This is a genomic window from Kribbella sancticallisti, assembly GCF_039530625.1.
In the GTDB taxonomy this organism is placed as follows: Bacteria; Actinomycetota; Actinomycetes; order Propionibacteriales; family Kribbellaceae; genus Kribbella; species Kribbella sancticallisti.
The window spans coordinates 111,486-168,114 of sequence record NZ_BAAAOS010000017.1 but is presented as its reverse complement, the minus strand read 5'-3'; the positions used below and the strand labels follow the sequence as shown (position 1 = coordinate 168,114).

54 protein-coding genes and 2 tRNA genes (2 of these 56 only partly in view) are annotated in these 56,629 nt (G+C 68.4%); 31 read left to right on the top strand and 25 right to left on the bottom strand.

What is annotated here, in order from left to right; all coding sequences use genetic code 11:
• The 9 genes from gyrB to ABD255_RS08405 all read left to right on the top strand — a co-directional run.
• Positions 1-1,695, top strand: partial view of a DNA topoisomerase (ATP-hydrolyzing) subunit B gene (gene gyrB / locus ABD255_RS08445; RefSeq protein ID WP_425554393.1) — the 3' portion only. It extends 384 nt beyond the left edge of the window; the window shows 1,695 of its 2,079 coding nt (coding positions 385-2,079); its start codon lies beyond the left edge, outside the window; it ends in the stop codon at positions 1,693-1,695.
• Between the two features lie 144 nt (positions 1,696-1,839).
• Entirely contained in the window at positions 1,840-4,500 is a 2,661-nt protein-coding gene (gene gyrA / locus ABD255_RS08440) for a DNA gyrase subunit A (RefSeq protein ID WP_425554398.1), read from the top strand.
• Entirely contained in the window at positions 4,500-5,777 is a 1,278-nt protein-coding gene (locus tag ABD255_RS08435) for a DUF3566 domain-containing protein (RefSeq protein WP_344211593.1), read from the top strand. The genes gyrA and ABD255_RS08435 overlap by 1 nt, the downstream gene beginning before the upstream one ends.
• A 105-nt stretch (positions 5,778-5,882) precedes the next feature.
• A tRNA-Ile gene (locus ABD255_RS08430) sits at positions 5,883-5,956 on the top strand.
• Positions 5,957-5,988: 32 nt separating this feature from the next.
• A complete protein-coding gene (locus ABD255_RS08425; RefSeq protein ID WP_020386709.1) occupies positions 5,989-6,120 on the top strand; it encodes a DLW-39 family protein in 132 nt (43 codons plus the stop codon).
• Positions 6,121-6,130: 10 nt separating this feature from the next.
• Positions 6,131-6,206 (top strand) — tRNA-Ala (locus tag ABD255_RS08420).
• Between the two features lie 144 nt (positions 6,207-6,350).
• Positions 6,351-6,869, top strand: coding sequence for a PadR family transcriptional regulator (locus ABD255_RS08415; protein ID WP_344211591.1), 519 nt, complete (start codon positions 6,351-6,353; stop codon positions 6,867-6,869).
• A gap of 26 nt (positions 6,870-6,895) precedes the next feature.
• Positions 6,896-7,261 carry a hypothetical protein gene (locus ABD255_RS08410; protein WP_344211589.1) on the top strand — a complete coding sequence of 122 codons (366 nt, stop codon included), beginning with the start codon at positions 6,896-6,898 and terminating at the stop codon, positions 7,259-7,261.
• 227 nt (positions 7,262-7,488) lie between these two features.
• The gene (locus tag ABD255_RS08405; protein ID WP_344211587.1) at positions 7,489-7,800 is read left to right on the top strand and encodes a VanZ family protein; all 312 of its coding nucleotides are present in this window, start codon (positions 7,489-7,491) and stop codon (positions 7,798-7,800) included.
• An 84-nt stretch (positions 7,801-7,884) separates the two neighbouring features.
• Here the strand turns inward: ABD255_RS08405 and ABD255_RS08400 are convergent, their stop codons facing one another.
• Positions 7,885-8,496: a pentapeptide repeat-containing protein gene (locus tag ABD255_RS08400; protein WP_344211585.1), complete on the bottom strand. Its 612-nt coding sequence runs from the start codon at positions 8,494-8,496 to the stop codon at positions 7,885-7,887.
• A 75-nt stretch (positions 8,497-8,571) separates the two neighbouring features.
• Here ABD255_RS08400 and ABD255_RS08395 point away from each other — a divergent pair, with 75 nt between their 5' ends.
• Both ABD255_RS08395 and ABD255_RS08390 read left to right on the top strand, forming a co-directional pair.
• Positions 8,572-9,522: an NAD-dependent epimerase/dehydratase family protein gene (locus ABD255_RS08395; protein ID WP_344211583.1), complete on the top strand. Its 951-nt coding sequence runs from the start codon at positions 8,572-8,574 to the stop codon at positions 9,520-9,522.
• 79 nt (positions 9,523-9,601) lie between these two features.
• Positions 9,602-10,321 carry a protein phosphatase 2C domain-containing protein gene (locus ABD255_RS08390; RefSeq protein ID WP_344211581.1) on the top strand — a complete coding sequence of 240 codons (720 nt, stop codon included), beginning with the start codon at positions 9,602-9,604 and terminating at the stop codon, positions 10,319-10,321.
• Here ABD255_RS08390 and ABD255_RS08385 read toward each other — a convergent pair.
• The 3 genes from ABD255_RS08385 to ABD255_RS08375 all read right to left on the bottom strand — a co-directional run bounded on the left by ABD255_RS08385 (position 10,304) and on the right by ABD255_RS08375 (position 13,561).
• Positions 10,304-11,323 carry a DUF4328 domain-containing protein gene (locus ABD255_RS08385; protein WP_344211579.1) on the bottom strand — a complete coding sequence of 340 codons (1,020 nt, stop codon included), beginning with the start codon at positions 11,321-11,323 and terminating at the stop codon, positions 10,304-10,306. The two genes, ABD255_RS08390 and ABD255_RS08385, sit on opposite strands and share 18 nt — an antisense overlap.
• Before the next feature lie 88 nt (positions 11,324-11,411).
• The gene (locus ABD255_RS08380; protein WP_344212328.1) at positions 11,412-12,944 is read right to left on the bottom strand and encodes a glycerol-3-phosphate dehydrogenase/oxidase; all 1,533 of its coding nucleotides are present in this window, start codon (positions 12,942-12,944) and stop codon (positions 11,412-11,414) included.
• Positions 12,944-13,561 carry a TetR/AcrR family transcriptional regulator gene (locus tag ABD255_RS08375; RefSeq protein WP_344211577.1) on the bottom strand — a complete coding sequence of 206 codons (618 nt, stop codon included), beginning with the start codon at positions 13,559-13,561 and terminating at the stop codon, positions 12,944-12,946. Before ABD255_RS08375 ends, ABD255_RS08380 begins: the two co-directional genes overlap by 1 nt.
• 119 nt (positions 13,562-13,680) lie before the next feature.
• Here ABD255_RS08375 and ABD255_RS08370 point away from each other — a divergent pair, with 119 nt between their 5' ends.
• The 3 genes from ABD255_RS08370 to ABD255_RS08360 all read left to right on the top strand — a co-directional run bounded on the left by ABD255_RS08370 (position 13,681) and on the right by ABD255_RS08360 (position 17,168).
• On the top strand, positions 13,681-15,267 hold the full coding sequence (locus tag ABD255_RS08370; protein WP_344211575.1) for an FAD-binding oxidoreductase: 1,587 nt from the start codon (positions 13,681-13,683) through the stop codon (positions 15,265-15,267).
• A 150-nt stretch (positions 15,268-15,417) separates the two neighbouring features.
• Positions 15,418-16,137, top strand: a complete 720-nt coding sequence (locus ABD255_RS08365) for an SDR family NAD(P)-dependent oxidoreductase (RefSeq protein WP_344211573.1) — start codon at positions 15,418-15,420, stop codon at positions 16,135-16,137.
• Positions 16,134-17,168, top strand: a complete 1,035-nt coding sequence (locus ABD255_RS08360) for an S-adenosylmethionine:tRNA ribosyltransferase-isomerase (RefSeq protein ID WP_344211571.1) — start codon at positions 16,134-16,136, stop codon at positions 17,166-17,168. The genes ABD255_RS08365 and ABD255_RS08360 overlap by 4 nt, the downstream gene beginning before the upstream one ends.
• Before the next feature lie 207 nt (positions 17,169-17,375).
• On the opposite strand, the gene ABD255_RS08355 is transcribed toward ABD255_RS08360, so the two are convergent.
• The 5 genes from ABD255_RS08355 to ABD255_RS08335 form a co-directional block, all read right to left on the bottom strand.
• Positions 17,376-18,308, bottom strand: a complete 933-nt coding sequence (locus tag ABD255_RS08355; RefSeq protein WP_344211569.1) for an aldo/keto reductase — start codon at positions 18,306-18,308, stop codon at positions 17,376-17,378.
• The gene (locus ABD255_RS08350; RefSeq protein ID WP_344211567.1) at positions 18,308-18,901 is read right to left on the bottom strand and encodes a TetR/AcrR family transcriptional regulator; all 594 of its coding nucleotides are present in this window, start codon (positions 18,899-18,901) and stop codon (positions 18,308-18,310) included. Before ABD255_RS08350 ends, ABD255_RS08355 begins: the two co-directional genes overlap by 1 nt.
• Before the next feature lie 166 nt (positions 18,902-19,067).
• Positions 19,068-19,856: a sugar phosphate isomerase/epimerase family protein gene (locus ABD255_RS08345; RefSeq protein ID WP_344211565.1), complete on the bottom strand. Its 789-nt coding sequence runs from the start codon at positions 19,854-19,856 to the stop codon at positions 19,068-19,070.
• 9 nt (positions 19,857-19,865) lie between these two features.
• Positions 19,866-21,914, bottom strand: coding sequence for a DUF4328 domain-containing protein (locus ABD255_RS08340; RefSeq protein WP_344211563.1), 2,049 nt, complete (start codon positions 21,912-21,914; stop codon positions 19,866-19,868).
• Positions 21,915-22,119: 205 nt separating this feature from the next.
• Positions 22,120-22,896: a DUF4328 domain-containing protein gene (locus ABD255_RS08335; protein WP_344211561.1), complete on the bottom strand. Its 777-nt coding sequence runs from the start codon at positions 22,894-22,896 to the stop codon at positions 22,120-22,122.
• Positions 22,897-23,017: 121 nt separating this feature from the next.
• Here ABD255_RS08335 and ABD255_RS08330 point away from each other — a divergent pair, with 121 nt between their 5' ends.
• Positions 23,018-23,497: a methylated-DNA--[protein]-cysteine S-methyltransferase gene (locus ABD255_RS08330; protein WP_344211559.1), complete on the top strand. Its 480-nt coding sequence runs from the start codon at positions 23,018-23,020 to the stop codon at positions 23,495-23,497.
• Positions 23,498-23,807: 310 nt separating this feature from the next.
• Complete coding sequence (locus ABD255_RS08325; RefSeq protein WP_344211557.1) at positions 23,808-24,137, top strand: hypothetical protein; 330 nt, start codon at positions 23,808-23,810, stop codon at positions 24,135-24,137.
• A gap of 65 nt (positions 24,138-24,202) precedes the next feature.
• On the opposite strand, the gene ABD255_RS08320 is transcribed toward ABD255_RS08325, so the two are convergent.
• Positions 24,203-24,994 (bottom strand): hypothetical protein, encoded by a 792-nt coding sequence (locus ABD255_RS08320; RefSeq protein ID WP_344211555.1) that lies wholly within the window; start codon positions 24,992-24,994, stop codon positions 24,203-24,205.
• Between the two features lie 241 nt (positions 24,995-25,235).
• Here ABD255_RS08320 and ABD255_RS08315 point away from each other — a divergent pair, with 241 nt between their 5' ends.
• On the top strand, positions 25,236-25,778 hold the full coding sequence (locus ABD255_RS08315; protein ID WP_425554392.1) for a peptidylprolyl isomerase: 543 nt from the start codon (positions 25,236-25,238) through the stop codon (positions 25,776-25,778).
• A gap of 64 nt (positions 25,779-25,842) precedes the next feature.
• Positions 25,843-26,583 carry a rhomboid family intramembrane serine protease gene (locus ABD255_RS08310; protein ID WP_344211553.1) on the top strand — a complete coding sequence of 247 codons (741 nt, stop codon included), beginning with the start codon at positions 25,843-25,845 and terminating at the stop codon, positions 26,581-26,583.
• A gap of 27 nt (positions 26,584-26,610) precedes the next feature.
• Here ABD255_RS08310 and ABD255_RS08305 read toward each other — a convergent pair whose 3' ends face one another.
• Complete coding sequence (locus ABD255_RS08305; RefSeq protein WP_344211551.1) at positions 26,611-27,171, bottom strand: TetR/AcrR family transcriptional regulator; 561 nt, start codon at positions 27,169-27,171, stop codon at positions 26,611-26,613.
• A gap of 107 nt (positions 27,172-27,278) precedes the next feature.
• Between ABD255_RS08305 and ABD255_RS08300 the strand changes: the two genes are divergently transcribed.
• Together ABD255_RS08300 and ABD255_RS08295 are read left to right on the top strand one after the other, a co-directional pair.
• Complete coding sequence (locus tag ABD255_RS08300) at positions 27,279-28,427, top strand: FAD-dependent oxidoreductase (RefSeq protein WP_344211549.1); 1,149 nt, start codon at positions 27,279-27,281, stop codon at positions 28,425-28,427.
• A gap of 120 nt (positions 28,428-28,547) precedes the next feature.
• Positions 28,548-30,212: a M14 family metallopeptidase gene (locus ABD255_RS08295; protein WP_344211547.1), complete on the top strand. Its 1,665-nt coding sequence runs from the start codon at positions 28,548-28,550 to the stop codon at positions 30,210-30,212.
• On the opposite strand, the gene ABD255_RS08290 is transcribed toward ABD255_RS08295, so the two are convergent.
• Positions 30,209-31,210: a LacI family DNA-binding transcriptional regulator gene (locus ABD255_RS08290; RefSeq protein ID WP_344211544.1), complete on the bottom strand. Its 1,002-nt coding sequence runs from the start codon at positions 31,208-31,210 to the stop codon at positions 30,209-30,211. The two genes, ABD255_RS08295 and ABD255_RS08290, sit on opposite strands and share 4 nt — an antisense overlap.
• A gap of 161 nt (positions 31,211-31,371) precedes the next feature.
• Here ABD255_RS08290 and arfA point away from each other — a divergent pair, with 161 nt between their 5' ends.
• The 6 genes from arfA to ABD255_RS08260 are packed head-to-tail and all read left to right on the top strand — an operon-like array spanning position 31,372 to position 39,204.
• Positions 31,372-32,874: an arabinosylfuranosidase ArfA gene (gene arfA / locus ABD255_RS08285; RefSeq protein WP_344211542.1), complete on the top strand. Its 1,503-nt coding sequence runs from the start codon at positions 31,372-31,374 to the stop codon at positions 32,872-32,874.
• Entirely contained in the window at positions 32,871-34,199 is a 1,329-nt protein-coding gene (locus ABD255_RS08280) for an ABC transporter substrate-binding protein (protein WP_344211540.1), read from the top strand. The genes arfA and ABD255_RS08280 overlap by 4 nt, the downstream gene beginning before the upstream one ends.
• A 2-nt stretch (positions 34,200-34,201) precedes the next feature.
• Positions 34,202-35,143: a carbohydrate ABC transporter permease gene (locus ABD255_RS08275; RefSeq protein ID WP_344211538.1), complete on the top strand. Its 942-nt coding sequence runs from the start codon at positions 34,202-34,204 to the stop codon at positions 35,141-35,143.
• The gene (locus ABD255_RS08270) at positions 35,140-35,967 is read left to right on the top strand and encodes a carbohydrate ABC transporter permease (protein ID WP_344211536.1); all 828 of its coding nucleotides are present in this window, start codon (positions 35,140-35,142) and stop codon (positions 35,965-35,967) included. The genes ABD255_RS08275 and ABD255_RS08270 overlap by 4 nt, the downstream gene beginning before the upstream one ends.
• Positions 35,968-35,992: 25 nt before the next feature.
• Complete coding sequence (locus ABD255_RS08265) at positions 35,993-38,218, top strand: family 43 glycosylhydrolase (protein ID WP_344211534.1); 2,226 nt, start codon at positions 35,993-35,995, stop codon at positions 38,216-38,218.
• Positions 38,218-39,204 (top strand): glycoside hydrolase family 43 protein, encoded by a 987-nt coding sequence (locus ABD255_RS08260; RefSeq protein ID WP_344211532.1) that lies wholly within the window; start codon positions 38,218-38,220, stop codon positions 39,202-39,204. Before ABD255_RS08265 ends, ABD255_RS08260 begins: the two co-directional genes overlap by 1 nt.
• Here the strand turns inward: ABD255_RS08260 and pdxR are convergent.
• Positions 39,193-40,554, bottom strand: coding sequence for a MocR-like pyridoxine biosynthesis transcription factor PdxR (pdxR, locus tag ABD255_RS08255; RefSeq protein ID WP_344211530.1), 1,362 nt, complete (start codon positions 40,552-40,554; stop codon positions 39,193-39,195). The genes ABD255_RS08260 and pdxR overlap by 12 nt on opposite strands.
• Before the next feature lie 67 nt (positions 40,555-40,621).
• On the opposite strand from pdxR, the gene ABD255_RS08250 reads away from it, so the two are divergent.
• Complete coding sequence (locus ABD255_RS08250) at positions 40,622-41,305, top strand: pyridoxamine 5'-phosphate oxidase family protein (protein WP_344211528.1); 684 nt, start codon at positions 40,622-40,624, stop codon at positions 41,303-41,305.
• 10 nt (positions 41,306-41,315) lie between these two features.
• Here the strand turns inward: ABD255_RS08250 and ABD255_RS08245 are convergent, their stop codons facing one another.
• From ABD255_RS08245 to ABD255_RS08220, 6 genes are all read right to left on the bottom strand, one after another.
• Complete coding sequence (locus ABD255_RS08245) at positions 41,316-41,960, bottom strand: TetR/AcrR family transcriptional regulator (RefSeq protein ID WP_344211526.1); 645 nt, start codon at positions 41,958-41,960, stop codon at positions 41,316-41,318.
• Complete coding sequence (locus ABD255_RS08240; protein ID WP_344211525.1) at positions 41,960-43,225, bottom strand: methyltransferase family protein; 1,266 nt, start codon at positions 43,223-43,225, stop codon at positions 41,960-41,962. Before ABD255_RS08240 ends, ABD255_RS08245 begins: the two co-directional genes overlap by 1 nt.
• Positions 43,218-44,147, bottom strand: a complete 930-nt coding sequence (locus ABD255_RS08235) for an SRPBCC family protein (RefSeq protein WP_344211524.1) — start codon at positions 44,145-44,147, stop codon at positions 43,218-43,220. The genes ABD255_RS08240 and ABD255_RS08235 overlap by 8 nt, the downstream gene beginning before the upstream one ends.
• Positions 44,148-44,195: 48 nt before the next feature.
• Positions 44,196-44,987, bottom strand: a complete 792-nt coding sequence (locus tag ABD255_RS08230; protein ID WP_344211522.1) for an ABC transporter permease — start codon at positions 44,985-44,987, stop codon at positions 44,196-44,198.
• Positions 44,984-45,952, bottom strand: a complete 969-nt coding sequence (locus tag ABD255_RS08225) for an ATP-binding cassette domain-containing protein (protein WP_344211520.1) — start codon at positions 45,950-45,952, stop codon at positions 44,984-44,986. The genes ABD255_RS08230 and ABD255_RS08225 overlap by 4 nt, the downstream gene beginning before the upstream one ends.
• 155 nt (positions 45,953-46,107) lie before the next feature.
• Entirely contained in the window at positions 46,108-46,641 is a 534-nt protein-coding gene (locus ABD255_RS08220; RefSeq protein ID WP_344211518.1) for an EXLDI protein, read from the bottom strand.
• Between the two features lie 160 nt (positions 46,642-46,801).
• On the opposite strand from ABD255_RS08220, the gene ABD255_RS08215 reads away from it, so the two are divergent.
• Positions 46,802-47,635 carry an alpha/beta hydrolase gene (locus ABD255_RS08215; protein ID WP_344211516.1) on the top strand — a complete coding sequence of 278 codons (834 nt, stop codon included), beginning with the start codon at positions 46,802-46,804 and terminating at the stop codon, positions 47,633-47,635.
• On the opposite strand, the gene ABD255_RS08210 is transcribed toward ABD255_RS08215, so the two are convergent.
• A complete protein-coding gene (locus ABD255_RS08210) occupies positions 47,624-48,232 on the bottom strand; it encodes a hypothetical protein (RefSeq protein WP_344211514.1) in 609 nt (202 codons plus the stop codon). The genes ABD255_RS08215 and ABD255_RS08210 overlap by 12 nt on opposite strands.
• Positions 48,233-48,472: 240 nt before the next feature.
• Positions 48,473-48,931, bottom strand: a complete 459-nt coding sequence (gene soxR, locus ABD255_RS08205) for a redox-sensitive transcriptional activator SoxR (protein ID WP_425554391.1) — start codon at positions 48,929-48,931, stop codon at positions 48,473-48,475.
• A 52-nt stretch (positions 48,932-48,983) separates the two neighbouring features.
• Between soxR and ABD255_RS08200 the strand changes: the two genes are divergently transcribed.
• Positions 48,984-50,507 (top strand): MFS transporter, encoded by a 1,524-nt coding sequence (locus ABD255_RS08200; RefSeq protein WP_344211512.1) that lies wholly within the window; start codon positions 48,984-48,986, stop codon positions 50,505-50,507.
• 75 nt (positions 50,508-50,582) lie between these two features.
• Here the strand turns inward: ABD255_RS08200 and ABD255_RS08195 are convergent, their stop codons facing one another.
• On the bottom strand, positions 50,583-50,849 hold the full coding sequence (locus tag ABD255_RS08195; RefSeq protein ID WP_344211510.1) for a cell division protein CrgA: 267 nt from the start codon (positions 50,847-50,849) through the stop codon (positions 50,583-50,585).
• A gap of 115 nt (positions 50,850-50,964) precedes the next feature.
• Here ABD255_RS08195 and ABD255_RS08190 point away from each other — a divergent pair, with 115 nt between their 5' ends.
• Both ABD255_RS08190 and ABD255_RS08185 read left to right on the top strand, forming a co-directional pair.
• A complete protein-coding gene (locus ABD255_RS08190; protein WP_344211508.1) occupies positions 50,965-51,735 on the top strand; it encodes a DUF881 domain-containing protein in 771 nt (256 codons plus the stop codon).
• 44 nt (positions 51,736-51,779) lie between these two features.
• Entirely contained in the window at positions 51,780-52,397 is a 618-nt protein-coding gene (locus ABD255_RS08185; protein ID WP_344211506.1) for an aminodeoxychorismate/anthranilate synthase component II, read from the top strand.
• A gap of 58 nt (positions 52,398-52,455) precedes the next feature.
• Here ABD255_RS08185 and pknB read toward each other — a convergent pair whose 3' ends face one another.
• The 3 genes from pknB to ABD255_RS08170 form a co-directional block, all read right to left on the bottom strand.
• Positions 52,456-54,324: a Stk1 family PASTA domain-containing Ser/Thr kinase gene (pknB, locus tag ABD255_RS08180; RefSeq protein ID WP_344211504.1), complete on the bottom strand. Its 1,869-nt coding sequence runs from the start codon at positions 54,322-54,324 to the stop codon at positions 52,456-52,458.
• Between the two features lie 127 nt (positions 54,325-54,451).
• Entirely contained in the window at positions 54,452-55,903 is a 1,452-nt protein-coding gene (locus ABD255_RS08175) for a peptidoglycan D,D-transpeptidase FtsI family protein (protein ID WP_344211502.1), read from the bottom strand.
• Positions 55,900-56,629, bottom strand: the 3' portion of a protein-coding gene (locus tag ABD255_RS08170; RefSeq protein ID WP_344211500.1) for an FtsW/RodA/SpoVE family cell cycle protein. 668 nt of this gene lie beyond the right edge of the window; 730 of the gene's 1,398 nt are visible here — the last part of the coding sequence; its start codon lies beyond the right edge, outside the window — the gene reads right to left on this strand; the stop codon is at positions 55,900-55,902. Before ABD255_RS08170 ends, ABD255_RS08175 begins: the two co-directional genes overlap by 4 nt.

The following is a 56,629-nucleotide window of genomic DNA, read 5'->3' as shown; positions in this document are numbered from 1 at the left end:
GAGGGCAAGCCGGCCGTCACCGTCGTGCTGACCGTCCTGCACGCCGGCGGAAAGTTCGGCGGCGGCGGGTACAAGGTCTCCGGTGGTCTGCACGGCGTCGGCGTCTCGGTCGTGAACGCGCTGTCCGACCGGCTCCGGGTGGACGTCCGCAAGAACGGCAAGGCCTACACCCAGTCCTTCACCGTCGGCGTCCCGGACGCGGACCTGGCCGAGGTCGGTACGTCGGACGCCAACGGCACCACGATCACCTTCTGGCCGAGCCCGGGCGTCTTCGAGTCCACGACGTTCTCCTACGAGACGCTGTCCACCCGCTTCCGCGAGTACGCGTTCCTGAACAAGGGCCTCGAACTCGTCATCCGCGACGAGCGCACCGACTCCACCGAGGACGGCGAGCCGGTCGAGCAGTCGTTCAAGTACGACGACGGCCTGGTCGACTACGTCAAGTACCTGACCGGGATCCGCGAGACGGTGCACCGCGACGTGATCGCCTTCGAGGCGGCCCAGGGCGACAACTCGCTCAGCCTGGAGGTCGCGATGCAGTGGAGCGGCTCGTTCCAGGAGTCCGTGCACACCTTCGCGAACACGATCAACACCCACGAGGGCGGCACCCACGAAGAGGGCTTCCGGGCCGCGCTCACCTCGCTGGTCAACTCGTTCGGCGAGGACCAGGGGATGATCAAGAAGAAGGAGGACAGGCTCACCGGTGACGACATCCGGGAGGGCCTGACCGCGATCATCTCGGTCAAGCTGGGCGAGCCGCAGTTCGAGGGCCAGACGAAGACCAAGCTCGGCAACACCGAGGTGAAGGGCTTCGTCCAGCGGGTCGTGAACGACCGGCTGGGTGCCTGGTTCGAGCAGAACCCGCAGGAGGGCCGCGAGATCATCCGCAAGGCCACCGCGGCCGCGAGTGCCCGGATCGCCGCCCGCAAGGCGCGCGACCTGGCCCGCAACCGCAAGGGTCTGCTGGGCGGCGGCGGGCTGCCGGGCAAGCTGTCCGACTGCCAGTCGACGAACCCGGAGGAGTGCGAGGTCTACATCGTCGAGGGTGACTCGGCCGGTGGCTCCGCGAAGGGTGGGCGCGACCCGAAGTTCCAGGCCATCCTGCCGATCCGCGGCAAGATCCTGAACGTCGAGAAGGCCCGGATCGACAAGGTGCTGCAGAACAACGAGGTCCAGGCGATCATCTCCGCCCTCGGCACCGGTATCCACGAGGACTTCGACGAGGAGAAACTCCGGTACCACAAGATCGTGATCATGGCCGACGCCGACGTCGACGGCCAGCACATCCGGACGCTGCTGCTCACCCTGCTGTTCCGCTTCATGCGGCCGCTGATCGAGCGCGGCCGGGTGTACGCCGCGCAGCCGCCGCTGTACAAGATCCGCTGGAGCAACTCGGCGCACGAGTTGGCCTACACCGAGCGGGAGAAGGACGGCCTGATGGCGGCCGGCTTCGAGGCAGGCAAGAAGCTGCCGAAGGAGAACGGCACCCAGCGGTACAAGGGTCTGGGTGAGATGAACGCCCAGGAGTTGTGGGAGACCACGATGGACCCGGCGAACCGGGTGCTGCTGCAGATCACCCTGGACGACGCAGCCCGGGCCGACGAGACCTTCGCGACCCTGATGGGCGACGACATCGAGGCTCGTCGCAACTTCATCCAGCGCAACGCCAAGGACGTTCGGTTCCTTGATATCTGAGGGTCGCCCGGGTTCTGCCCGGGCGAACTCCTCGCAGCGCCGACCTCACCGACGTACTGAAACGAACGGGACGATCACCAGATGACCGAGACCCCCATTTCTCCGGGACACGACCGGATCGAGCCGCTCGATCTGCAGACGGAGATGCAGCAGTCGTACCTCGACTATGCGATGGCCGTCATCGTCGGCCGCGCACTGCCGGAGGTGCGTGACGGCCTGAAGCCGGTGCACCGCCGCATCCTCTACGCGATGTACGACGGCGGTTATCGCCCGGACCGGGGATTCTCGAAGTGCTCGCGCGTCGTCGGTGACGTGATGGGTCAGTACCACCCGCACGGTGACTCCGCGATCTACGACACCCTGGTGCGGCTGGCGCAGCCGTGGGTGATGCGCGCGCCGATGATCCAGGGCCAGGGCAACTTCGGCTCGCCGGGTAACGACCCGGCCGCCGCGATGCGGTACACCGAGTGCCGGCTGGCTCCGCTGGCGATGGAGATGGTGCGCGACATCGACCAGGAGACGGTCGACTTCCGCCCCAACTACGACGGCCGCTCGCAGGAGCCGGTGATCCTGCCCAGCCGCTTCCCGAACCTGCTGGTGAACGGCTCGGCCGGCATCGCGGTCGGGATGGCGACCCAGATCCCGCCGCACAACCTGCGCGAGGTCGCCGCCGCGGCGCAGTGGTGCCTGGAGCACCCGGACGCCAGCCAGGAAGAGGTCCTGGCGGCGTGCATGGAGAACATCAAGGGCCCGGACTTCCCGAACGGCGCCCTGATCGTCGGCTACAAGGGCATCGACGACGCCTATCGCACCGGCCGTGGCTCGGTCACGATGCGCGCGGTGGTCGACATCGAAGAGGACGCCAAGGGCCGTACCAGCCTGGTCATCACCCAGTTGCCGTACATGGTCAACCCGGACAACCTCGCGCAGAAGATCGCCGAACTGGTCAACACCGGCAAGATGAACGGCATCGCCGACATCCGCGACGACACCTCGTCCCGGACCGGCCAGCGCCTGGTGATCGTGCTGAAGCGGGACGCGCAGCCGCGCGTAGTACTGAACAACCTCTACAAGCACACCCAGTTGCAGGACACCTTCGGCTGCAACATGCTCGCCCTGGTCGACGGCGTACCGCGCACGCTCAGCGTGGACCTGTTCATCACGCACTGGATCGACCACCAGATCGAGGTCATCCAGCGCCGGACCCGCTACCGCCTCCGCGAGGCCGAGAAGCAGGCCCACATCTACCGCGGTCTGGTCAAGGCGCTCGACGCGCTGGACGAGGTCATCGCGCTGATCCGCCGCAGCCCGGACGTCGAGGAAGCCCGCAGCGGGCTGATCTCGCTGCTGGAGATCGACGAGATCCAGGCGCAGGCGATCCTGGACATGCAGCTGCGCCGGCTGGCCGCCCTGGAGCGGCAGAAGATCGTCGACCGGCTGAACGAGCTCGAGGTCGTCATCGCCGACCTCGAGGACATCCTGGCCGACCCGGTCCGGCAGCGGACGATCATCCGCGACGAGCTGGCCGAGATCGTCGAGCGCTACGGCGACGAGCGGCGGACCGAGATCATCGCGGCCGACGGCGATCTGTCCGTCCAGGACCTGGTCCCGGACGAGGAAGTGGTCGTCACGATCACCCGCGGCGGCTACGCGAAGCGCACCAAGACCGACCTGTACCGGACCCAGAATCGCGGCGGCAAGGGAGTCCGTGGTGCCACGATGCGGGCCGAGGACGAGATCGGCCACTTCTTCGCCACCACGAACCACCACTGGATGCTGTTCTTCACCACCAAGGGCCGGGTCTACCGGGCCAAGGTCTGGCAGCTGCCGGAGTCCGCGCGCGACGCCAAGGGCTCGCACGTGGCCGGGCTGCTGTCGTTCCAGCCGGACGAGGAGATCGCGCAGGTCCTGACGCTGCGGGACTACGAGCAGTCGCCGTACCTGCTGCTGGCCACCAGGCGCGGCCTGGTGAAGAAGACGGCGCTGACCGACTACGACTCGGCCCGTCAGAGCGGCATCATCGCGGTCAACTTCCGCGAGGACGACGACGAACTGATCGGTGCGGAGCTCGCCTCGGCCGAGGACGACCTGATGCTGGTGTCCAGGAAGGGCCAGTCGATCCGCTTCACCGCGAACGACGAGCAGTTGCGGCCGATGGGCCGGGCCACCTCCGGTGTCACCGGGATGAAGTTCCGCAACGGCGACGAGCTGCTGTCGATGGCGGTGATCCGGGCCGGCTCGGAGGAGGACGCGCAGTACGTCTTCACCGTGACGGACGCCGGCTACGCCAAGCGCAGCCGGGTCTCGGAGTACCGGCAGCAGGGTCGTGGCGGTCTGGGCATCAAGGCGGTCAAGCTGAACGACGAGCGCGGTTCGCTGGTCGGTGCGCTGATCGTCGTCGACTCCGACCAGGTGCTCGCGATCAAGAACAGCGGCCAGGTGGTCCGGAGCCGGGTGGACAGCGTTCCGGTCAAGGGCCGCGACACGATGGGGGTTAAGTTCGCCGGAGTCGGGGAATCGGATGCTGTGGTCGCGATCGCCCGCAACACCGATCTGACCGTGGCCGACGAGCTGGACGCCGCGGCCGGCACCGATGCGGTGGTGGCCGACGGAGTCGTGGTCGACGAGGCCGGCGGCCTGGACGGTGTGGTGATCGACAGCGGTGAGGTCGACGGTGCCCAGGATGTGGACGCATCGACAACCGAACCCCCCTCTGGAAGCGTCAGGAATGATGACCAGCATTCGACTGACGTTGAGGACGCGGCTACGGTCGAAGACGACGAAGCCGGCCAGGAGGGCACCTGATGACCAACCGCGCGAGGCCGACCTGGCCTGATGGGGCGGACGGCAGCAAATCCCAGCGGCCGCAAGGCGGCGCCGGGAAGAGCCAGTCCTCCCCACCGGCTACCCCGGCCTCCAACGGTCGTAGCAACGGCAACCAACCCCGGCCCGGTACTGCGAACGCCCAGCAGCCCGGCGACTCTCGTCAGCAGCCCCGCCAGGGTGCCCCGGCGAACCAGCCGGGAGGTTCCACGAACAAGCCGGTGCGGCCGCCTCAGCAGCCGCCGGTCCGGCCTGTGCCCAAGCAGACACCGCCCGGCCGCCCGAGCGGGCCTGGCGCGAGCAACCCGGCGCGTCCTGCTCCTGCCAGCCCGAGTACTCCGGGTCGGCCGGAGCCCCGTCTCCCCGGTGGCCAGAAGCCCGCACCCGGAGGCGTCGGCCAGCCCGCGCCCTCGGCGTACGGGCAGACCTCGACGCCGTCCAGCGCGCCTAAGCCGTCTAGTTCCGAGTCCTTTGGGGACAAGTTGAACGCGGCTAAGCAGGCGGTGCTGGACAAGGCGGGAGCACTCAAGGACGCTGCGACCGGCACCGAGAGCAAGGCGCGGACTGAGAGCGACGCCAAGACCGGCCTGGCCGGCAAGAGCAGCAGTTACGGCGCGGATGCGAAGACCGGTTACGGCACTGACGCCAAGACTGGCTACGGAGCCGACGCCAAGACTGGCTATGGCGTAGATGCCAAGACTGGCTACGGCGTAGATGCCAAGTCGGGTTATGGCGTTGACGCCAAGACCGGGCCTGGTCCGGAGGCCAAGAGCGGCTACGGCGCCGAAACGAAGGTGGCCTACGTCTCCGAGGGCAAGAAGCCCTATGGCAAGGAGGGCAAGGCGGCGACGAGCACCGAGCCCGCTGCCAAGGCCTCATCCCGTCCGCAGACCCGCAAGGCCCGGCTGCGGCTGTCGCGGCTGGACCCGTGGTCGGTGATGAAGACCGCCTTCCTGCTGTCGATCGCCTTCGGCATCGTCACCTGGGTCGCGGTGTTCATCGTCTGGTCCGCGATCGGCGCGGCCGGCGTCTTCGAGAACATCAACAACACGGTGACCGAGGTGCTGGGCACTCCGGCGGCCGAACCGTTCCGGATCGAGAACTACATCAACACCGGCAAGGTGATGGGATTCACCACCCTGCTGGCCTGTGCCGATGTGCTGATCATCACGGCGCTGGCGACGCTGGGTTCGTTCCTCTACAACATCGCGGCCACCCTGCTGGGCGGCCTCGAAGTGACGCTGGCCTCGGAGGACTGAGGCTGTTCGTCGCGTCCGATCGGGCCGGAATCCGGCCCGATCGGAACCGGTTTGGGAGACAGGGCCGGAGTGCGGTAATCTCTCCCGGGTTCGACCCCGCGATGCGGGCCTATAGCTCAGTTGGTTAGAGCGCTGCCCTGATAAGGCAGAGGTCACTGGTTCAAATCCAGTTAGGCCCACCCCGATCGACCTCGATCCAAGGAGATCCCCGATGCTGAAGAAGGTTCTGCTGGTCCTGCTGGCCAGCGTCGGCGGATACTTCGTCTACAAGAAGACCCAGCAGTCCCGCGCCGAGCAGGACCTCTGGGCCGAGGCCGTCGACCCGGTCACCCCGGGCCGCTGACCACCCCCACGGGGGCGTAGCTCAACTGGCAGAGCACTGCCTTTGCAAGGCAGGGGTTAGGGGTTCGAGTCCCCTCGTCTCCACCATCTTCTGAACGTTTGGCTGAAGCCTGAGTCCGCGGCCGGCCGGTTCTCGCGAGTAGCAATCAGCGTGGACTCTTTGTGGGCTGTACTCTCTAATAGATATATCTAGTAGAGAGGATTGTCGTGGCGCGGGCTAGTCAGACTCATATGGCGGTGCTGGGGGCGTTGAGCATTGAGCCGATGACGGGGTATGCGTTGCGGGAGACGATTCGGGATGTGCTCGGGCACTTCTGGAGTGAGAGTTTCGGGCAGATCTATCCCGCGCTCGCGGAGTTGGAGCGGCTGGAGTTGGTGGAGCGGAGTGGGTCGGCCAAGGCTGGGTCGTCGACGTTCACCATTACCGCGGCGGGGAGGCGGCGGCTTCGGGAGTTGCTGGGAGAGCCGGTTCAGGTGGCGCCGGCGCGTAATGGGCTGATGTTGCGGCTGTTCTTTGGGCGCACGCTGGGCGTGGAGGCGTGCCGGGAGCTTGTGGTCGCGGCCGAGGCTGATGCGCAGCGGCGGCTGCTCGAGTTTGATGCGCTGGCCGTGCAGGTTGCCGGTGAGACGCAGCACGCGGCCGATGAACCCTTCTGGCAGTTGACGATCTCAGCGGGTCGGCATAGTGCTCAGGCGACGATCGCGTGGGCGCAGGAATGCCTTGCGGCACTCGATGAGGTCGCGCGGTGAACTGGAGTTCAGGGCAGGTCCCGGCGATGGCTGCGGCCGTTGGGTTGATCGGTGTCTCGTTGTTCCAAGTTGCCATTGTGTTGGGGGCGCCTGTGGGGCGAGCCTCCTGGGGCGGTACGCACGTGGGTCAGTTGCCGGCTGGGCTGAGGATTGCGAGTGCTGTCGCCGTGTTCTTCTGGATCGGGGCAGCGCTGGTCGTACTCCGTCGAGGCGGGTGGGGACTGCTCGCGGTGCCCGAGGGGCTGGCTCGCTGGGGTACCTGGGCGCTTTTCGGGCTCCTGCTCCTCAGTGCGCTGCTGAATGTCGCGTCCTCGAGCGCCTGGGAGCGGTTCTTCTGGGCACCCTACGTGCTGGCCCTCGCCGTTCTCTGCTTCTTGACGGCTCGAAGATGACTAAGCGTGACAGGTTGGTACGGATTGTCACGATGGGCTCACTGTTTGTTTGCGGGTGCGTGCAGATGTCCGGAGTGATCTAGCGGTCGGTGGGAGTGGACGCGGAGTCTCTGTTGAGGAAGACATCGGGTCGACCACGGAGGTTCCGGACGCGTGCTCGAGACCTATCGCGGTATCCCACATCTGCTGGACACCTGGATCGTGCTGACCGGGAGGGGGTCCGCGGGATGCAACTGACGACGACCGGCGGCCTCACTTCGCAGCAAGGGCTGCTGAACGTGCTGCTGTTCATCCCCGCCGCAGTCCTGATCACGCTGACGAGCGGCCGCACGGCGGATGGCATCACCACGGGGATCGGCTTGTCCGCGGCGGTCGAAGCGATGCAGGCGATGGTGCCGCACCTCGCTCGGTCGTGCCAGTTGCACGACCTGATCGCGAACTCGCTGGGCGCCTTCGTAGGCGTCGGCCTGGCTGCGGGACTGCTGGTCGCCCTCCGTACGGCGATCCGCCCGGGCAGGCCGCTCGTAAGGGTGTGGTGAGGGCTGGATGGTTTTCCACAGGTTGTGGATGAATCGGGGGATGACGGGTCACGGGCCTGCAGATATCCACAGCGTGTGGCTGGGTCAGGGGCGTACTTCGAGGCCCAGGGAGGTGGTGATCACCATCGCCTGGGTCAGGTCGACGATGGCGTTCTTGAGCTCGACCGTGTGCGGATCGAGCGTCGACAGGTCGGAGCCGCGCAGGTCGACGCCGGTGAGGTCAGCGTGGTGGAGCCAGGCGCCGGACAGGTCCGCGTCGCGTAGTGCGGCCTTGGCGGCGCGGAGTCCGGTCAGGTCGGCCTCGCGCAGTTTGGTCCCGGTCATTTCGACGCCGCGCAGGTCGGCGCCGGGAAGGCCGACGAACGACCAGTCGCCGCCCTCGACCTTCATCAGGTTGTAGGAGCAGTCGTCGAACATGCTGCCCATCAACTTGCACCGCGTGAAGGTGGTGTCGAAGAACGAGCACCGGACGAACGTGCAGTTCACGAAGGCGGCATCGACGTGCACGGAGGCGTTGAACCGGACGCCGCGGAAGGTGCACTCCTCGAAGACGCCGCCCCGGTTCGTCACCTCGGTCAGGTCGGAGTCGATGAACAGCACCCGGGTGAAGGTCTGCCCGGACGGATCCGCGTCGTCCCAGTCCCGCACGGTGGACTCGGTCTTCGGCGCGGGTCGGCCCTCTTTACGGTCAGCCACGGCACTCCTCTCGGTTCACCTGCAGTGTGCCCGCACCGACCGACAATGTTCACCGCGAGCGGGAGGATGAGGAGCGTGACCGCAACAGAACGGGTGATGGTGTTCGGCGCCGGCGGCTTCCTCGGTACTGCGATCTGCCGGCTGCTGGCCGACCGCGGCATCGAGCACCGGGGCATGACCAGAAGCACGGGCGACCCGCATCGGCGGTTCGATCTCGCCACCGGGCACTGCTACGCGCTCGACACACTGCTCTGCATGTACAAGCCGACCGTGATCGTGAACGCGGCCGCGGCGAGCCACGGCGACACCCTGGAGCTCACCCGCGGCAACGTGGTCGCGGTCCAGGCGCTGCTCGCGTCGATGAACGGCTACGCGAACAACGCGCGGTTCGTCCAGCTCGGCTCGGCGGCCGAGTACGGCGGGGCACCACAAGGGACGAGCCAGGACGAGCAGGCGGAGCTTCGCCCGGGATCGGCGTACGGGTACACCAAGCTGGCCGGCTCCGAGCTCGTACTGCGGGCTCAGCGCAACGGCGCGGACGCAGTCGTACTGCGCGCCTTCGACGTCACCGGACCTGGTTCACCGACGAGCTCACTGGCCGGGCGGGTGGTCCGCCAGCTCGGCACGACGGACCAGATACGGCTGGGGTCGCTCGAGGTCTGGCGGGATTATGTCGACGTGCGGGACGTCGCGGAGGCGGTGGTCGCGGTGGCGACGGCGGACGGCAAGCTACCGCCGATCCTCAACGTGGGCAGCGGCAAGGGCACGCTCGCGCGCGAAGTTGTCCACAGGCTGGTGGAGTTGAGCGGGGCGACTGCGAGGATCGTCGAAGGCTCGGGGCATGCCGATCAGGCGGACAATGTGTCCTGGCAACAGGCCGACACCCGGCTGATCGCCGATCGCCTCGGCTGGTCCGCCAGTATTTCGCTGGACAAGTCCCTCGCAGATACCTGGGCCGCCCGATCCACGAGCGACCCGACCAGCGAAATGACCACACAGCCGACCCTGACCGCGCAGCCCACCTGACCGGTCGGCCCACCCGACCCCTGAGAATGGAGGGGTGGAGATCCGGTCTGCGTGTCAGCCAGCGCCGGATCGATTCGGCGTGAACGAGGATCTCGCGGTGTGCGGCCCGGACTTCGTGGTGGTGCTGGACGGTGCGACCGCTCCCCTGGGTGTCGACTCGGGCTGCGTGCACTCCGTGGCCAGGCTGGTGGAGAAGCTCGGCGCTCAGCTGGTGCTGCCCTTGCTAGGCCGTTCGAAGGCGCCGCTGGCGGACCTCCTTGCCGACGCGATCACAGCGGTCGGCGCCGAGCACGCCGGCACCTGCGACCTGGCGAACCCGGACAGCCCGTCCTCGACGGTGGCGATGGTCCGCGTGACGCCAGGCCACGTCGAGCACCTGGTGCTCGCGGATTCGCCGATCCTGCTGCGCGCGCCGGACCAGCAGGTGACGGTGATCGCGGACAACCGGATCGACCTGATCCCGGAGTACACGGTCGAGGTGGTGCGGCGGTTGCGGAACCAGCCGGGTGGGTTCTGGGTGGCGAGCACGGCGCCCAAGGCGGCGTACGAAGCAGTCACCGGTACTGCGGAACGCGCCGAGGTCGAGGTGGTCGCAGTACTCACTGACGGCGCTTCGCGGTACTCCGACCGCTACGGGCACTCCTGGGAAGAGTTGGTCAGCGTGCTCGACACAGCCGGCCCGCAGGCGTTGATCGACCGGGTCAGGTTGCATGACACCGAGGCGGTGGACGGGAGTTTCCGGGGGAAGCGGCACGACGATGCGACCGCGGTGATCTGCCGGCTAGCGATGCCAGGGTGACTGCGGCGGCCGCGCGTACGACGGGAACGCGGGCGGCGCGTCCACCGGCCGCGGGGCATACTGCGGCGGCCCGTACTGCGGCGGCCCCTGCTGCGGGCCTTGCGGCGGGCCTTGTGGTGGGCCTTGCTGCGGCGGCGCCGACACCCGACTGTCCTGCCAGGAGGTAACCCGCAGCATCAGCAGCGCGCCGGCCACACCGGCCACAACCAGCAGCACGGTCGCCACCGAGAAGCCGACGTTCACCAGCAGCGCGACCCGGACCATGAAGTCCTGCAGGTCGTAGATGTCCACATAGTCACCAGTGGCGCCGGCAGCATCCACCCGGTCGACCAGCCGCACGATCCACACGATGCAACTGACCAGGGCGACTCCACCACCGCCGACGACGATCACCCAGAACCCGGTCCACGCGGCCCACCAGCAATACAGCAGCCCGCGCGTCTCCCCCGACTTGGCGGCGCCCGGCTTGTCGGTCGGCTCGCTCGCCTTCACGACGTCCTGGACGACCTGCAGCGGATACCAGAACTGCACGACCGGGCAGATCCAACTGCCGATCACCCAGCCCTGCGAATGCCGGTGCTTGCCGCTTCCCAGCCGTTGAGCGCCCTGGTAGGTGATGGCCGGCGAGGGCGAAAGTGCCTCGGTGTTCTCCCGGGCCTGGGAGAGCCAGATCAGGAAGGTGACACCCGCGCCGATGACCAGCAGGCCGACCAGGTTGAGCAACGGCCCGCTGCCGGAGATGGACCCGACCGCCTCGGCGACCTCGTCCTCCGAGAGCAACCCGTAGACGAAGCGCTTGACGTCGTCGTACGAGCGCCACATCAGCACGCTCTGGATGATGGCGGTGAGCACGGTCAGGCCCATCAGCGCGATGCCGACCCGCGCAGTACGACGCAGTGGCCGGTACTGCGGCGCAGGGGGCGCGTACGGCCGGTACGGCACCGGGTACGGCTGGTTGTACCCGGGGTACGGCTGATTCGGCCCCGCATACGGCTGACTCACCCTTGCCCACCTCCCCGACGCCCAAGTTATCTCAGGCGTGGGAGCGATCTCGGGCGGCCAAGTGGCTAAAAGCTGCAACTCCGGCCGGTCAAACCGCGGCGAACGCCTCCCGCGCCGCCGGTGTGGCAAGCGCTCGCTGAGTCGCGGACAGCCCGATCCGGGTCCGCCGATCCAGCAGGTCGTCCTCGGTCATCGCGCCCTCATGCCGTACTGCGAAGCGAAGCTCGGCGTGGGTCGTCGCGATGCCCGGCGCGATCGGCTGCAGCAAGGCAGGATCCACGGCGATGACGGCCGGGGCTTCCACGCCGTACCGGTCGACGAAGCGGCCGGGTGCCCGGACAGCGGCCAGGTGGACCCGATCCGCGGCGCCGACCAACGGGATCCGGTGGGTCAGGCAGGGCCGGCGGGTCTCGAGCGACGACTGGGCGAGTGCGGTGTCCAGCGCGTCCTGGGCCATCCGCCGGTAGGTGGTGAGCTTGCCGCCGACGATCGTCACCACCCCGTCGGTCGAGGTCAGAACCGCGTGCCGACGGGAGATGTCGGCGGTCTTGCCCAAGTGATGGCCGGTGTCGAGCAGCGGCCGCAACCCCGCATACGTCCCCAGCAGGTCATCGCGGGTCAACGGAACCCGGACCGCCGCGTTGATGGTGTCGAGCAGGAAGTCGATCTCGGCGTCCGTCGCATGCGGTACGTCGCTGACCGGGCCCGGCGCGTCCTCGTCGGTCAGCCCGACGTAGACCCGGTCGTCGGGTGCGGGGATCGCCATCACCACGCGGCGCAACTGCCCCGGAACCGGCACGGTCAGCACCGCCGAGAGCCCGCCGAAGGCAGATTGTGGAAGGACCAGATGCGTGCCGCGACTCGGCCGGAGCTTGATCCCCGAGGCGACCTGGTCGGCCCAGATCCCGGTCGCGTTGATCACGATCCGGGCGGCCACGTCGATCCGGCGGCCGGACAGTTGGTCCACCAGCACGGCGCCTCGGCCGGTGACCTCGGTGGCCGCGCAGTGGGTGATCACGCGCGCGCCGTACGACGCCGCGGTGCGGGCGATCGCGACGACCAGCCGGGCGTCGTCGTACAGCTGGCCGTCCCAGGCGAGGAAGCCGCCGCGCAGACCATCGGGGCGCAGGGTGGGCGCGTACCGGAGCACCTCCGCCGAGCTGACCCGGCGTGAGTGCGGCAGGTAATCCTCGCTGGTACGGGCGAAGGTGCGGAGCACGTCGCCGCCGACGAACGCGCCGCGCAGCATCGCCGCCTGGGCCATCCTTGCTCCTGGCAACCAAGGGGCGACCTGCGGAACCGGATGGACCAGGTGCGGCGCGGTCGTCTTCATCAGGATGCCGCGCTCGACCGCGCTCTCGTACGCGATCCCGACGTGTCCGGAGGCGAGATACCGCAGCCCGCCGTGGACCAGCTTCGAGCTCCAGCGACTGGTGCCGAAGGCAAGGTCGTGCTTCTCCACCAGGGCCACGGTGAGGCCGCGGGCGGCCGCGTCCAGGGCAACGCCGACGCCGGTGACCCCGCCGCCGACCACCAGCACGTCGACCTTGCCGGTCGTGTCGAGCCAGTCGAGCTCGCGGGTCCGCCGGGTCGCGTTCAGGCTCGCGTCGCCCACCGCCATCATGGCGTCAGGTACCTCGTCAGCATCACCCGCAGCTCCTCGTCGAGCGCGGGATACTCCTTCGGCTCGGCGAGCACCGGACCCGAGACGGCCGAGGCGAGCGAGACCAGGATGATCTGCCGGGACAGCCAGTCCGAGTCGCCCGAGCGGATCGATCCGTCCGCCTGGCCTGCCTCGATCCCCGCCTTCACCAGGGCCAGGTGCGCGACTGTGCTGCTGCCGCGCCGCTCCATCAGGTACGGCGTGAGGAACTCCGGGTCGAGCTCGATGATCTTGCGCATCAGCGGGTGGGTCCGGGTCTTCGCGACCACCTCGACCACTCCCTCGACCAGCCGGGAGCGCCCGTCGACCGCGTCGGGCTGGAAGGCGGAGACGAGGGCGGTGGTCCACTCGCGCGTCATCAGCGCGGCGACCACGGCCTGCACGTTCGGCCAGCGGCGGTACAGCGTGGCGCGGGAGACCTCCGCGTGCCGGGCGATGTCGGCCATCGTCATCCGGCGCATCCCGATCGCCAGCAGCAGTTCGTACGCCGCGTCGAGGATCCGCTCCTCGCCGATCGCGTTCGCGGGTGTGGGACGACTGGAGCCGGTGTCCGGCTCGCTGCTACGCTGATACATCACACGTCAGAGTGTATCAGCGACTCAGGCGGGTGTGGAACGTCTGGACAGAGGTGAAGGCCAGGGGGTTCACCTCTGTCCGGACGGTACCTCCGAAGGCTGACGATGGGGAGCCCGCAATGACCGAGTCCGACCTCCCGGTGGTGCAACTCACGCCCGGCCGCTGGGGTGACCCCGACCACTCGGTCGACCTCCCCGCCGCAGCCCTGGAGGCCCTCAAGCACCTGGGAGTGAACCGCCCTGCCGGGCGCCGGGATGAGGAGTTAGTTGCGCCAGAGGGTGGGCTGGCCGGTGGCGCGAGGGAGATGCTGGAGAAGGTCCTGGGCTCCGAGCAAGTGAAGACCGACCTGGAGACGCGGTGGGCGCACACGCGGGGCTACTCGACGCCCGACCTGCTCCGCCACCGCGCGGGCGACACCACGGACATGCCCGTCGCCGTGGTCTACCCGGGCTCGCATGACGAAGTACAGGCTCTACTTATCGCGTGCTCCGAGCAGCACGTCGCTGTCGTCCCGTACGCGGGTGGCACGTCCGTGGTCGGCGGGCTCGCACCGCAAGGCATCGAGTTCGTCGCCGTCGACCTCCGCCGGCTGAACCGGCTCGTCCGCATCGACGAGATCTCCCGCACCGCCACGCTCGAGGCCGGCGTCCGCGGCACCGCCGCCGAGGCCTTGCTCGCCGAGCACGGCTACACGCTCGGCCACTTCCCGCAGTCCTACGAAGGCGCGAGTATCGGCGGCTACGCCGCGACCCGCTCGAGTGGTCAGTCGTCCGCCGGCTACGGGCGGTTCGATCAGATGGTGGTCGGGCTGACCGTGGCGACGCCGCGCGGCACGATCGAACTGGGCCGGGCGCCGATGTCCGCGGCCGGGCCGGATCTGCGCCAACTGTTCCTCGGCTCCGAAGGCACGCTGGGCATCATCACCTCGGTCGTCCTGCGGGTCCGCCCGCGTCCCGCCGAGCGCTCCTTCGAGGGCTGGAAGTTCGCCTCCTTCGACGACGGCCTGGCCGCGATCCGCGGGCTGGCGCAGGACGGCCCCCTCCCGACCGTCTTGCGCTTGTCCGATGAGGCCGAAACCGCAGTGAACCTCGCCGACCCGGACGTCCTGGGCGGCAGCACCGGCGGAGTACTGGCGATCGTCGGCTTCGAAGGCGCCCGTACTGCGGTACGCCGCGCCGAGGTGGCTGACGTCCTCACAGCGGCAGGCGGCGAGAGCCTCGGCGAAGGCCCGGGCGAAACCTGGCGCCAGGGCCGCTACCGAGCTCCCTACCTCCGCGACCCACTGCTCGACGAGGGCGCCCTGGTGGAAACCCTCGAGACGGCAGGCTTCTGGTCGACCCTGCCGGCTCTCAAGGCGAAGGTCACCGAAGCGCTGGTCGCCGCCCTCTCGGAGCAAGGCACTCCACCGCTGGTCCTCTGTCACGTCTCCCACGTCTACGAGACCGGCGCCTCGCTCTACTTCACCGTCATCTCCGCGCAGACCGACGACCCGGTGGCCCAGTGGCGCCAAGCGAAAGCCGCCGCAAACCGAGCGATCGCCGCCGCCGGTGGGACCATCACCCACCACCACGCAGTGGGCACTGACCACCGCGCCGGGTACGAGCGGGAAATCGGCGCGATCGCGGTCGAAACCCTGCAGGCCGTGAAGCGCGTCCTCGACCCCCACGGCATCCTCAACCCGGGCATCCTCATCCCGAACAGTTAAGCCCTCGCCACCACCGGACTGCCGACCGCGCTCCGTCCGGCTGACCTTTACCGGCAACACGGGCTGACCCGCCGGCCAGCTGTCGGAGTACGAGATCTACAGCAGCTAGTGCTTGACCTCAAGTCTGCTTGAGGTATGAGAGTGACGGGCATGACTCCTGATTCCCTGACTCGTCCCGTCGCTCTCATCACTGGCGCTTCCGCCGGCCTGGGCCTTGCCCTGGCGCATGGCCTGGCCGATCGTGGCTGGGCGCTGATCATCGATGCCCGCGGCGCGGATGCCCTCAAGAACGCGGCCGACGCAGTGGCCGGCCGGACGGACGTGGTGCCGCTGGCCGGTGACGTCACCGATCCCGAGCACCGCGCCGACCTGGTCGACGCGGTGGGTGAACTCGGCCGGCTCGATCTGCTGGTGAACAACGCCAGCTACCTCGGGCCGAGCCCCCTGCAGCCGTTGGCCGCAGCCGATCTCGAAGAACTCCGGCGGGTGTACGAGGTCGACGTGATCGCGCCGATCGCCCTGACCCAGGCGCTCATCCCTGAACTGACCGCCGCGGCCGGAACCGTCGTCAACATCAGCTCCGACGCGGCAGTAGAGGCCTACGAAGGCTGGGGTGGCTACGGCTCGGCCAAAGCGGCGCTGGACCACGCGAGCGCTGTACTGGCTGCGGAGCACCCCGGGCTCGCCGTGTACGCCGTGGACCCAGGTGACCTCCGTACTGCGATGCACCAGGCCGCCTTCCCGGGCGAGGACATCTCGGACCGGCCGGAACCGGCGAGCGTAGTACCGGCGTTCCTGCAGTTGCTGGACAGCCGACCCGCGAGTGGTCGCTACCGGGCCGCGGAGTTCGCCCCGGCGGTGACTTCGTGAGAGTGCATCCACAGACCCGATTCACCTTGCCCGACGAACTGAACGCGGTGGAACCGCCGGAAGCGCGCGGGCTGGCCCGGGATCAGGTGAAGCTGCTGGTCGCGGAGGGGTCGACCGTCACGCACACCAGGTTCGACCGGCTCGGCGAGCATCTGCGGCCGGGCGACCTGCTGCTGGTGAACACCTCCGGCACGTTGGCCGCCGCGGTCGACGGGTCGTGGATCACCGGCTCGGGTGTCGCGCCCGTCGTGGTCCACTTCTCCACCGCACTCGACGACGGCACCTGGGTGGTCGAACTGCGCGACGGGGGCTCGCCTCTGTTCGGCGGTGCCCCGGGGGATCGGGTGGAGCTGCCTGAAGGTGTGCTGACGCTGCTGGAGCCATACGACCCGAGCGGTACGAGGCTGTGGCGGGCCAAGCCGCCCGTGGCGGACGTGGTCGGCTACTTGAAGAGGAATGGCCGCCCTATCACCTACAAGTACGTCGGCCAGCGGTGGCCGCTGGCTCTCTACCAGACGGTGTTCGCGAACCAGCCGGGTTCCGCGGAGATGCCTAGTGCGGGCAGGCCGTTCAGCTTCGAGTTGGTGAGCCAGTTGGCCGCGACCGGAGTGCTGATCGCGCCGATCCTGCTGCACTGCGGGGTGTCGTCGCTGGAGAGCCACGAACCACCTCTGCCCGAGCGGTACGCAGTACCGGAGCACACGGCGCGCCTGGTGAACTGGGTGAAGGCGAACGGCGGGAGGGTGATCGCCGTCGGGACCACCGCGGTACGGGCTGTTGAGTCAGCGGTTCAACCCGACGGGTCCGTGAGAGCCGCCGGCGGCTGGACCGACCTCGTCCTCGGCCCAGACCACCCTGCGGCAGTAGTCGATGGCCTGATCACCGGGATGCATGCGCCGGAGGCGTCACACCTGCTTCTCCTCGAGTCCGTTGTCGGCGGCACCGCCGTCCAGCGCGCCTACGACGCCGCCCTCGAACGCCGCTACCTCTGGCATGAGTTCGGCGATGTTTGCCTGATGCTGCGGAGCTGAACCGACTTCGGTCAACTCGTTGCCCGGGCGGGCTCGCTTGTCGACCGCGCGCGGGCTCACCGCGCCCGCCGGAGCGTCGTTCTGATCATCTGATTGTCCTTACCTACAAGGTCCCCCGTCGGGACTTCACTCCTTTTGACGAGTCACCAGTGCCCGATGTCATGCACCGACACGCAATTGTGGCCTAGGCCCGAATTGGTTCGGTTTTCAACGGCCGATCACCGAGAGGGGGTGGTACAGGTCGGCGGGGACGAAATCGGTGGGGAAGCCAACCTCGAAACCGGTCGCCGACTCCAGTCGGCCGACGGCCTCGGGAGGCAGTTCGACCTCGAGCGCGGCCAGGTTGTCGGCCAGTTGTTCGACCGAACTCGCCCCCACCAACGGAAGTACGGCCCGCGATCGCACCCGCGTCCAGGCCAGCGCCACCTGGGCGGGGGTGACCCCCATCTCCCCAGCGACCTCCCGTACCGCGCTGAGCACCGCGTGTTCGCGATCGTTCTCCGCCGCCTCGACCGGCCGGGCGAGCTTCCCGTGGGCGAGTGGAGCCCACGCTGCCACGGACATCCCGAACGCCTCCGCCATCGGCAGGAGTTCGCGCTCGATGTCTCGCCGCAGCAGGCTGTACGGCACCTGCAACCCAGCGAAGGAGGTCCAGTCGCGGAAATGGGCGAGGGTGTTCCCCTGGGAGACGATCCAGGCCGGCGCGTCCGAGACTCCGGCATACAGGATCTTCCCGGCCCGTACTGCGTCGTCCAGCGCGCGCAGGGTTTCCTCGATCGGGGTATGCCGGTCCCAGCAATGCACCCAGTAGACGTCCAGGTAGTCCGTTCGCAGCCGGCGCAGGCTGGCATCCAGGGCGAGCCGGAGGTTCTTCCGATGGTTGCCTGCGGCATTCACGTCGGACCGGTCGCGGGGCAGCGTGTACTTCGACGCGACCACGAACCGGTCCCGGCGGTTACCGAGCACCTCGCCGACGATCTCCTCGGTGCCGTAGGCGTCGGCGGTGTCGATCACGTTGCCACCGGCATCGGCGTACGCGTTGATGATCGGCCGGGCCTGCTCCACTGAGCCGAACCGCATCGCGCCGAGCAGCACCTCGGAGACGCGGAGTCCGGTCGGGCCGAACAGTCGATAGCGCATCAGCGGCCGTAGCCGTTCAAGAACGCGTGCACGCCGGTGGTGACCGCGTGGGTGATCTCCTCGGGGGTCATGCGGGCTCCTAGGTAGGAGGGGTTGGCGCCGGAGATGAGCAGGGAGAAGTGCAGGGCCGCGAGCATCGGGTCGCTCACCCGGAGCAGCCCGTCCTCGGCGAGGGCGGCGAGCCGGTCGGCCAGCGCACGCCGTACTGCGATTGGGCCGGTCTCCTGCCAGGCGTCGATCGCCTCCTGCGGGATGTGCCCGGCCTCGGCGTTGACCTGCCGGACGAGTGAGGAGTGCTCGGCATAGTCCGGCATGGGAGTCCGCCACGCGATGCCGAACTCGACCAGGTCGGCCTCCAGATCGGTGACCTTGCGCAGATACCGGTCGACGATCTCCAGTTGCGCCGCGGCGACCCGGGTCGCGCTGTCCTGGATCACCGCGCGGAACAGCCCGGCCTTGTCGGCGAAGTGGTTGTAGATCGTCCGGGTGGAGACTTGCGCCTCCGCGGCGATCACGTCGATGCTCCCCCGGCTGTAACCGTCCCGCGCGAACACAGTCAGTCCACCGGCCAGCATCGCCTGTCGTTTGTCCACAGAGACCAGACTACAACGGTCGTTGTAATTAGTACAACGCGCGTTGTATCTTCGGGCGGGTAGCTCCGCATCAAACCGACCACCAGTTGGAGCTGGCACCTCGAAGGCCGCGGCATGGAGCACGAGGACGACGAGTTCGCCCCGCGCCGGACCGAGCACTAGCCGATCAGCGGGCGGAGATCCAGTTCCAGGTGGCAGGAAGTGCTTCGGCCAGCGAAGGCAGCTGGGGATGCCACTTCAGCTCCCACTCGAGGGAGAGCCAGTAGTCGCTGCCCTGCAAGACCTGGAGGAGTTCGTCGATCGGGTAGTCACCGGCGCCGATGGCGACCGGCTTGTAGTCCTGGGTGGAGTCCTCGTCCTTGATCTGGACGAAGTCGATCCAGGGCTGCAGGAGTTCGAGCGCCTCGGCGGGGGTCTCGCCGTGGCTCCAAGTGTGGGCGCTGTCCCAGATCACCTTGGCGTTGTGGCCGGGCGCCTCGGTGTCGAGCAGGTCGCAGAGCGCGGCCATCCTGGCGCCGGCCGAGTGCGAGTCGTGCGTCTCCAGCAGGATCCGCACATCCGTCGATGCCGAGGTCACTCGGTCGAGCGCGCGGATCTCGCCAGGAGTGGGCGAATCGCCCGTCGGCGCGGTACCAGGCACCGGCGCGTCGTCACCCGGAAAGACCCGGACGCCGCGGGCGCCCAGGTCGGCGGCCAGCTCCAGGTGCGCTTCGAGAGGTTGTTCCTCGACCGCACACAGCTTCACGTAACTGTTGATCGCGAGAATCTCCAGCCCGGCGTCCTCGATCCGCGACCGCAGAGCCCGGCGCTCGGCGGCAGTCAGGCCGACGTGGGTGAACTCGTCGGCCGCGGTCCGGAGCTCGAGTCCGGAGACGTTGTTGCCGGCGGCCAGTTCCAACACTTCGTCCAGGGGAGCGCCCGGGCAGCCGAGCGTGGAGAAAGCGAGATTCGTCATCCCGCTTTCTTACACCCAGCGACGACGGGGGTGCGTCCGGGGCGCGGTGGTCTCGGACTCGTCCTTCTCCGGGGCGGCCGGCTCCTCGTACGAGTACGGCGTCTGCTGCTGGTACTCCGTGGCCGGCTGCTCCGAGTAGCCCGTGGAGTAGTCCGGGGTGGAGTTGTAGTCGCTGGAGTAGCTCTCCGGCGTGTAGTTCGGGCTGTACGAGGTGTCGTAGCTCTCGGTGTCGTAGTCCGAACCGCTGTAGGAGCCCTGCTGGTACGACGAGTCGTAGCTCGGGGTCGAGCCGTACGAGTCGTAGCTCGGCGTCTCCGGGGTGTACGAGTAGTCCGAGGTGTAGCTGGTCTCGGGCGTGTACGTCGTCTCCGGCGCTGCCGGCTCGGAGTACTGGTAGGAGGAGTAGTCCGAGGAGTACGACTCGTAGGTCGATGGGACCGCCGGAGCGTCGTACGCGGCGTACGTCGGCTCCGGGGCGTAGGTGGGCTCCGGGGTGTAGGTCGGCTCCGGCGTGTACGACGGCTCGGGTCCGTACGACGGGACCGGCGGGAGCGGCTTCGACGGGGTCAGGAAGTCGTCGGGCTCGGAGACGGCCGGCGCCTGCTGGTAGTAGCTGTCGGAACCGGACACCGCGGCCTGGATCGTCGACGGGCTGTCGACCGCGACCCGAGCGGCCCTGCGACCAGCGCGCGCAACGGGCGCGGGCTCAGGCTCGGGTGCGGGCTCCGGGGCAGCCACCGGCTCCGGGGTGTACGAGTAGTCCGAGGTGCTGCTGTACGACGACGAGTACGGCTCGGAGTACGAGCTGGACCAGGTCGGCTCGGGCTCGGAAGTGCGCGCGGAGGGCTGGTACGCGTACGGGTCGGGCTGGACCACCGAGAGGGACGGCGGCGCGACAGTCTCGGCCTGCCAGCTCGGCAGCGGCGCGGAGAGCAGGTCGTCGTTGGTCGAAGAGTCGGTGGTCGGGGGCGAGTACGAGCTGGAGGAGGTGGACCAGCTTGGCGTCTCCAGTCCGGAAGCGGACTGCTGGTACGCCGGGGTGGCCGCTTCGGCCGGGCCCGCTTCCTCTCGCCAGCTCTCGACCGGGCTGAACTGCTGGGTGGCCGGACCGGCGTCCTGCCAGCTCTCGGCGACCGGGGCGAACGGGCTCCACTTGGGCGCCTCTTCGGTGCTGGTGGAACCACTACCGGTCAGCTGCAGGGCCGGCTGACGCTCGAGCCGGAGGGCCGGGGCCGCGATCTGCTCGACGATCGGCTGCTGCTCGGAGGTGTCGTCGTCGGCGAGCGCATAGCTCGGCACCGCGGCGATCCTCGGCTCGCGCTGGTCCCACCACGGGATCCACTCACGACCGGTCTGCATCCCGTTGATCCGGCGGATCACCAGCGTCGCGGCCACCGCGGAGATCGCGGTCAGCACCAGCGACGCCGTACCGGCCAGGGCGATGCCGCGGAGCGAGCCGACGCTGGCCTCCATCCACATCAGCAGCCGGCGGATCACCACGTCGAACGCGAGTGCGCCGACCCAGGCGACCCACCACACGCTCGTGAGGAGGGGCTTCCTGAGCCGGCGCAGGTCGTCGGCGTAGACGGGGGTCTTCGGATCGCTGGCCAGCCAGACGTCGTCGACAATCTGCTTGGGATAGACCAGGTTCGGGCCGGGGCAGAACCAGCTGGCCAGCACCCAGCCGTGGCTGCGGCGGTGGTCGGCCTGGCAGAAGACCTCGGAGTTGACCCGGGCCCGCCACAGCCAGATCACGAAGACCACGGCGGCGGCGACGGAGATGATGACGTTCGGGATCGAGGTGATCCGGGAGATGCTGTCGGCGCGGTTCAGGTCCGCGTCGTCGACGTTGGGGCCGCCACCGAGGTAGGTGTGGACGACACCGTAGGTGTTCCAGTCCGACCACGTGCAGAGCAGATGGGTGACCGTCGAGGCACCGAGCAGCCCGATCGCGATCCGGCCGACCGTTCCGACCTGCTGAAACTCTTCAGCCGCATGTGGCTGCCACTCATCGTTTTCTTCAACAGCAGAAAGAACTGCTCGTTGCGGGTGGCTCACGTCGTGCGTCCCTCGCGTTGCTGGAACTCCGTCTGTTCGGCGTCTCGATCGTGTCCTGCCCCCGCGTGACCGAGCCACATTGATACCACGAAGTAAGTACTCGTGTGGAGTCGATGCCAGCACGGAGGGTATCGACTTAACGAGTTCTTTTCGTAGGTCCATCACCACTTGTAACGACGTACTCGACCGTCCGTGACGATTTGGTTTACCCCGCAGGAGGCGGGAAACCGCCGTTCAGCGGGTGTCCTGCCTGGTCCTGGGCCCACCACGGCGTCCACGGCCGGCGGGTCTGCAGATCGTTCACGCGCTGGATCAGCAGCACCGCGAGCACGGCCGCGGCCGTCGTACTGACGGCGGAGATGGTCGACATCACAGCGTTCGTTCGCAATTCGGAAAGCTGGGCGGCGCCGTCCAGCACGCTGCGCTGAGCGATGTTGTCGAGCACCAGCCCGACCACCCAGGTCAGCCACCAGGCCCACACCAGCCGGGTGCCGGGGATCTGGCGCAGCGTCGCCGTCTGCGGCGGCGTCCGGGGGTCGCTGGCCGCGACGATGTCGTCCACCACCCACTTCGGGTACCAGAGATTCACCACCGGGCAGATCCAGCTGCCGATCACCCAGCCGCGGGTGAACCGGTGCTCGCCCCGGCAGAACATCTCCGCGTTCCAGCGGACCCGCCAGAGCCAGACGATGAAGACGACCGCGGCGGCGAGCAGCGCCAGCGCCGCCACGATGCCGAACGACCCGGAGATCAGATCGGCCTGGGCCAGCTTCCGCTCGTCGTCGGCGAAGTGCCCGAGCACCTGGTAGGAGTGCCAGTCCGACCAGGCGGTGGCCCAGCTCATCACCGTGACCACGCCGATCAGGATGGACGCGGCGAAGCCCATCGCCTGCTCCGAGCTGAACCACCGGTCCGTCGGCGGCTGAGGTGGCCGGCTGGGCATCTGGTAGTAACCGCCTGTCTGGTGACCGGTCACGTGCACAGAAATAGCACAACCCGATGTGATCAGGCGACGACATCGAGTGCCGGCCGGGTCGCGGGTCGTTCGTCATTCTGCCGTCCGCGGGCGCGAAAGTGTCGGTGCCGAGGGGCAGGATGGGGGCATGCGCTGGTCCGTGATCGATTCGCCCATCGGTGACCTCTCCCTCGCCGTGACCGACGACGGGCTGTGCCGGCTGCGCTTCGGCGCGGTCGACGCCGGCCCCGCCCTCGAGCGCGACGACCTGCTGATCGCCGCCCAGGAGCAACTGAAGGCGTACTTCGCCGGCGAACTGACCGCCTTCGACCTGCCGCTGGCCGCGCCGGGCGGGTCGGAGTTCGAGCGCGCGGTCTGGCAGCAACTGCTCCGGATCCCCTACGGCGAGATGCGGACGTACGGCGAGGTCGCCAAGGCGGTCGGCGATGCCGGCGCAGCCCGGGCGGTCGGCGTGGCCTGCAACCGGAACCCGATCGCGGTGGTCGTGCCCTGCCATCGGGTCGTCGGTGCGGGCGGCAAGATGGTCGGCTTCGGCGGCGGTATCCCGCTGAAGCGGCACCTGCTCGAGCTGGAGGCCAGGATCACTCTCGAAACGGCATGGCTCTGAACGCTGCGTGAAGAACTTCCGGATGGTTCGTAAAGAACTTTCCGCCGCGAGGCCCCGGAGGGCACCAGTGGGCCGTCGAGGGACTAATGTCGCAGTGTGCGATCGGGCTGACACAGTTCGATCACTCGTTTGAATCAGTTCATGTTCGCATCACACCCCCAGCCCTGCCCACCTCCTCGATCAGCGCCGCCAACTCCGAAGGGTTCGTCTCCGAGCCTGCCAGGTGGTCCGGCAACAGCGGTCCCGTCCGCCGCTGCCGTAGCCGCGCTGAACCTTGTACCGCCCAGACCCCTGCCCGGAGACGAACGAGATGACCCAGCCCCCCTCCAGTTCTGCGCCGCACGACGACCTGAGCGACCTGATGGCCAAGAGCGCCGAAGAGTGGTCGGCCCCGGAGATCCAGAGCGCGGCGCGTACCGCCATGCAACTGCACGCGCCCGACCGGGAACCGCTGACCTGGATCAAACGCTTCGGCGTCCTGCCCTGGCTCCACCGCAACGACGCCGTCTGCCGCGAGTGCGGCGGCACCTATCCCTGCATCACCCACCGCTACGCCACCCAACTCCTCTCCGCCGGCCGCATCCCCACCACCAAGACGGACCGCGGCCACGATGACGACGAGGGCGCCGCGCTCAACTGACGCACAGGACGAAGGGCGCGAACCCCGAGGTGGGGTTCGCGCCCTTCGCCGTTGCGGTCAGCGGGTCAGGACTCGGTGGTCTTCGAGTCGGTGCCGGTCGTGCGGCGTTGGGTGGTCTTCTTGGCGGTGCCGTTGGACGACGCCTTCGGAGCGGCCTCTTCGGCCTTGGCCTCCGACGTGGTGGTCTCGTCCTCGGTCTTGCCGTTGGCGGACGGGGTGTCCGTCGTGGTCTCGGCCTTCGCTGCCGCCGGCTTGTCGGTGGCGGGGCGGGTGGACGTCGTACCGGTCGGGGCCGAGCTGTAGTCACGACCACTGGTCGGGGTCGACTGCCAGGCCGGCTCCGGTGGGGTGAGCAGCTTCTTCACGGCGGCGGCGGCCAGGGCGCCGAAGCCGAGGAACAGCACCACCTTGCGGAGCTTGTGGCTCTTCTTCGGTACGTCGAGTTCGCCCTTGAGCGCGGCCTTGGCGGCCTTGCCCCGGCGCGACGTCTCCTCGACCACCGGCTCGGCGGCCGCGGCCAGCGCTGCCAGCGCGGCGGTCACCTTCGGCAACAGGTCGTCGTTGAACCGCTCGCGCGCCTTCTCGGCGGCGTGCTCGCTGGCCGGCCCGACCTTGGCCAGCGCGTCGTCGATGACCGGTCCGGCCTTCTCGACCGCGGCGTGGGCGGCGGCGGCGCCGCGCTCAACCGCCTTCTCGGCGTACGGCGACACCTTCTCCCGTGCGGTGCCCACTGCCGGTCCGAGTGTGTCGCGGACCTGGCCGGCCACTGGCCCGACCTTGTGCGATGCCGACTCGGCGTACGGCCGGACCCGATCCTTTGCGGTCTCGACCCGGCCCTTGGACTTCAACAAACCCACGGTTCCTCCTCGGTGCCGCCGTCCGTCGACGGGCGGCTCTTGAGCCCATCGGCGGCATGGACGACTGGTACGGCTCTGGACAAATCCGGCTTCGTCTGCATCGTACGACGTACCCAGGCGATAAACGGTGGGATGCGGGACGGAACCGACCCTGACTTGTCCCTGGGCCGGTCGGTGGGAGGTGAGTTTGCGGCCCATGACAGGATCGATGCCGTAAGCCGTAACCGATGAGGAGTATCTCGTGGCCGAAGAACTGTTCGCGACGCTGCAGACGACGAAGGGCGACGTCGTCATCAGACTGTTCCCCGATCACGCGCCGAAGACGGTGCAGAACTTCGTCGGCCTGGCGGAGGGAACCAAGGAGTGGACCGACCCGACCACGGGTCAGCCCAGCACGGAGCGCTTCTACGACGGGCTCGGCTTCCACCGGGTGATCGACGGCTTCATGATCCAGGGTGGCTGCCCGCTCGGCACCGGCACCGGTTCGCCGGGCTACGCCTTCGACGACGAGATCCACCCCGAACTGCAGTTCGACCGGCCGTACCTGCTGGCGATGGCGAACGCCGGGATCCAGTTCGGCAAGGGCACCAACGGGTCGCAGTTCTTCGTCACCGTGGTCCCGACCCCGCACCTGAACCGCAAGCACACGATCTTCGGCGAGGTCGCCGACGACGAGTCCAGGAAGGTCGTCGACGCGATCGCGACCGCGAAGACCGCTCCGGGCGACCGGCCGATCGAGCCGATCGTGATCAACAGCGTGAAGATCGAGCGCAAGACCGTCTGATCCACCTCGGGCCGGCCGCCGTCGCGGCCGGTTCGCACCTTTCACGACTGGGGAGGACCACGGCGTGACCGAGACCGTCTGCTACCGGCACCCGGATCGGCCCGCCGGGGTCCGTTGCCAGCGCTGCGACAAGCCGATCTGCCCGTCCTGCATGAACGAGGCGTCCGTCGGCTTCCAGTGCCCCTCGTGCTTCAACGAGGGGGTCAAGTCGATCCCCCGGACCCGTACGTCGCTGGGCGGCGTCGCGCGCGGCAACACCCAGGTCGTGACGATCACCGTGCTGGTCCTGAACGTGCTGGTGTTCATCGCGGTCCGGACGGGCAGCCCGCGGCTGCTGGGTGACCTGGTCCTGGTCCCGGTGCTGGTGGAGTCCGAGCCGTGGCGGTTGCTCACGTCGGCCTTCTCGCACGTGCAGATCTTCCACATCTTCTCGAACCTGTTCATGCTCTGGGTGCTCGGCCCGCAGTTGGAGCAGATGCTCGGCCGGCTGCGGTTCGCCCTGCTCTATCTCCTGTCCGCGCTCGGCGGCGGGGTCGCGGTCTGGTTCCTGTCGGAGCCCGGCGGCGCCACCCTCGGCGCGTCCGGCGCGGTGCTGGGTCTGGTCGGCGCGCAACTGGTGATCAGCAGAGCCCGGAATCTCGACGCCACCTGGATCCTCAGCTACGTCGCGGTGACCGCGGTCATCTCGGTCATCATCCCGAACATCTCGTGGCAGGGTCACCTCGGCGGCTTCGTCACCGGCGCGGCCGTCGCGTGGATCTTTTTGCAGGACACCAAGCGCCGCCGCAGCCGCGTCCGCACCTGATGCCTGGCCGGCCTTGAACTCGCCGAGCTAAAGCTCGCCGGTCAGGTAGCGCGTGATCGTGGGCCCGAGCCAGGCGACGGCTTCCTCACGGGTGAGGGCAGCGACGGGCGGTAGTGCCAGGACGTAGCGGCACAAAGCAAAGCCGAGCGCCTGCGTGGCGACCAGCCCGGCCCTGGTCGCCGTACTGGCCGGGTCGGCGAGGCTGCCGATCACCGGACCGAGTTGCTCGGCGAACAGTTGCCGCATCCGCTCGGCCGCGACCTCGTTGGTCACGCTCGCCCGCAGCAGCGCCTTGAGCGACTCGTCGTCCTCCCAGCGGTCCAGGAAGTGATTCGTCAGCGCCGCACCCACCTGCTCCCGCGGCACCGCACTCAGATCCGGCAGCCGCAGATCGAACTCCGCCGCCGCCGCGAACAACTTCTCCTTGTTCCCGAAGTACCGCATCACCATCGCCGGATCGATCGCCGCGTCCGCCGCGATCGCCCGGATCGTGGCCCGCTCGTACCCGTCCGCGGCGAACCGCTCCCGCGCCGCGCCGAGGATGGCCGCCCTGGTCCGGTCCGATCGCCGTTCGCCCGTCTCGGTCATGCCCCCACCGTAGGTCAACAGGTGTTGACCTGAACAGCCGGGCCGCCTACAGTCATGTCAACAAGCGTTGGCCAACAAGCGTTGACTTGATCTGGAAGGGGCTCGAGATGCTGAAGGAGCGGACTGAGGTGCTGGTAGTAGGAGCCGGACCAGTGGGACTGGCTGTCGCGGTGTCGTTGGCCGGGCAGGGCCGCGAAGTGACGGTGGTCGACCGGCAGGCAGCGGGAGCGAACACCTCGCGGGCGTCGGTGGTGCACCCGCGCACGCTGGAGATGCTGGAGCGGATCGGGGTGAGCAAGCGGCTGACCGAACTCGGCCTTCACGTCGAGCAGTTCAACATCGCCGAGGGCGATCGCACGCTGGTCCCGGTGCGCTTCGACAGGTTGCCGACGGAGTACCCGTACGTGCTGATGATTCCGCAGTACCTCACTGAGCAGGTGCTGCTCGAGAGGCTGGAAGAACTCGGCGGCAAGGTCCACCGCCCGTACGTCGCCTGCGGGGTGCGGCAGTCCGATGAGGGAGCCGAGGTCATCCTCGAGTCCGGCGAGGTGATCCGGGCGCGGTACGTGGTGGCGGCCGACGGGATGAACAGCAGGATCCGCGATCTTGCGGGCCTCGGGTTCACCGGCGCGGACACGTTGCCGCTCAACTTCACCCTCGCCGACGTGCGAGTGGAAGGTGGCCTGCCGGCCGAGGAGGTGCTGCTGTACTTCTCCAAGGTCGGCATCTTGGTCGCCGCGCCGCTTCCTGACGGGAGTTTCCGGCTCGTCGCCGAGGTGGAGGAGGCGCCGGAGCATCCGGATGTCGCCTACGCGCAGCGGCTGCTCAACACCCGCGGGCCGAAGTCGGAGACCGTTCGGGTCGCGGAGGTGATCTGGGGGTCGCGGTTCCGGATCCACGAGCGGGTTGCCGACAGGTACCGCGAGGGAAGGATCCTGCTCGCCGGCGATGCGGCGCACACCCACAGTCCCGCGGGTGGGCAGGGGATGAACCTCGGGCTTCGCGACGCTGTGACGCTGGGCGAGGCGCTGGCTGTCGCCTTGAGCAGTGGCGACGAGAGCAGCCTCGACGACTACGCGATGAGCAGCCGCGAGGAGGCGGTCCGAGTGGTCTCGCTGGCCCACCGGCTGACCCGCCTGGCGACAGTGCCGACTGCCGTTCGCCCAGCTCGCAACCTGGTCCTCCGCCTGCTCGCTCAGCTTCCCCGGTTCCGCCGCGGCCTGGCCGAGCAACTCGCCGCCATCGGCCACCGCTGAAGGCATCTGACGGCACCGCTGAGGGTTTCCCCGCACTGTTGCCCGAACCGCTTCCGCACCGCAGTCCCGAGCCCTACCCTCCAGTTACCCATCGCAACCATCTCACTACTGGAGGTCACCGTGTTCCATCCCGCCCGATGGCACCGCCTCATCCCCCTCGCGATAGCCGCGGCTGTCGTGGTCGGGGCCGGCAGCCAGGTCCAGGCTGTCGCTCCCCCTGACCGCAAGGTGCAGGCCTACGAGAAGGCCGAGCTGATCCAGTTGCTCCGGATCAACACCCCGACCGCCGCGGACAAGCAGCGGCTGACCACCCTCGATCTCGACCTGGCCGAGTCGGCCGGTCCCGGCTACGTCGATGTCGTTGCTTATGGCAACCAGGATCGGCGGTTCCTGCGGCTGGCCGGATTCACCTGGTCCGTGCTCGAGGACGACCTGGTCGGCGCCGACCGCGAACGTGAAGCGGCCGACGCGGCGTACGCGAAAGCCGTTGCCGGCAAGGCGGTCGCGGCCACCTTGCCGAGTGGGCGTACGGCGTACCGGCAGTTGGCCGACTACACCAACGACCTCGCGTCGCTGGCGTCGCAGTACCCGACGAAGGTCAAGCCGATCACGTTGCGGAACACCAGTCTCGAAGGCCGCGCCGTCCGCGGCATCGAGATCAGCCGGAACGTCAACGTCCGGGACGGCAAGCCGGCCTTCGTGATGATGGGCCTGCACCACGCGCGCGAGTGGCCGGCCGGTGAGCTGACCATCGAGTTCGCCTACGACCTGCTGAAGAACGACGGCGTGGTGCCGCGGATCACCAACATCCTGGACAAGGCGCGGGTGGTGATCGTGCCGGTGGTGAACCCGGACGGCTTCAACCTCAGCCGCACGCTCGGCTACGAGATGAAGCGGAAGAACTGCCGGATCACCAACGGCCAACTGCCCACCCCCGGGCAGTGCGCGCAGTCGGCGAACCAGTCCCGCGGCGTCGACCCGAACCGGAACTACGCCGGCTTCTGGGGTGGCCCGGGCGCCTCCACCAGCCTCACCTCCGAGACGTACCGCGGACCGAGCGCGTTCAGCGAGCCCGAGACGCGCAACATCCAGGCGCTCGTCTCCGGCTACCAGGCGACCACGCTGATCACCAACCACACCTACTCCAATCTCGTACTGCGTGAGCCGGGCTACGCCAGCGCCGGCAAGACCCCGGACGAGGCGATGTACAAGGCACTCGGCGACCAGATGGCCGCGCAGAACGGCTACTCCAGCCAGTACGGCTACCAGCTCTACGACACCACCGGCACCACCGAGGACTGGTCGTACTACGCGACCGGCGGGCTCGGGTTCACCTTCGAGCACGGCGCGAACAGCTTCCATCCGGCCTTCTCGAACGTGGTGAGCTACTACTTCGGCTCGGGCAGCACGGCCGGCAAGGGTAACCGTGAGGCCTTCCTGATCGCCGCGGAGAGCACGATCAACCCCGCCCGCCACTCGGTGATCAACGGGACCGGACCGGCCGGAGCCGTTCTGCGGCTGAAGAAGTCGTTCAACACCAAGACCTGGAACGGCACCAACGTCCCCGACGTGCTCGACACCACGATGGTCGTCCCGGCCGGCGGCAGCTACACCTGGCACGCCAACCCGTCCACCCGGCCGATCATCGTCCAGCAGGGCGGCACGGAGTCGTGGACGCTGACGTGTGAGCGTCCGACCGGTCAGGTGCTGGAGACCCGCTCGATCACGGTCGCTCGTGGCGCCAGTGTCACCGCGAACCTGACCACCTGCGCGGCGGCCTTCTAGCCGGCCGTCGACTCCCGGATCTGCAGTGTGTAAGGGACGGTGAGGTCGCGGCGGTCGACCTCACCGCTCCCGGAGATCCGGTCCAGCAGCAGCCCGACCGCGTTCTCCGCGAGCCATTCCTTGTCCGGGGAGATCGTCGTCAGCGACGGCGAGTGGTAGCGGCCGTCCTCGATGTCGTCGAAGCCCACCACGGCGACGTCTCCCGGCACGGACAGGCCGGCTTCGGCCAGCGTTCGCAGGGCGCCGATGGCGAGCAGGTCGTTGAAGCAGAAGACCGCGTCCGGCGGCTCCGGCAGCGCGAGGAGTTCGCGCATCGAGGAAGCGCCGTTGTCGCGGTGGTAGCCGGTGCCGGCCAGTTCAAGAGCAGGGTCGTGCGCGAGTCCCGCGGCCTTCAGGGCCTTGCGATAGCCCTTGCGCCGAATGGGTCCGGTGCCCGCGCCACCACCGACACCGATGGCGGCGATCCGGCGCCGGCCGATCGAGATCAGGTGCGTGGTCGCGTCGAAGGAGGCCTGCACCGAGTCGACGGCGACGTGGTCGAGCGTGCCGCCCGCGTGCCGCTCACCGAGCAGCACCAGCGGTTTCGGGGTGTCGGCGGCGCCGATCCTGGTCGGTGCGGTGGTGATCGGGGAGAAGATGATCCCGTCGATCAACTGGCCGCGCATCCCGTCCAGGACGAGCTTCTCGGCCGCCGCCTCCCCTTCGGTCTGGTCGATCAGCACGGTGATGCCGCGCTTCTTGGCGGCCCGGCTGATCGCCGCGCCCAGCTCGGCGAAGTACGGCGAGGCCATCTCCGGGATCGCCAGCGCGATGAAGTCCGAGCGGCCCTTGCGCAGCGAGCGAGCACTCACGTTCGGCTTGTAGTCGAGCGCCTCGATCGCGGCCTCGACCTTGGCCCGGGTCTGGGAGGTGATGTGCGGGTAGTCGTTGATCACGTTGGAGACCGTTTTCACCGAGACTCCGGCGCGGGCCGCCACGTCACTCAGCCGGGTCACCATCCGAACTCCCTCACTGTCGCAGTGTGTCATGTCAGCGCCGCGCTTCGTGCGGTCACAAGACGGCGACAAGACCAGTAGTTCTAATGGTCGGGTCTTTACAGGCGATGTCAATCGTTGTAGAAATCCATGTCAATCGTTGTAGAGATTTCTCTGGAGGATCAGTGGCGCGTCTTGCGGTCGATCCCGCGTTCGTGGTCGGGGCCCTCGACCGGCGGCTGTTCGGCTCGTTCGTCGAGCACATGGGCCGCTGCGTCTACACCGGCATCTACGAGCCGGGCCACGCCTCGGCGGACCCGGACGGGTTCCGCGAGGACGTCCTCGAACTGGTCCGCGAACTGGGCGTCACCGCGGTCCGCTACCCGGGCGGCAACTTCGTCTCCAACTACGACTGGGAGGACGGCGTCGGCCCGAAGGACCAGCGGCCACGCAAGCTCGACCTGGCCTGGCGGGCGATCGAGCCGAACCAGTTCGGTACCGACGAGTTCATGGCCTGGTCCCGCAAGGCCGGGGTGGAGCCGATCTGGGCGGTCAACCTCGGCACCCGCGGGCTCAAGGAGGCCGTCGAGTTGGTCGAGTACACCAACCTGCCGGCCGGTACCTCGTTGCCCGATCGCCGGGTCGCCAACGGCAACAAAGAGCCGTACGGGATCAAGGTCTGGTGCCTGGGCAACGAGATGGACGGACCGTGGCAGATCGGTCACAAGACCGCCGAGGAGTACGCCCGGCTGGCCGAGGAGACCGCGAACGCGATGCGCCGGGTCGATCCCGGGCTGGAGTTCGTCGCCTGCGGGTCGAGTAACCGGCACATGCCGACCTTCGGCGAGTGGGAGCGCACCGTGCTGGAGCGCACCTACGACCTGGTCGACCACATCTCGCTGCACGCGTACTACGAACCGAAGAACGGCGACCAGGCAAGCTTCCTGGCCGCGGCCGAGGACATGGACCGGTTCATCGACTCGGTGGTCGCGACCGCCGACCACGTGAAGGCGCTCAAGCGCAGCGACAAGGAGATCACCTTGTCGTTCGACGAGTGGAACGTCTGGTACCAGCAGCACTTCCCCGGCGAGCTCGGCCTGGACGTCCGGGAGGTCAGCCCGCTGATCGAGGACACCTACACCGTCGACGACGCGGTGGTGGTCGGCAGCCTGCTGATCACCCTGCTCCGGCACGCCGACCGGGTGAAGATCGCTTGCCTGGCACAACTGGTGAACGTGATCGGCCCGATCCGGACCGAACCCGACGGCCGCGCCTGGCGGCAGACGATCTTCCACCCGTTCGCGCTCACCGCGAAGCACGCCGGCTCGACCGTACTGCGGACCGAGGTGTCCGGCCCCGAGGTGGACACCCCGGAATACGGACGGGTACCGGCCTTGTGGAGCACAGCGACGTACGAAGAGAGCACCGGCGAGGTGGTGCTGTTCGTGGTGAACCGGAGCGAGACCGACAAGGTCGACCTGGAGGTCCCGCTGCACTCCGGCCTGCGGGTGATCGAGCACCTTGCCCTGTACGACGACGACCGGAGCGCGGTGAACACCGCCGAAGACCCCGACCGGGTGGTTCCTCGAAGGATCGACGGCACCGAGGTCATCAACGACATCTGCACGGCCACGTTGCCCCCTGCGTCGTGGCACATGATCAGGCTCTCCCCTGGAGGTACACGGTGAACACCATCAATCGGCGACTCGTGCTGGGCGGAATCGGCGCACTGGGCGCAGCGGGCGTTCTCGCCGGTTGCGGAGAGGGCTCGGCCGGCAAGCCCGGAGCGGCGCCCCAGACCGGCGACGGCGGTGCGAAGGGCTACGACGGCCCGAACGTCGAGCTCGACTTCTGGAACGGCTTCACCGGCGGTGACGGCCCGTTCATGCGCAAACTGGTCGACCAGTTCAACTCGGAGAACGCCAACATCAAGGTCAAGATGACCGTGATGCAGTGGGCCGACTACTACACGAAGCTGCCCACCGCCGTCAGCAGCGGCCGGGGTCCCGCGGTCGCGATCATGCATGTCGACTCGCTGGCCACCAACGCGGCACGGAACGTGATCGAGCCGCTGGACGACGTGGCCAAGGCGCTCGACCTCAAGCAGGAGGACTTCTCCGAGGTCGTCTGGAAGGCCGGCGAGTACGAGGGCAAGCGGTACGGCATTCCGCTGGACGTGCACCCGCTCGGCTTCTTCTACAACAAGACCCTGATGACCACGGCGGGTCTCGACCCGGCCAAGCCACCGACGAACGCGGACGAGTACGCCGCCGCGCTGGACGCCTTCAAGAGCAAGGGGATCCAGGGCCACTGGGCCACCCCGTTCCCGTTCACCGGCGTGCTCAGCGTGCAGGCGCTGCTGTGGCAGTTCGGCGGCGACCTGTTCAACGACGACGCCTCCAAGGCCACCTGGCAGGAGGAGGCCGGCGTCAAGGCGCTGAGTTGGTTCACCGACCTGGTGAAGAACGGGCACAGCCCGAAGAACGTCGCCCAGGACGCGGACAACATCGCGGTGATGAACGGCAAGAACGCGTTCGTCTGGAACGGCATCTGGAACATCAACACGTTCAAGGAGAAGAAGGGCCTGGAGTGGGGCGTCGCCCCGCTGCCGAACATCGGCGGGACCAAGGCCGCCTGGGCCGGCTCGCACCAGTTCGTGCTGCCGAAGCTGAAGACACCGGACCAGAACAAGTCGACCGCCGCGCGGGTGTTCGTCAACTACGTCAGCCAGAAGTCGCTCGAGTGGGCCAAGGGCGGTCAGGTCCCGGCCCGCAAGCAGGTGCGCGACTCGGCCGAGTTCAAGGCCCTGCCGGAGCAGGCGGCGCTGGCGACGCAGATCGACGACCTGCACTTCCCGCCGCCGGTGCCGGGTATCGGTGACGCCCTGAACGAGCTGAACAAGGCGGTCAACGAGGCCGTGCTGCTGAAGGCGGAGCCGGCCAAGGCGCTGTCCGACGCGGCCGCCCGGGCGGACAAGATCCTGGAGGCCAACCGCAAGAAGTACGGCGCGTAGCGATGGCGGTCGAGGCCAGCGCGGGCACGATGCGCAAGCGCCGTGCCCGCGTCTCCAGCGGGGTGCGCGGGTACGGCCGCGCGACGCCGTACCTCTTCCTGGCGCCGTACCTGCTGCTGTTCCTGCTGTTCGTGATCGGGCCGGCCATCTTCGGCTTCTGGATGAGCCTGCACGACTGGGACTTCCAGTTGCCGGGCAAGCCGTTCGTCGGGCTGCAGAACTACAAGGACCTGTTCGACCCGCTGTCGGCGACGGCCGAGCCGTTCTGGCACGGCATGCGGGCGACCGGGATCTTCACGATCGCCTCGGTGCCGTTCCTGGTGGTGCTGCCCCTGGGCCTGGCCGTCCTGCTGAACCGGAAGTTCCCGGGCCGGACCTTCTTCCGGGCCGTGTACTTCGCGCCGTTCGTGCTCGGCGTGGCCGTGATCGGCCTGATGTTCCGGTACATCCTGGACACCAGCTTCGGCCTGCTGAACGCGTTCCTCGGACTCTTCGGCATCTCCGAGATCGGCTGGACGAACGACCAGCCGTGGGCGTTCGTCTCGCTGGTGGCGGTGACGGTGTGGTGGACGGCCGGCTTCAACGCCATCATCTACCTGGCCGGGCTGCAGGACATCCCGGCCGAGCAGTACGAGGCGGCCGAGTTGGACGGGGCGAACACCTGGCAGCAGTTCCGCAACGTCACGTTGCCGGGGCTGCGTCCGGTCAGCGTCTTCATCATCACGATCACCCTGCTGGCCAGTGCCAACATGTTCGGCCAGTCGGTGCTGATCACCCAGGGCGGACCGGGTGACACCACCGCGACGGCGCTGATGGTGATCACCGACACCGGCTTCAGCCAGTTCCGGATGGGCCAGGCCACCGCGATGAGCTACCTGCTGGCGCTCTGTCTCGCGGTCGTCTCGATCATCAACTTCGCCCTGCTGAGGGAGCGCAAGCCATGAGGCGCCGACCGTCTGCCGCGTTCTGGATCCTGGTGATCCTGCTGACCGTGCTGGTGATCGTCCCGCTGCTGTGGATGGTGATCACCTCGTTCAAGACCATCGGGGAGTCGCAGGCCGACCCGCCGACCCTGGTCCCCCAAGAGCCGACCGGACGCGCCTACGGGGAGATCCTCACCACCGGCGGACAGAACCCGGTACTGCGCTGGGCGCTGAACAGCTTCGCCGCGGCCACGTTCCACGCGTTGCTGGTGGTCGTGGTGGCGTCGATGGCCGGTTACGCGCTGGCCCGGATGGAGTTCCGGTTCAAGAACGCCATCTTCTCCGTGATCCTGCTGACCCTGTTCGTCCCCGGCTTCGTCTTCCTGATGCCGAACTACCTGCTGATGGACAACCTGGGCTGGCTGGACACCCTGCTGGCGCTGGTGGTCCCCGGCGCCGCCGGTGCGTTCGGGGTGTTCTTCATGCGGCAGTTCTTCCTGGCCATCCCCAAGGAACTCGAAGAAGTCGCGATGATCGACGGTGCGAACGCCTGGACCGTCTTCACCCGCATCATCCTGCCCAACGCCAAGGCAGCGCTGGCCACGTTGACGGTGCTGTCGTTCCTGACCAACTGGAACGACTTCATCTGGCCGTTGTTCGTGTTGTTCAGTCCGGAGCGCCTGACGCTGCCGGCCGGTCTGACCCTGCTGCAGGGCGCGTACACGACCGACTATCCGGTGATCATGGCCGGCGCGACCGTGGCCGCGGTACCGGTGCTGATCCTTTACGTCTTCGTTCAGCGTTACGTCATCGAAGGTGTCGCTCGCAGCGGCATCAAAGGTTGATCCAACTCTCGAGAGGAACCCGCCAGTGCCTCCCCGACGATTCCTGGCCGCAGCGCTCGCTGTGGCCACGGTGGCAGCCGGTACGACGGCCGCCGCCGCCGCGCCGCCGCCATCACCGGTCACCACCCAGAACCCGATCTCGTCCTCCTTCGCCGACACGTTCGCCGACCCAGCGGTCATCCAGGGCCGCGACGGCTACTGGTACGCGTACGCCACCTCCGACCCCCTGGTCGCAGGAGGCCCGTTCGGGCTGATGCACATGGCCCGGACCAAGGACTTCGGCTCCTGGGAGTACCTCGGGACGGTCTTCAACGACAGCACCAAGCCCGCCTGGGCAGCGCCCGGCTCGTTCTTCTGGGCCCCTGACATCCGGTACTTCGGTGGCCGGTACGTCATGTACTTCACCGTCACCGACACCGCCGCCAACCCGGGCGGCGATCCGGCCATCGGTGTGGCGACAGCACCCACTCCCAGCGGCCCGTGGACTGCGACCGACGGTCCGGTGGTCGCTCCGAAGCCCGACGGCAACGGCGGCTACTTCGGCAACATCGACCCCGCCATGCTGACCGCGGCCGACGGCAAGCGCTACATGTACTCCGGCGGCTTCTACGGCGGCATCTCCGTCACCGAACTGTCCCCCGACGGCCTGCACTCCGTCGGTACTCCGACCCAGGTGACCATCGGCGACCGCTACGAGGGCGCGTACGTCGTCTACCGCGACGGCTGGTACTACCTGATGGGCTCGTCCTCCAACTGCTGCGCGGGCCCCACCACCGGGTACACGGTCTTCGCCGGCCGGTCGAAGTCGCCGCGCGGGCCCTTCCTGGACAAGGACGGCGCGAGCATGAACGAGTCGCGCGTCGGCGGCACCACGGTGATCACCCAGAACGGCAACAAGTGGATCGGGACCGGCCACCACGCGTTCGTCACCGACGCGGCCGGGCAGGACCACATCGTCTACCACGCGATCGACCGCGGTACGCCGTGGCTGACCGACCCGTTCGGCATCAACCGGCGGCCGATGCTGATCGACCGGATCGACTGGATCGACGGCTGGCCGCGGACCCGGGCCGGCCTCGGCCCGTCCGACACCCCGCAGCCGGCGCCGACGACCGGCTCCGCGGCGGGGATCAACTCGACCGACCCGGCGTCGGGGATCCGGGGCGCTACCAGGCTGGCTGGTGACTCGCTCGGCGGTCCTACCGCTTCTCTCCGAGGGGTGGCCGCCACCAAGCAGGCCGCACCGGCCGGCTCGGTTCGTGTCGACGCCGACGTCCGCCTCGGCAAGTCCTTCACCACTGTGCTCGGCAAGGGCGCGGTCGTCGCCTCTGTCACCGGCAACAAGGTCGTCGTCGTGGCAGGCCGCCGTACTGCGACCGCTGTGCTGCCGGCGGACTTCGACCGGTCGCAGTGGAACAAGCTCAGCGTGCAGGTCGCCGGCACCACGGTGACTGTTCGGGTGAGTGATGCCGGTCTGGGCGACCTCTACGCCGAAGCCCAACTCGTCGCGCCCGGGCTCAAGCTGGACTCGGCGCCGGTGAGTTGGCTTGGCTCGGCCGAGGTCGACAACCTCACGGTGCGGTCCGTGGCGGCCCCGGTTCGCAAGCTGGCCCCGGTGCCGCAGATCGGTGCCTTGCTGGCGGGTGACGAGTTCGACAACGGGCTCGGCGCGGCCTGGTCGTGGGTGCGTCCGGACGCGAACGCGGTGGTTGCCGACGGCAATCTTTCGTGGCCGTTGCAGAACACCGACCTGGTCGGCTCCGGCAACAACGCCGGGTTGCTCTTCCACCAGACTCCGGCGGGCGACAGCTGGATCGCCGAGACGAAGTTGCACCTCGACCTGGGCGAGTACGACATCCGCAACTACCAGCAGGCCGGGATGATCGCCTACCTGAACGACGACGACTTCGCCCGGCTGGGCGACGTGTCGATCTGGCGGACCCGGCAGACCGAGTTCGGCCGGGAGTTGGTGGCTCGCGCCGACGGCGCGACCAGCTTCGGCGGCGCCGCGATCGGGCGTCAGGCTTCGACCATGTGGATGCGGCTCGCCTACCACCGCAATGCGGCCGGGGAGCACGTCTACCAGGCCGGCACCAGCATCGACGGCACGAACTGGACCTGGGGTGCTTCCTGGGCCCTGCCGGCCGGGACGACGCCGAAGCTCGGCCTGTACGCGCACGGCGACCAGACCGGCTCCAACCCGCCGCCGGTCGCCACGTTCGACTACCTGCGGTTCTACACGAGCAAGTGATGTCGCGCTGGCCGGGGTTGTTGCTGCTGCTCTTGTTGGTGGGGTGCAGCAGCAACGACCCCGGCGGTGCGGAAGGAGCGACTGTGGGCTTCACCAATCCCGTGTACGACAACAACTTCGCCGATCCGCACGTGATCGCGGCCGGCGAAAAGTACTACGCCTTCGCGACGAACGGTCCACTCGGCAACATCCAGACGCTGAAGTCGCCGGACCTGGTGTCGTGGGAGCAGGTGGGCGATGCGCTACCGTCCCTGCCCGCCTGGTCCTCAGCGGGGAAGGTGTGGGCGCCGGAGGTCGCAGTACATGGTGCTGATCGGTACGTCATGTACTACACGACCGCGGACGACGCCTCCGGGCGGCAGTGTGTGGGTGTGGCCGTGGCGTCCGACCCGAAAGGTCCCTATGTCGACAAATCGAGCAAGCCGCTGATCTGTCAGGACAAGGAGGGCGGCTCGATCGACGCCAGCCCGTTCCAGGACTCGACCGGCCAGCGCTGGCTCTACTGGAAGAACGACGGCAACGCGATCGGTGTCGACACCTGGATCTACGCGTCCCGCCTGTCCGCCGACGGCCTCACCCTGACTGGCGAGACCACGCGCCTGATCAAGCAGACCCTTCCGTGGGAGGGCAACCTGGTCGAGGCGCCGTACATGGTGGAACGCGACGGCAAGTTCCACCTCTTCTACTCCGCCAACGCCTTCGACAAGGCCGAGTACGCCGTCGGCCACGCCCTCTGTACTACCCCCGCCGGCCCCTGCGCGAAGTCCGGCGATCCCATCCTCACCACCTCCGACGCCGCGGCCGGCCCCGGCCACAACATGGTGCTTCTCAAGGACAACCGCTACTGGTTCGTCTACCACGCCTGGGATCCTGCGCTGGTCGGCGTCGACCCACCCGGCCGCACCATGTGGCTCTCCGAACTCACCTGGTCCGGCGACAAGCCCACCGTCCAGCCACCCCTCAAGGACAACCCTTCACGGCCGTAAGACCTCCACCAGTACGTCGAGTGCCTTGAGGAGGTCCTCGTCGGTGGGGGTGGCGTAGCCGATCACCAGGCCGGGTGGGCCGGGAGTGGAGCGGCGGTACTCGGAGAGTGGGGCTACGGCAACACCAGCCGCTCTGGCTCGGGCTGCGACGGCTCCGTCGTCCGTGTTCGGCAGGAGCAGGGTGATGTGGAGTCCCGCGTCCTGTCCGACGATCTGCCCGTACGGCGCCAGTACGGCGCAGGTGTGGTTGCGGCGTTCGGCGTAGAGGTGGCGGGAGCGCCGGATCACCTGGTCCAGGTAGCCGTCTCGCAGCATCGCCAGGAACGCCGCCTGCATCGGCCAGCCGGGCCAGTCCCCCACCTCCTCCCGGTACGCCGCCAGGCGGTTGACCACCTCGGGCGATGCCACCAGCCAGCCCAGTCGCAGGGCGGGGCTGAGCACCTTCGACAGGGTGCCGAGGTGGACGACCCGGTCCAGGTCGAGTTGGGCCAGCGCGGGGAGCGGCGCCACGTCGTACCGGAACTCGCTGTCGTAGTCGTCCTCGATCAGCGTCGCCCCGGTCCGCCGGGCCCAGCGGATCAGCTCGTTGCGTCTGGCAACGGGTAGCCGTCCTCCGAGCGGGTACTGGTGCGACGGCGTCACGTAGACCGCCGACAGGTCCGGGCCGAGCTCGGAGACCAGCAGCCCGTCCTCGTCCACCGGGATGTCCACAACCTGTAGACCATGCTGCCGAGCGGCGGTGACCGCAGTGACGAAGCCGGGGTCCTCCATGGCGATTCGATCACCGGCTTGCCGAGTCACCGACAGCAGGAGCCGCAGGCCGTGGGAGGTGCCGTCGGTGATCAGCACGTTCTCGGGACCACAGGCGATGCCGCGGACTCGTCCGACGTGCTCAGCCACGGCTGCCCGCAGGGCAGGTAGTCCTGCCGGGTGGTCATAGCCCCGCGCCGGCGGCTGGATCGACACCTCCCGCCACGCGCGTCGCCAGCCGGCGTCGACGGTGGTGCTGACGTACGGGATCCCCGGCCGCAGGGTCAGCAGTTGCTTCCCAGCAGGCTCGGGTGCGCGCGCGGGACTACGCAGTACGGGCTGCAGCGGTACGACGTCCGCCACGTAGGTGCCCGAGCCGGTCCGTCCCGCGATCCACCCCTCGGCGTGCAGTTGGTCGTACGCCGCCTGCGCCACCGAGCGCGACACCACCAGTTCCTTCGCCAGATCCCGCGTCGACGGCAGCCGGTGGCCGGCCTGGAGCCGCCCGTCGCGAATGGCCGCGCGGAACTGCTCGGCCAACTGCAGGTGGAGCGGCCCGCTGCCGGTGCGGTCGAGGACGAGCGGGAGTGAGCTATCCAAAGTGGACTACCTGATTCGTGCGGGAATGGACCGTGCCAGCATGCCACTGACCGAGCAGGCTTGAAGCATGACCATCATCACCCCGCTCCAGCCGACCGCCAGGACCCAACTGCGCCGCGAGAAGGAGCGCGCCGGTACGGACCGGGAGGCCCTGCACGACATCCTGCTGGACGGCATGTTCTGCCACCTCGGCGTAGTCCTCGACGGAGCGCCCCTCGTGCTGCCGACCGCGTACGGCGTGGACCTGGGGGCTGGGCCGGACGGCACGCTCTACCTCCACGGCTCGGTGGCGGCGCGCAGCGTGGTCGCCGCGCCGGAGCAGACGGTCTGCGTCACCGTCACGCACGCGGACGGCCTGGTGCTCGCCCGGTCGGCGTTCCACCACTCGGTGAACTACCGCTCGGCGGTGATCTTCGGAGTGCCGCGACTCGTCACCGATCCGGAGGAGAAGCAGCACGGCCTGAACCGGATCGTCGACCACCTGGTGCCGGGGCGCTCGAACGCAGTACGGGGGCCGAACCGCAAGGAGCTAGCCAAAACGTCGGTCCTGGCGCTACCCCTCACCGAAGCCTCGGTGAAGTCCCGAGCCGGCGCGGCCAACGACGACGAGGAAGACCTAGAGCTTCCGTACTGGACGGGCGTCATCCCGCTCCGCGTGGTCGCCGACCATCCGATCACCAACGACGACTGCGACCTCCTGATCCCCGCCCACATCCGCACCCGAGCCAGCCAACTCGGCGCACCCGCTTGAAGCCCAGCCCTCATCCACTGGTGAGGGGCTTCAACTTGCGCTTGACCAGCCTGCTGGTGACCGGGCCGAGCTTGTCCAGCTCGGTTAGCAGGGTCTCGGTGAGTACTGCGAGCTGCTCGAGCGAGGTGAGCGCCCGGGTGGTTCCCTCGGCGTCGACGCCCTCCAGCAGTTCGATGCCGACGAACCCGGCGGAGATCGCCCGGGCGAGGCCGCCCAGGTCCACCAGCGGCAGGAGTGGGCTGTCGGCGAGTACGCGCTGCAGGGTCTTCTCGACCTCGACCACCCAGAGGTTGAGTGCGTCTGCGACGGCTGCTCCGACCACCTCGTTGCCGCGGGCGCCCGCCAGCAGCTGAGCCAGTACTGCGACGTTGCCCTCGGCGTGCTCGGTGACGTGCACCTGGCGACCGACAGCGAGCAGCTCGGCGAAGGTAGTGGCTTGGTCGAACTCCGTCCGGTAGAGCGCGACCCGCTGCTCGGTACTGGTCCGGCAGGCCTCGGCGATCAAGTCGTTCACGGTGCCGAAGTGATAGAACACGAGCGCCTGGTTCTGACCCGCGGCAGTGGCAATGTGCCGCGCGGACGCTCCGGCGAAGCCGCGCTCACCGATGGTCTGCAGTGCGGCATTCAGCAGGGCGGCCCGGGTGTCCTTCGCCATTACCTCTCCTTCAGTGTCGGCAACTGCCGTGGGCCACCACCCATCCCGTCCAGCAGCAGCTGCAGCAACGGCCGGACCAGCGGCAGCCGGATCAGCCATCCCAGGTATGCCCAGCCTGGCCCGCTGTGCTCCAGTCCGCGCGCTACAGCGGCCACCCCGCTTGCTTGCAAGCCGTCCGGGCCTACGTACAGCGCCCGACGCAGCCCAGCCACCGTATCCTCCGCCGCTGACAACACCAGATCCACCGGCTGGGAGTGCTCGACCAGGCCGCGCGTCTGTCGGCAGATCGTGCAGGTCTCGGACAGGTACAACGTGGACGCCTCAGCCGCGTACGGCGTTCGCCGTACGATCCAGGGCCTCACCTGTCGGTCATACGCCTGCCACTGTTCTCCCAGCCGGGTAACCAGTTCACTGCGCTCATGGGGATCAGCTACGAACTTCGCGAACGCCACTGTGCCGACTGTCGCGACAGCCAGCGACCAGCTGTGCGTACCGGCAGCGAGCAACCCCAGCATCAGTACTGCGGACAACTGCATCGGGTTCGCCACGTACGCGTACGGCCCGGTCGTCACCAGCTCACTCGGCGGATCCCACGGGTACGGCGTACCGCGGCCGCGCACCGCGAACTCCACCACCGCAGACAAGGCCGGTACTGCGGCCAGCGCCATCAACTGCAGGATGATCGACACCCGCCACACCGGGTCCTCCACGAGATGGTTCCAGTCGCCGTCCCCTTGAGCCATCACGGCGGAGGGAATCAGCCAGAGCAGCAACCCGGTGAACGTGACCAGTTGCAGGATCACCCGGCCGGTCAGGCGGCTCCGGTCGACCGTCCATCGGCCTAGGAGCACAGCGGGTACTACGGCGAGCACGAGCGCGACCAGTTCGCCGTACAGCCAGTGGTGGTTGAGGTGAACCAGCCCGTCGAGCCGGGGCATCACGAGTACGTCGAGCCAGCCGCAGCTGAGCACCACCACCCACACGGGCACCCGGTGCCGAACCAGCAGCGGCACCGGGCCCCACAGAAGAGCCCAGCCCAGCCACAGGTCCAGCGGCACTCCCACGAACACCCCGTGCGGTACTTCGTATCTCCACCAGCCAGCCGCCATCGCCACCTGATTGGCGACGCCGATACCGACGAAGGCAGCCAGGAACGACAGCAGAGCCGCTCCGGCCAGCCTCCTGCTCGGCCGTCGCCACAGGACCGCAGTGAGGGCGATCGGCACCAACAAGCAGAGCCAGCGCAGTACGGCTGTGTCAGTCACGGTGTGTCTCGACCAGGCCGAGCGAGTCAGCGAAGTAGTCGAGCCCGGCGCCGACCATGGCGTCGTCGATCGGCCCGAAGTACCAACTGGGGTCCTGCTTGCGGTGGAACGTCAACTCCAGACGGACCGCGGTGTCGCCGTTGTCCTGCGGGGTCAGGTGCACGACCGCTCGCTGGAACTGGAGCCAGCGCTGCGCCTTGGACTGGTCCGAGAGAACCCTGAACACGATCCGGCGGCTGTCCCGGGCAGCGACCTCGGTGACGATCGGGCCACCGGCCATCGTGAAGGACCACTTGCTCCCGACCGCGAGACCGGCTCCGGTGGCCGCGGTCGGGGTCGGGTAACCGCTGAACCTGAGCAGGAACGGCTTGGTCGCAGAGAAGTCCGGCCCGTGCTGGAGCCGCTGCTCGACCTGCTGCGGCGACATCGCGACCACGCGCTCCGTCGTCACGGTCTGGTCCGGGACCATGCGATAGGTGGTTCCTTCGAGGCTGGTGGCGAGCAACAGCAGCGGCACGACGGCGAGTGCGGCCCGGCGGCGCTGATCGAGTCGCCGTGCCTGCCGGACGACCTCCGCGACCAGGTGAGCGACGCCGTACACGAGAGGTGCGGCCATCAGGACGCAGGCGGCGCCCTCGTGCAGGAACGCCGACGTGATCAGCAGCCCGAAGGTGACCACCCGGAACGTCAGCCCATGCAGGCTCTTGGCCGGTGGGGCGAGGGCGATGATCACCGCCAGCACCAGCGGTACGCCGACGAAGAGGGCCGCGGTGTCGACCCGGTCGGAGCGGACGACGAGAAACGGTGCGGTCACCGCGGCCAGCGCCACGATTCCGAGCGCGAACGCACGACCGGCCCGGCTGCCTGAACTGGCAGCCGGGACCGGCTCGTGGGGATCGGGTCCTGCGGGCGGTTCGGTCATGCGGCCAGCATAGCCCCACTTTTGAGCGATCGCTCAAACTGCTCTGAATCAGGCGGCAGTGCCCTTGTTGTAGCTCTTCTGGGCCCAGAAGTAGCCGACCACCGCGATGGCCGCGCACCAGGCGAGGGCCAGCCAGCCGTTGCCGCTGTCCATCGGCGTGCCCAGCAGCAGGTGGCGCAGGGTGTCGATGACCGCGGTGAAGGGCTGGTACTCGACGAACCAGCGGATGCCGCTCGGCATCGACTCCAGCGGGATGAACGTGGTGCTCAGGAAGGGCAGCAGGAAGCTGATCGGCAGGACGACGTTGCTCGCACCCTCCGGGGTCTTGCTGGTCAGCCCCAGCGCGACCGCGAACCAGGTGAAGGCGACGGTCAGTGCGACGAGCAGCCCGCTCGCCAGCAGCCAGTCGCCGAAGGACGCGTTCGGGCGGAACCCGAGCAGGAGGGCGAAGCCGACCACCGCGACCAGGCTGACGATCGTCAGGATCGAAGCGCCGATCACGTGTCCGGTCAGGACGGCGGGCCGGAAGATCGCCATCGTCCGGAACCTGGCCACGATCCCCTCGGTCATGTCGGTGCAGGCGGCGACCGCCGGTGACATCGTCCCGGACGCGATGCTCATCAGCAGGATGCCCGGGGTGAGGAAGTCGATGTAGTCGAAGTCGCCCCCGCCGCCGAGGCCGGCCGAGAAGGTGTCGCCGAAGACGAGGCCGAACAGCAGCAGGATGACGACCGGCATCCCGAGGGCGCCGAGCGACAGGCCGGGGTAGCGCAGGGCGTGCCGCAGATTGCGGCGCAACATCGTGGCGGTGTCGGCCATCGGGTAGGTCACGGTGCTCATTTGCTGGTCGCTTTCTCGTCGGCGTTCGGGGAGGTGTCGGGCTGACCGGTGACGGCGAAGAACACGTCGTCCAGGTCTGGGGTGTGGACGGTCAGCTCGTCCACTTCGAGGGAGGCGTCGTCGATCTTGGCCAGCAGGGCGCGCAGCGAGTGCACGCTGCCGTCGTTCGGCACGTGGAGGACCAGCGCGTCGTCGTTCCGGGTGGCGGCAGGCAGCACCTGAGCAGCCAGGGCGAACTCCTCCGGTGCGGTGAACCGGAGCCGGATGTGCCCGCCTGGCGCCAACCGCTTCAGTTCCTCGGGAGTGCCCTGGGCAACCAGCCGGCCGTGGTCCAGTACTGCGATCTGGCCGGCGAGCTGGTCGGCCTCCTCCAGGTACTGCGTGGTGAGCAGGACCGTGACGCCACCGGCGACCAGCTCACGGATGAGCTGCCACATGCTGTGCCGGCTCCGCGGGTCGAGCCCGGTCGTCGGCTCGTCCAGGAAGATGATCCGTGGACTGCCGACCAGTGTCATCGCGAGGTCGAGCCGGCGCTTCATCCCGCCGGAGTACGTCATCGCCAACTTCTGGCCGGCTTCGGCCAGGTCGAACTGCTCCAGCAGTTCGGCTGCCCGCCGGCGTCCTTCAGCGCGGCCGAGGTGGTACAGGTCGGCCATCATCACCAGGTTCTCCTCGCCGGTGAGCAGGCCGTCGACCGCGGAGAACTGTCCGGTGACGCCGATCGCGGCCCGAACCGCCTCCGGGTCGGTGTGCAGGTCCTGCCCGGACACCCGGATCTCGCCGGCGTCGGCGGTGATCAGGGTGGACAGGATCTGGACTGCGGTGGTCTTGCCCGCGCCGTTCGGCCCGAGCAGGGCGAAGACAGTGCCTTCGGCAACAGTCAGGTCGATGCCGTCGAGCACGAGTTTGTCGCCGTAGGACTTGCGCAGTCCGCGGACGTCGATCGCCGGGGTTGAGCTGTTCATGGGTCCTCGCTTGTTTTCGGGCAGGGTGAACCTGGCCCAGGTGGCCTAAGGAGTGTGGGAGGAGAGAGTCAGGGCGTGCTGGTCCCGCCGGCCGGCTCGGTCTGCGAGCCGCCGAAGACGGGATCAGGCTTGTTCAGTTGAGTGGTGGTGGAAGGTCAGATGTCGAGGTCTTCCACGGCGGGCTGGTCAGCCGCCTCCTCGACCAGGGCGTAGAGCTCCTCCGGGATCAGGTCGCGCAGTTCCTCGAGCGTGTCGACGACGTGCAGCGTCGCCTCGCCCTGGGCCATGCTCCAGGTCTGGTTGCTGCTGAAACTGCCGATCCAGCTGCGCCAGCCGGTGTAGTTCAGCTCTTCGCCGTCGGCTGTCTGGATCGAGTTGAACTGGTTGCGCCGGTCGGCGTGCAGGACGAACTTCCCGGTCCGGCTCCGGTACACCTTGAAGGCTTCGTAGCCGTTCTTGTTGGACCGGCCGCCCTCGGCGAGCAGGACGCCGGAGAACCGCTGTTTGCGGCCCGTGCCCCGCCCGACCCGGACGGTGATCTCGTCGAAGCCCTCGAGCCGTCCTTCTTCCATTTCCACGTATCGCCGCAGCGCCGTGGAGATCGCCTGGGACAGGTTGCCGGCGAGTTCCTGGGCCCGCTTGTACAGCGCCAGGTCGTCGTCGGAAACGTAGATCGTCTTGTTCGGCATGCTCTCTCCTCCTACGTAGAACTATACGTATTCCTCTACGTAGATGTCTACATATATTCGCGGCGAACCCGAGCCAAGCCTGCCAGGATCGTCGGATGGACACACCGGAGGCCCGCTACGACCGCCTGACCGACCGCGCCAGCGCTCTGTACGAGGAGGCTTGCAGCCGGTCGCACTCGACTTGCTGGCCGATGTCGATCCGGAGCTGGGCCCGTGGGCGGCCGAGCTCGCTCACCTCCGCGCGTGCCTCCTCGGCTCGATCGGCGAGTCGGCCGAAGCCCTCCGCGGCCTCCAGGAGGCGAGCGACGCCGGCGCTTGGTGGGAAGAGGGGATCCTTACCGAAGACGACGACCTAGTCACCCTCCAGGACCTCCCCGCCTTCCAGAACCTGGTCGCTCTCTCCCGCACCCGGCGCATCACCGCCCAGGATCCGCCCCTGGTCGAAGTGCCTGCCAGTTCGGCAGGTGGAGTTGTGGTGGCTCTTCATGGGGCTGGGCAGCGGGCTCGGCATGCGATGCGGGACTGGGCGGGGGTGCTGGAGCTTGGTTACGCGTTGGTCGGGGTGGAGTCTTCTCAGTTGATGTCGCCGATGTACCGGACCTGGCCGGACCCGGAGGCGGCCAGGGAAGACATCGCCCGCGCGCTGGCTCAGTTGCCTGAGGAACTCCGCGGACTCCCACTGATCGCGGCCGGCTTCTCCGCCGGGGGACGGGCCGCGCTCGACTGGGCCCTGACCGGGCGACCCGAGCCGGCGGCGGGCGTCGTAGTACTGGCTCCGGCGGTGAGGGAGTTGCCGACGGAGGCGCTCGCGGAGTTGTCTCCGGCGGCGGTCTTGATCGGGACCGAGGACGATCTTCTCGAGGTTGTGGAGAAAGCGGCCGAGAAGCTCACCACCTTCGGCGTGACCATCCACCGACTGCCCGGGCTGAACCACGAGATCCCCGCGGATCTCCCCGCCCAGCTGCGAAGCCTGCTGCCTGGGTCAGCGACGTGAGTACAGCCACGGCTGGTTGAGGTCGAAGAACGTCGGCGTCCCGGTCGAGAGCGCGTCCAGCTCATCCATCTGCGCCTTCAGCTCAGGCGGCACTTCCTTCTTCTCGCCCTCGCGGGCCTCCGCCTCGGAGGTGAAGTACATCGCCATCGTGTACTCACCGTCGCCGTACTGCGCGACGACGCTGCCGATGACGTCCTGCCGGAACTCGGCCCACTCTCCGGAGTCCTGGGACATCAGTTCGCGGGCGCGATCCGGGTCGGAGCCCTGACCCTGCATCACTTGGACGAAGCCGGCCGAGTCGGGCTCGCCGACGAGGTCCGCGACCACGTCGTCACTGTCGTGGAAGGTGGCCTCTCCGCTGAGCAGCGCGGAGAACTCCCGCCACCACGCGTCCTGAGCCGGCTGGTTGCTGTTCTGCCGGGCCGCGTCGGCTGATTCGAAGCGAGCCAGCGCGATGAACCGGCCGTCGTCGGTGACACCGGCAGTCGTCCCGAGCCAGCCGGGCGCGTTCGGCGCCAGTTCCTCCACCCACCGGTCGAGCGCGGCGTGCGCCTGGCCGGCATCTGTTACCTGTCCCTGAATCACCTGAACGAACATCGTGAGGCCCTCCCCGTCTCGAAAGGTCGGCGCTGCTCTCGACGCTACGCCCGTTGATCCTCCCCGGCTGTGGACAAAGTGGGGATCAAACCTGGTTTTTCCACAGATTTCGCTGATTTCGGCCCAGACCTGTCCAAGGTCCGGGGACAACCTGGGGACAACTCGGCCGGAGGCTGTGCACACCTGGGGATACCCATGTGGATAACCACACGCTTGTAATTCAGCGGTGGCGGAGCTGCCCTAGTCGCTTGACGGGTTGACCCACAGCCGGCGGGGGCCGGTACCGGTGGCGCCGAGCTTGTCGTCGCGGTTGCGGAGCAGGCATCGTTCCAGCGAGAGGCAGCCGCAACCAATGCAGTCGGTGAGTTTGTCGCGGAGCCGGACGAGTTGCGTGATCCGCAGATCGAGGTCGGCCTGCCAGGCGGCCGAGAGCAACTCCCAGTCCTGTTGGGTCGGCGCCTGGTCCACCGGCAGCTCGGCCAGCGCTTCGCCGATCTCCCGCAGCGGGATACCGACGCGCTGGGCCACCCGGATGAAGGCGATCCGGCGCAGCGCATGCCGCGGGAACCGGCGCTGGTTCCCGGCCGTCCGCCGGCTCTGGATCAGGCCGCGTTCCTCGTAGAAGTGCAGCGTGGTCACCGTCACCCCGGCGCGTTTGGCCAGCTGACCGATCGTGAGTTCGTCGTTCGGGTCCACCACCCGTCCGAGACTACCTTGACCTCGGGTTAACCCGAGGTTTGAGGATGGCGGTATGACCACTGACCTGACCGGATCCCGGCTGGCCGGCCGACGGGAGTGGCTCGGCCTCGCCGTCCTCGTCCTGCCCGCCCTGCTGGCCTCGCTCGAGCTGACCATCACCCATCTCGCCCTGCCGGCGATCGGGCGCGACCTGGGCGCGTCCAGTACGCAGTTGTTGTGGATCGTCGACGGGTACGCGTTCCTGCTCGCCGGCACGCTCGTCGTGATGGGAGCGCTGGGTGACCGGATCGGGCGGCGCCGGCTCCTGCTCGGCGGCGCGATCGCGTTCAGCGTGCTCTCGGTGATCGCCGCGTACGCACCGAATCCGGAAGTCCTCGTCGCGGTCCGGGCCCTGCTCGGCGTCGCCGGAGCGACGCTGATGCCCTCGGTTCTCGCGCTCACCGTCGCGCTGTTCACTGAGCCGCGGCAGCGGACCCAGGCGGTCGGCATCGTCATCGCCGCGGTCTCGGCCGGTACCGCGATCGGGCCGCTCGTCGGCGGCTGGCTGCTGGATCACTTCTGGTGGGGCTCGGCGTTCCTGCTGCCGATCCCGCTCATGGTGGTCCTCGTTGTCGTCGGGCCGGTGACCCTGCCCGAGCACAAGGTGCCCGGCGAGCGCGGGCTCGACCTCCCGAGCGCGACGCTCTCGATCGCGGCCGTGCTCGCGGTCGTCTACGGGCTCAAGCAGGTCGCCGCGGCCGGCCCGGCACTGCCGGCATGCGCCGCGATCGTGGCGGGGGTGGCCTGCGCGACGGTGTTCGTCCGCCGTCAGCGCCGGCTGGCCGACCCGATGATCGAGCTGCGGCTCTTCGCAGGCCCGGCCTTCACCACGGCCACGCTCACGCTCGTCTTCGGGATCTTCGTGCTCTGGGGAACGAACTACGCGGTCGCCCAGTACTTGCAGTTGGTGGCCGGGCTGGACCCGTTGGCCGCCGGGCTGTGGACCGCACCGCCCGCGCTCGGCGTGATCGTCGGCTCGCTCGGCGCGACCCGGCTGGCGCGGAAGATTCCGGCCGGGCGGATCATCGGCGGCGGGATGCTGCTGTCCACCGCCGGGTTCGTGCTGCTCGCCTGGATCGATCCGGCCACCCCGCTCGGCGTGCTCGTCACCGCGATGATCCTCGTCTCGGCCGGGCTGGGGCCGATGATGGCACTCGCCACTGACATCGTGGTCGGCAGCGCTCCGGCCGACCGGGCCGGTGCGGCCTCGGCGATCGCTTCCACCGCACCGCAACTGGGCGGCGGGCTCGGGATCGCGATCCTGGGCAGCATCATCACCGCGGTCTACCGCGCGGACATGCACGACACGACCGGCTCAGCCGGCGAAACCCTGACCGGCGCTGTCGCCGCCGCCGCGCACCTCCCGCCCACGGAAGCAGCCACTCTCCTGACCTCCGCCCGCTCAGCCTTCACGCACGGCTTCGGCATCAGCGCACTGGTGGCAGCCGCCCTCACAGCCTTGACTGCCACCATCGTGCTGGCCGTCCTCGGCCGCCGAGGAGGAGTTCACGGCGGCGTCGAAGGGCAGAGGCAGTGAAACGACCGACCAAGCCAAGTAACCGACCTACGGGCGGCTGCCGGCAGGGAAAGCCGGTCAGCAACGGTCAGACGGCTAGATCCACTGCGTGGAGACGACGAAGCCGACAGCGATCAGGCCCATCCCGATCAGCAGGTTCCAGTTGTTCAGGTCGCGCATGACCGGGATGTCCTGACCGGCCACGTAGAAGACGACCAGCCACGCCAGTCCGAGCAGCCAGCACCCCAGCATCAGCGGAGCCACCCACACCCGGCTGGTGGTGCGCGGCTTCTTCGGGGTCTTCTCCACCTTCACCTTGTCGGTGGGAGACTTCTTCTTGTTGCGACTGCTCGACTCGGGCACGACTCGACTCCTCGTAGCGGACACTCTTAGCGGACACGTAGGCTTGTGTCCTGCAACGGACACCAGGTCTGGCCTCGGTTAGCGTAGTGCAGACCAGAGCAAGGGGATCACGGGTGTGAGCAGGCTGCGGCGTTTTTCGCTCTGGCGCACGGGTGCGCCGGTGGCACTGCTGTGCGCCGGGCTGCTGTTCGCGACGAGCGCCACCAACGCCCGTGGCACCGATCTGCGTCCCAGTCGCAACACTACGCTCGCGGGCCTCGTCGAGGAACAGAGCAGGCGGAGCGCCAGCCTGACCCGGCAGCACGCGGCCCTGAGCCAGGACATCGAGAAGCTGCAGACCCAGCAGGGCTCGATCGAGCCGGCGCTGGCCAAGCAACTGAAGGACCTGTCCGAGCAGGTCGGGACGACCCCTGTCACCGGTCCCGGGCTCACCGTCACGCTGAAGGACGCTCCGCGTGAGGTGGTGAAGGACAACCCGGACGTGGACGCCGACTGGCTGGTGATCCACCAGCAGGACATCCAGGCCGTGGTGAACGCGCTCTGGGCCGGTGGCGCCGACGCCATCTCGATCCAGAACCACCGGGTGATCTCCACCACCGGGATCAAGTGCGTGGGGAACTCCGTGGTCCTGCACGGTGTGCCGTACCTGCCGCCGTACAAGATCACCGCGATCGGGGACCGCCGGAAGCTGCAGAAGGCGCTGGACGATTCGCAGTACATCGACAACCTGCAGGACTACGTGGTGAAGTTCCAGCTCGGCTACGAGGTGAAGAACGAGTCCTCGGTCGCCATGCCGGCATACGAGGGCACGCTGGAGCTGCAGAGCGCGACCGTGCCGGGCTTCGAGAAGACCCCGAGCGCCAGCCCGACGAGCAGCGGTCGCTGAGACCGAACCCGTACTTTCCCGCACCTCCCCCGTAAACTCCCCGTATGCCGCGGATCCTTGTCGTCGACAACTACGACTCCTTCGTCTACAACCTGGTGCAGTACCTGCAGCAGTTGCAGGCCGACACCACCGTGCTCCGGAACGACGAGATCACCCCGGACGACGTCACGCAGTACGACGGCGTGCTTCTGTCCCCCGGCCCGGGGACGCCGGAAGAGGCCGGGGCGTGCGTGGACATCGTGAAGGAGAAGGGCGGCGAGGTCCCGATCTTCGGCGTCTGCCTGGGCCTGCAGGCGATCGGCGTCGCGTACGGCGGCGTGGTCGGCCGCGCGGACGAACTCCTGCACGGCAAGACCAGTCAGGTCTTCCACGAGGGCGCCGGCGTGCTCGCCGGGCTGCCGTCGCCGTTCACCGCGACCAGGTACCACTCGCTCGCGATCGCTCAGGACAGCGTGCCGGAGGTGCTGCAGGTGACCGCCCGCACCGAGGCCGGCGTGATCATGGCCGCGCGGCACCGGGATCTGGCGGTCGAGGGCGTCCAGTTCCACCCTGAGTCGGTGCTGACCGAGGGCGGCCACCGGATGCTCGCCAACTGGCTCGAGATCTGCGGCGACCCCACCGCGGTCGACCGCTCCGCCGGGATGGCGCCGGTCGTCAGCTGACGCCAGACACAACGAAGGACCGGGAGAACTCTCCCGGCCCTTGCTGTCGGCGCTGAGGTCAGCCCTCGCCGTTCCCGTTTCCGTTTCCGTTGCCGCCGCCGATGGTGATCGGCGGGGTGGTCGGGTCGTCCGGCGTCTCGCTCGGGCTCGGGGTCTCGGAGGGCTCGGGCTTCTGCGCGATGGCGAGCGTCACCTTGGTGCCCTCCTTGACCTTCGAGCCGGCCTTGGGGCTCTGCTTGGTGACTGTGCCGGGGAGTGCGTTCGGGTTGGACGTGTCCGTCACGTAGGCGACGTTGAGACCGAGGTCCTTGAGCGCCTTGGTCGCGTCTTCCTGGGTCTGGTTGCTGACGTCAGGCACCGTCACCTCGACCTGCCCGGTCGAGACGGTCAGCGTGAACCTGGTGCCCGGAGCGTACTTCCCGCTCGGATCCGGGTCGATCTTGAGCACGATGCCGGCCGGTGCCTCGTTGTCCACCTTCTCGGTCCTGGACGCCACCTGGAACTTCGCCGAGGTCCCCTCGATCGCCTCCCTGACCTCCTTCTCGGGCTTGCCGATCAGGTTCGGCGGCAGCGAGAACGAACTGGGACCGGTCGAGACGACCACGTTCACGGTCGAGTCCTTCGCGACCTTCGTGGCCTCCGTCGGGTCCTGGCTGATGATCAGCCCGCGCCCGATCTCGGAACTGGCCGCGTTGGTCGCGGAGATCTTCAGCCCCTGCTCCTCCAGCGCCGCCGTCGCGGCCGTCAGCGACAACCCGGTCACCTTCGGTACGTCGACCTGCTCCGGCGCGCTGGTCGTGCCGCCGCCGCCCGGGTTCGCGGTGTTGTCCTTGCCCATGTTCGTGATCAACGCGTACGCGCCCACGGCCACGGCCACGATCGCCAGGCCGAGCAGGAAGTACGCGAGCCCGCGGTTGCGCCGCGACCGGGCGGTGTCGGCCTCGCTCAGGCCGTCGTCCGGCGGGAGCAGGTCGTTCGACTGGGTCTGCAAGGCCTGCGTGGCCGCCACCGGCGCCACCGCGGTCGGGGCCATCGCCCGGGTCTCGCCGAGCGCGGCCATCGGCGCGGTCACCTGCTGCCCGGCCAGCACCCGGTGGATGTCCTGACGCATCTCGTTGGCGCTCTGGTACCGGTGTTCGCGGTTCTTGGTCAGCGCCTTCAGCACGACCGCGTCGACCTCCGGCGGGATGTCCGGGTCGTACGAGGACGGCGGGAGCGGCTCCTCCCGGACGTGCTGGTAGGCCACCGACACCGGCGACTCACCGACGAAGGGCGGCCGGCCGACGAGCAGTTCGTACAGCAGGCAGCCGGTCGAGTATAGGTCGGAGCGCGCGTCGACGGTCTCGCCGCGCGCCTGCTCGGGCGACAGGTACTGCGCGGTGCCGATGACCGCCGCGGTCTGGGTCATGTCGGAGGTGGTGTCGGCGACGGCCCGGGCGATGCCGAAGTCCATCACCTTGACCTGGCCCTGCGGGGTCAGCATCACGTTGCCGGGCTTGATGTCGCGGTGCACGATGCCGGCCCGGTGGCTGTAGTCGAGCGCCTCGAGCACGCCGGAAGTGATCTCCAGGGCCCGCTCCGGCATGATCTTGCGGCCCTCGCGGATCAGGTCCCGCAGCGTCTTGCCGGCCACGTACTCCATCACGATGTACGGAATGGTGATGCCGGAACCGTTCGGGTCCGGCTCCTCGCCGGTGTCGTAGACCGACACGATGGTCGGGTGGTTCAGGGAGGCCGCGGACTGTGCCTCGCGCCGGAATCTCGCCTGGAAGGTGGAGTCGCTGGCCAGATCGACCCGGAGCCGCTTGATCGCGACGGTGCGTCCGAGGCGGTTGTCGACGCCCTTGCGGACATCGGCCATCCCCCCTCGACCCAGCGGTTCGCCCTCTTCGTAGCGCCCGCCGACGAGACGTGCCTGCGATGTCATTACTCTGCCTTCCAACCTGCGCGGATCGATCTCGGCCAAAACACACTCAATTTGCCCACGGTAGCCCGGGCCACACCTGCGCCCCGGCGAACCGGACGCTCGGTGACCGGGTTGTATCCCATCGTCATCACTGTCCGAGCACCGCTTCCATCACCCTCTTGGCGATCGGTGCGGCCAGAGTGCCGCCGGCGATGTCGTCGCGGGCGACGTTCGCGTCCTCGATCATCACCGCGACCGCGACCTTCGGGTCGTTGGCCGGCGCGAAGGAGGTGAACCACGCGAACGGCGGCTTCTCCGGCGAGGTCTGGGCGGTACCGGTCTTGCCGGCCACCTGGACTCCGTCGATCCGGCCGGGCTTGCCGGTGCCGTTGTTGACGACGTCGACCATCATCGCGGTCAGCTGGGCCGCGACCTCCGGCGAGACCGCCTGGTGCAGCGACTCCGGCTTGGTCTCCGACACCGTCTTCAGGTCCGCGGTCCGGACGCCCTGCACCAGGTACGGCTTCATCACGTCGCCGCCGTTGGCGATCCCGGCGGCCACCATCGCCATCTGCAGCGGGGTGGACCGGACGTCGAACTGGCCGATCGCCGACTGCGCGGTCTGCGGCTGGTTCGGGTCACCCGGGAACTGGCTCGCGACCGCACCCAGTTCGGGCAGTTGCCGCTCGCCGAAGCCGAACTTCTCGGCCTGCTCGCGCAGCGCGTCCGGGCCGAGGGCCAGACCGATCGTGCCGAACGCGGTGTTGCAGGAGTTCCGCAGCGCCACCGTCAGCGTCGCGTTGTCGCTGCCGCCGCAGTTGCGGCCGTTCTCGTTCACCAGCGGGACCGTGGTCTGCGGCAGCGGCAGCTCGGCCGGCGAGTGCACCTTGGTCTCCGGCGTGTACTTGCCGCTGGACAGCGCGGCGGCCGAGGTGACCAGCTTGAACGTCGAGCCGGGCGGGTAGAGCTCCTTGATCGCCCGGTTGGACATCGGTCGGGTCTTGTCCTCGTTCAGCCTCTTCCAGGCGGCGCTGACCTCGTCCAGGTCGTGGCCGGCCAGCACGTTCGGGTCGTAGGACGGCCGGCTCACCAGCGCGAGCACCTTGCCGGTCTTCGGCTCGATCGCGACGACCGCGCCCTTCTTGCCGGCCAGCCCGTTGTACGCCGCCTGCTGGGCCGCCGCGTTCAGCGTCAGCGAGACGCTGGCACCCTGCTGCCGGCGGTCGGTGATCACGTCGATCACCCGGCGGAACACCAGCGACGGATCCGAGCCGTTCAGCTGGCTGTTCTGGTTCAGCTCGATCCCGGCCCGGCCGAAGATGTAGGAGTAGTAGCCGGTCACCGGCGCGTAGAGCGGGCCCGACGCGTACGTCCGCTGGAACTCGAACCGGTCGTTCGACGGCTTGCTCTGCGCGATCGGCGTGCTGCCGATCAGGATCGGGCCGCGGTTCACCGAGAACTGCTCGTCGCGGACCCGCCGGTTGTCGTTGCGGCCGTTCAGGTCGTCGGCCCGGAAGGCCTGCAGGTAGGTCGAGTTGGCCATCAGCGCGAGCATCAGGATGATCGCGGCCACGGCCAGTCGTCGGATGGCTGAGTTCACTGCTTCTGCACCGCCATGGCGATCGTTTCGTCGGAGACCGGCGCCGCGGGGGTGTGCGGCCGGCGGGCCTGGTCGCTGATCCGCAGCAGCAGCGCCACGATCGCCCAGTTGGCGACCAGCGACGTACCGCCCAGGGCCATGAACGGGGTGGCCAGACCGGTCAGCGGGATCAACCCGGTGACCCCACCGACGATCACGAACACCTGCAGCGCGAACGACATCGCCAGACCGGCGGCGACCAGCTTGCCGAAGATGTCCCGGCAGCCGAGCGCGGTGCGCAGACCGCGCTCCACGATCAGCGTGTAGACCAGGATGATCGCGATGATTCCGGTCAGCCCGAGCTCCTCGCCGAACGAGGAGATGATGAAGTCGCTCTGCCCGTACAGGGTGAGCTCCGGGCGGCCCTGGCCCAGTCCGCGGCCGAGAATGCCGCCCCAGGCCTGGCCCATCAGCCCGGTCGCGACCTGGCCGCCGACCTCGTCGAACGGATGCAGCCAGCCGTCGACCCGCTTCTGGACGTGGCCGAAGGTCTGGGAGGCGAAGTACGCGCCACCGGCGAACAGCAGGCCGCCGATGAGCAGCCAGCCAGCCCGTTCGGTGGAGATGTAGAGCAGGATCAGGAACAGGCCGAAGAACAGCAGCGACGAGCCGAGGTCCTTCTCGAACACCAGCACGCCCAGGCTGACCGCCCAGGCGATCAGGATCGGCCCGAGGTCGCGGGCCCGG

Coding starts and splice junctions, on each gene's coding strand:
- gyrA (WP_425554398.1), top strand. CDS start 1,840: ATGCAGCAGTCGTACCTCGACTATGCGATGGCCGTCATCGTCGGCCGC.
- ABD255_RS08435 (WP_344211593.1), top strand. CDS start 4,500: ATGACCAACCGCGCGAGGCCGACCTGGCCTGATGGGGCGGACGGCAGC.
- ABD255_RS08425 (WP_020386709.1), top strand. CDS start 5,989: ATGCTGAAGAAGGTTCTGCTGGTCCTGCTGGCCAGCGTCGGCGGATAC.
- ABD255_RS08415 (WP_344211591.1), top strand. CDS start 6,351: ATGGCGGTGCTGGGGGCGTTGAGCATTGAGCCGATGACGGGGTATGCG.
- ABD255_RS08410 (WP_344211589.1), top strand. CDS start 6,896: ATGGCTGCGGCCGTTGGGTTGATCGGTGTCTCGTTGTTCCAAGTTGCC.
- ABD255_RS08405 (WP_344211587.1), top strand. CDS start 7,489: ATGCAACTGACGACGACCGGCGGCCTCACTTCGCAGCAAGGGCTGCTG.
- ABD255_RS08380 (WP_344212328.1), bottom strand. CDS start 12,944: ATGGCGGTGGGCGACGCGAGCCTGAACGCGACCCGGCGGACCCGCGAG.
- ABD255_RS08375 (WP_344211577.1), bottom strand. CDS start 13,561: ATGTATCAGCGTAGCAGCGAGCCGGACACCGGCTCCAGTCGTCCCACA.
- ABD255_RS08370 (WP_344211575.1), top strand. CDS start 13,681: ATGACCGAGTCCGACCTCCCGGTGGTGCAACTCACGCCCGGCCGCTGG.
- ABD255_RS08365 (WP_344211573.1), top strand. CDS start 15,418: ATGACTCCTGATTCCCTGACTCGTCCCGTCGCTCTCATCACTGGCGCT.
- ABD255_RS08355 (WP_344211569.1), bottom strand. CDS start 18,308: ATGCGCTATCGACTGTTCGGCCCGACCGGACTCCGCGTCTCCGAGGTG.
- ABD255_RS08345 (WP_344211565.1), bottom strand. CDS start 19,856: ATGACGAATCTCGCTTTCTCCACGCTCGGCTGCCCGGGCGCTCCCCTG.
- ABD255_RS08330 (WP_344211559.1), top strand. CDS start 23,018: ATGCGCTGGTCCGTGATCGATTCGCCCATCGGTGACCTCTCCCTCGCC.
- ABD255_RS08325 (WP_344211557.1), top strand. CDS start 23,808: ATGACCCAGCCCCCCTCCAGTTCTGCGCCGCACGACGACCTGAGCGAC.
- ABD255_RS08305 (WP_344211551.1), bottom strand. CDS start 27,171: ATGACCGAGACGGGCGAACGGCGATCGGACCGGACCAGGGCGGCCATC.
- ABD255_RS08300 (WP_344211549.1), top strand. CDS start 27,279: ATGCTGAAGGAGCGGACTGAGGTGCTGGTAGTAGGAGCCGGACCAGTG.
- ABD255_RS08290 (WP_344211544.1), bottom strand. CDS start 31,210: ATGGTGACCCGGCTGAGTGACGTGGCGGCCCGCGCCGGAGTCTCGGTG.
- ABD255_RS08275 (WP_344211538.1), top strand. CDS start 34,202: ATGGCGGTCGAGGCCAGCGCGGGCACGATGCGCAAGCGCCGTGCCCGC.
- ABD255_RS08270 (WP_344211536.1), top strand. CDS start 35,140: ATGAGGCGCCGACCGTCTGCCGCGTTCTGGATCCTGGTGATCCTGCTG.
- ABD255_RS08260 (WP_344211532.1), top strand. CDS start 38,218: ATGTCGCGCTGGCCGGGGTTGTTGCTGCTGCTCTTGTTGGTGGGGTGC.
- ABD255_RS08250 (WP_344211528.1), top strand. CDS start 40,622: ATGACCATCATCACCCCGCTCCAGCCGACCGCCAGGACCCAACTGCGC.
- ABD255_RS08245 (WP_344211526.1), bottom strand. CDS start 41,960: ATGGCGAAGGACACCCGGGCCGCCCTGCTGAATGCCGCACTGCAGACC.
- ABD255_RS08235 (WP_344211524.1), bottom strand. CDS start 44,147: ATGACCGAACCGCCCGCAGGACCCGATCCCCACGAGCCGGTCCCGGCT.
- ABD255_RS08230 (WP_344211522.1), bottom strand. CDS start 44,987: ATGAGCACCGTGACCTACCCGATGGCCGACACCGCCACGATGTTGCGC.
- ABD255_RS08225 (WP_344211520.1), bottom strand. CDS start 45,952: ATGAACAGCTCAACCCCGGCGATCGACGTCCGCGGACTGCGCAAGTCC.
- ABD255_RS08220 (WP_344211518.1), bottom strand. CDS start 46,641: ATGCCGAACAAGACGATCTACGTTTCCGACGACGACCTGGCGCTGTAC.
- ABD255_RS08210 (WP_344211514.1), bottom strand. CDS start 48,232: ATGTTCGTTCAGGTGATTCAGGGACAGGTAACAGATGCCGGCCAGGCG.
- ABD255_RS08200 (WP_344211512.1), top strand. CDS start 48,984: ATGACCACTGACCTGACCGGATCCCGGCTGGCCGGCCGACGGGAGTGG.
- ABD255_RS08185 (WP_344211506.1), top strand. CDS start 51,780: ATGCCGCGGATCCTTGTCGTCGACAACTACGACTCCTTCGTCTACAAC.
- pknB (WP_344211504.1), bottom strand. CDS start 54,324: ATGACATCGCAGGCACGTCTCGTCGGCGGGCGCTACGAAGAGGGCGAA.